This is a genomic window from Kitasatospora sp. NBC_01250, from assembly GCF_036226465.1.
Taxonomy (GTDB): Bacteria; Actinomycetota; Actinomycetes; order Streptomycetales; family Streptomycetaceae; genus Kitasatospora.
In genome coordinates this window covers 5,591,614-5,649,284 of sequence record NZ_CP108476.1, presented here as the reverse complement: position 1 = coordinate 5,649,284, position 57,671 = coordinate 5,591,614, and the positions used below count along the sequence as shown (strand labels likewise).

44 protein-coding genes and 1 tRNA gene (2 of these 45 only partly in view) are annotated in these 57,671 nt (G+C 73.2%); 16 read left to right on the top strand and 29 right to left on the bottom strand.

Features of this window, described 5'->3' with window-relative positions; translation table 11 throughout:
* The 4 genes from aroA to hisN form a co-directional block, all read left to right on the top strand.
* Window positions 1-923: the 3' portion of a 3-phosphoshikimate 1-carboxyvinyltransferase gene (aroA, locus tag OG500_RS23870; RefSeq protein ID WP_329583296.1), read on the top strand. It extends 409 nt beyond the left edge of the window; the window shows 923 of its 1,332 coding nt (coding positions 410-1,332); its start codon lies off the left edge, out of view; the stop codon is at window positions 921-923.
* Window positions 924-940: 17 nt separating this feature from the next.
* Window positions 941-2,032, top strand: coding sequence for a ribosome small subunit-dependent GTPase A (rsgA, locus tag OG500_RS23865; RefSeq protein ID WP_327068862.1), 1,092 nt, complete (start codon window positions 941-943; stop codon window positions 2,030-2,032).
* A gap of 83 nt (window positions 2,033-2,115) precedes the next feature.
* Window positions 2,116-2,439, top strand: coding sequence for a DMT family transporter (locus OG500_RS23860; RefSeq protein ID WP_329583292.1), 324 nt, complete (start codon window positions 2,116-2,118; stop codon window positions 2,437-2,439).
* A 79-nt stretch (window positions 2,440-2,518) separates the two neighbouring features.
* Entirely contained in the window at window positions 2,519-3,316 is a 798-nt protein-coding gene (gene hisN / locus OG500_RS23855; protein ID WP_327068860.1) for a histidinol-phosphatase, read from the top strand.
* A gap of 78 nt (window positions 3,317-3,394) precedes the next feature.
* On the opposite strand, the gene OG500_RS23850 is transcribed toward hisN, so the two are convergent.
* Window positions 3,395-4,870: a catalase gene (locus OG500_RS23850; protein ID WP_329583289.1), complete on the bottom strand. Its 1,476-nt coding sequence runs from the start codon at window positions 4,868-4,870 to the stop codon at window positions 3,395-3,397.
* 100 nt (window positions 4,871-4,970) lie between these two features.
* On the opposite strand from OG500_RS23850, the gene OG500_RS23845 reads away from it, so the two are divergent.
* The gene (locus tag OG500_RS23845; RefSeq protein WP_327068858.1) at window positions 4,971-5,387 is read left to right on the top strand and encodes a Fur family transcriptional regulator; all 417 of its coding nucleotides are present in this window, start codon (window positions 4,971-4,973) and stop codon (window positions 5,385-5,387) included.
* A gap of 88 nt (window positions 5,388-5,475) precedes the next feature.
* On the opposite strand, the gene OG500_RS23840 is transcribed toward OG500_RS23845, so the two are convergent.
* The 6 genes from OG500_RS23840 to OG500_RS23815 all read right to left on the bottom strand — a co-directional run bounded on the left by OG500_RS23840 (window position 5,476) and on the right by OG500_RS23815 (window position 17,098).
* On the bottom strand, window positions 5,476-7,404 hold the full coding sequence (locus OG500_RS23840) for a tetratricopeptide repeat protein (RefSeq protein WP_327068857.1): 1,929 nt from the start codon (window positions 7,402-7,404) through the stop codon (window positions 5,476-5,478).
* A gap of 311 nt (window positions 7,405-7,715) precedes the next feature.
* A complete protein-coding gene (locus tag OG500_RS23835; RefSeq protein ID WP_329583285.1) occupies window positions 7,716-9,800 on the bottom strand; it encodes a glycosyl hydrolase family 18 protein in 2,085 nt (694 codons plus the stop codon).
* Between the two features lie 94 nt (window positions 9,801-9,894).
* Complete coding sequence (locus OG500_RS23830; protein ID WP_329587702.1) at window positions 9,895-11,427, bottom strand: chitinase; 1,533 nt, start codon at window positions 11,425-11,427, stop codon at window positions 9,895-9,897.
* A gap of 351 nt (window positions 11,428-11,778) precedes the next feature.
* Complete coding sequence (locus OG500_RS23825; RefSeq protein WP_329583282.1) at window positions 11,779-13,755, bottom strand: AfsR/SARP family transcriptional regulator; 1,977 nt, start codon at window positions 13,753-13,755, stop codon at window positions 11,779-11,781.
* Between the two features lie 186 nt (window positions 13,756-13,941).
* Window positions 13,942-14,015 (bottom strand) — tRNA-Met (locus tag OG500_RS23820).
* 86 nt (window positions 14,016-14,101) lie between these two features.
* On the bottom strand, window positions 14,102-17,098 hold the full coding sequence (locus OG500_RS23815; RefSeq protein WP_329587700.1) for a UPF0182 family membrane protein: 2,997 nt from the start codon (window positions 17,096-17,098) through the stop codon (window positions 14,102-14,104).
* Between the two features lie 179 nt (window positions 17,099-17,277).
* Between OG500_RS23815 and OG500_RS23810 the strand changes: the two genes are divergently transcribed.
* Complete coding sequence (locus tag OG500_RS23810; protein ID WP_327068854.1) at window positions 17,278-17,847, top strand: PPA1309 family protein; 570 nt, start codon at window positions 17,278-17,280, stop codon at window positions 17,845-17,847.
* A 96-nt stretch (window positions 17,848-17,943) separates the two neighbouring features.
* Here OG500_RS23810 and OG500_RS23805 read toward each other — a convergent pair whose 3' ends face one another.
* From OG500_RS23805 to OG500_RS23790, 4 genes are all read right to left on the bottom strand, one after another.
* A complete protein-coding gene (locus OG500_RS23805) occupies window positions 17,944-19,026 on the bottom strand; it encodes a YlbL family protein (RefSeq protein ID WP_329583278.1) in 1,083 nt (360 codons plus the stop codon).
* Between the two features lie 69 nt (window positions 19,027-19,095).
* The gene (locus OG500_RS23800; RefSeq protein WP_327068852.1) at window positions 19,096-19,296 is read right to left on the bottom strand and encodes a hypothetical protein; all 201 of its coding nucleotides are present in this window, start codon (window positions 19,294-19,296) and stop codon (window positions 19,096-19,098) included.
* 239 nt (window positions 19,297-19,535) lie between these two features.
* Entirely contained in the window at window positions 19,536-19,994 is a 459-nt protein-coding gene (locus OG500_RS23795; protein WP_442789214.1) for a molybdenum cofactor biosynthesis protein MoaE, read from the bottom strand.
* Between the two features lie 100 nt (window positions 19,995-20,094).
* Window positions 20,095-21,243: an NAD-dependent epimerase/dehydratase family protein gene (locus OG500_RS23790; RefSeq protein ID WP_442789213.1), complete on the bottom strand. Its 1,149-nt coding sequence runs from the start codon at window positions 21,241-21,243 to the stop codon at window positions 20,095-20,097.
* A gap of 187 nt (window positions 21,244-21,430) precedes the next feature.
* On the opposite strand from OG500_RS23790, the gene OG500_RS23785 reads away from it, so the two are divergent.
* Both OG500_RS23785 and OG500_RS23780 read left to right on the top strand, forming a co-directional pair.
* Window positions 21,431-22,960 (top strand): zinc-dependent metalloprotease, encoded by a 1,530-nt coding sequence (locus OG500_RS23785; RefSeq protein WP_327071658.1) that lies wholly within the window; start codon window positions 21,431-21,433, stop codon window positions 22,958-22,960.
* The gene (locus OG500_RS23780) at window positions 22,957-23,520 is read left to right on the top strand and encodes an NUDIX hydrolase (protein ID WP_327068850.1); all 564 of its coding nucleotides are present in this window, start codon (window positions 22,957-22,959) and stop codon (window positions 23,518-23,520) included. Before OG500_RS23785 ends, OG500_RS23780 begins: the two co-directional genes overlap by 4 nt.
* A gap of 33 nt (window positions 23,521-23,553) precedes the next feature.
* Here OG500_RS23780 and OG500_RS23775 read toward each other — a convergent pair whose 3' ends face one another.
* Window positions 23,554-24,129, bottom strand: a complete 576-nt coding sequence (locus OG500_RS23775) for a M48 metallopeptidase family protein (protein WP_329587696.1) — start codon at window positions 24,127-24,129, stop codon at window positions 23,554-23,556.
* Window positions 24,130-24,577: 448 nt separating this feature from the next.
* On the opposite strand from OG500_RS23775, the gene OG500_RS23770 reads away from it, so the two are divergent.
* Complete coding sequence (locus OG500_RS23770) at window positions 24,578-25,672, top strand: ThiF family adenylyltransferase (RefSeq protein ID WP_329583274.1); 1,095 nt, start codon at window positions 24,578-24,580, stop codon at window positions 25,670-25,672.
* 175 nt (window positions 25,673-25,847) lie between these two features.
* Entirely contained in the window at window positions 25,848-27,191 is a 1,344-nt protein-coding gene (locus tag OG500_RS23765) for an ABC1 kinase family protein (RefSeq protein WP_329583271.1), read from the top strand.
* A 110-nt stretch (window positions 27,192-27,301) separates the two neighbouring features.
* Here the strand turns inward: OG500_RS23765 and OG500_RS23760 are convergent, their stop codons facing one another.
* From OG500_RS23760 to OG500_RS23745, 4 genes are all read right to left on the bottom strand, one after another.
* Window positions 27,302-27,544, bottom strand: coding sequence for a hypothetical protein (locus tag OG500_RS23760; RefSeq protein WP_327068847.1), 243 nt, complete (start codon window positions 27,542-27,544; stop codon window positions 27,302-27,304).
* Between the two features lie 146 nt (window positions 27,545-27,690).
* Window positions 27,691-28,050, bottom strand: a complete 360-nt coding sequence (locus OG500_RS23755) for a WhiB family transcriptional regulator (RefSeq protein ID WP_442789360.1) — start codon at window positions 28,048-28,050, stop codon at window positions 27,691-27,693.
* Window positions 28,051-28,230: 180 nt separating this feature from the next.
* Window positions 28,231-28,692, bottom strand: a complete 462-nt coding sequence (locus OG500_RS23750; RefSeq protein WP_327068845.1) for a hypothetical protein — start codon at window positions 28,690-28,692, stop codon at window positions 28,231-28,233.
* Window positions 28,693-28,932: 240 nt separating this feature from the next.
* Complete coding sequence (locus OG500_RS23745) at window positions 28,933-31,176, bottom strand: ATP-dependent DNA helicase UvrD2 (protein WP_327071657.1); 2,244 nt, start codon at window positions 31,174-31,176, stop codon at window positions 28,933-28,935.
* A gap of 311 nt (window positions 31,177-31,487) precedes the next feature.
* Between OG500_RS23745 and OG500_RS23740 the strand changes: the two genes are divergently transcribed.
* Complete coding sequence (locus OG500_RS23740) at window positions 31,488-31,742, top strand: mycoredoxin (protein WP_327068844.1); 255 nt, start codon at window positions 31,488-31,490, stop codon at window positions 31,740-31,742.
* Window positions 31,743-31,767: 25 nt separating this feature from the next.
* On the opposite strand, the gene OG500_RS23735 is transcribed toward OG500_RS23740, so the two are convergent.
* The 6 genes from OG500_RS23735 to OG500_RS23710 all read right to left on the bottom strand — a co-directional run bounded on the left by OG500_RS23735 (window position 31,768) and on the right by OG500_RS23710 (window position 39,562).
* Window positions 31,768-32,652, bottom strand: a complete 885-nt coding sequence (locus OG500_RS23735) for a GntR family transcriptional regulator (RefSeq protein ID WP_327068843.1) — start codon at window positions 32,650-32,652, stop codon at window positions 31,768-31,770.
* Window positions 32,653-32,900: 248 nt separating this feature from the next.
* The gene (gene nudC, locus OG500_RS23730) at window positions 32,901-33,833 is read right to left on the bottom strand and encodes an NAD(+) diphosphatase (protein WP_327071656.1); all 933 of its coding nucleotides are present in this window, start codon (window positions 33,831-33,833) and stop codon (window positions 32,901-32,903) included.
* Window positions 33,834-33,886: 53 nt separating this feature from the next.
* On the bottom strand, window positions 33,887-35,299 hold the full coding sequence (locus tag OG500_RS23725; RefSeq protein ID WP_327068842.1) for a dipeptidase: 1,413 nt from the start codon (window positions 35,297-35,299) through the stop codon (window positions 33,887-33,889).
* A 95-nt stretch (window positions 35,300-35,394) separates the two neighbouring features.
* Window positions 35,395-38,184, bottom strand: a complete 2,790-nt coding sequence (locus tag OG500_RS23720) for an FtsX-like permease family protein (protein ID WP_329583264.1) — start codon at window positions 38,182-38,184, stop codon at window positions 35,395-35,397.
* Window positions 38,181-38,954 (bottom strand): ABC transporter ATP-binding protein, encoded by a 774-nt coding sequence (locus OG500_RS23715; protein ID WP_329583261.1) that lies wholly within the window; start codon window positions 38,952-38,954, stop codon window positions 38,181-38,183. The genes OG500_RS23720 and OG500_RS23715 overlap by 4 nt, the downstream gene beginning before the upstream one ends.
* Window positions 38,951-39,562 carry a PadR family transcriptional regulator gene (locus tag OG500_RS23710; RefSeq protein ID WP_327068839.1) on the bottom strand — a complete coding sequence of 204 codons (612 nt, stop codon included), beginning with the start codon at window positions 39,560-39,562 and terminating at the stop codon, window positions 38,951-38,953. Before OG500_RS23710 ends, OG500_RS23715 begins: the two co-directional genes overlap by 4 nt.
* 70 nt (window positions 39,563-39,632) lie before the next feature.
* Between OG500_RS23710 and OG500_RS23705 the strand changes: the two genes are divergently transcribed.
* Window positions 39,633-40,604 (top strand): endonuclease/exonuclease/phosphatase family protein, encoded by a 972-nt coding sequence (locus OG500_RS23705; RefSeq protein ID WP_329583257.1) that lies wholly within the window; start codon window positions 39,633-39,635, stop codon window positions 40,602-40,604.
* 11 nt (window positions 40,605-40,615) lie between these two features.
* Here the strand turns inward: OG500_RS23705 and OG500_RS23700 are convergent, their stop codons facing one another.
* The 4 genes from OG500_RS23700 to OG500_RS23685 form a co-directional block, all read right to left on the bottom strand.
* Window positions 40,616-41,743 carry a PP2C family protein-serine/threonine phosphatase gene (locus tag OG500_RS23700; RefSeq protein WP_327068837.1) on the bottom strand — a complete coding sequence of 376 codons (1,128 nt, stop codon included), beginning with the start codon at window positions 41,741-41,743 and terminating at the stop codon, window positions 40,616-40,618.
* Between the two features lie 280 nt (window positions 41,744-42,023).
* Window positions 42,024-45,257 (bottom strand): ATP-dependent DNA helicase, encoded by a 3,234-nt coding sequence (locus tag OG500_RS23695; RefSeq protein WP_329583254.1) that lies wholly within the window; start codon window positions 45,255-45,257, stop codon window positions 42,024-42,026.
* Window positions 45,258-45,305: 48 nt separating this feature from the next.
* On the bottom strand, window positions 45,306-48,758 hold the full coding sequence (locus OG500_RS23690; protein ID WP_327068835.1) for an ATP-dependent helicase: 3,453 nt from the start codon (window positions 48,756-48,758) through the stop codon (window positions 45,306-45,308).
* 161 nt (window positions 48,759-48,919) lie between these two features.
* Window positions 48,920-49,267, bottom strand: a complete 348-nt coding sequence (locus OG500_RS23685; RefSeq protein WP_327068834.1) for an MGMT family protein — start codon at window positions 49,265-49,267, stop codon at window positions 48,920-48,922.
* Window positions 49,268-49,391: 124 nt separating this feature from the next.
* Here OG500_RS23685 and OG500_RS23680 point away from each other — a divergent pair, with 124 nt between their 5' ends.
* A complete protein-coding gene (locus OG500_RS23680; RefSeq protein ID WP_329583251.1) occupies window positions 49,392-52,097 on the top strand; it encodes a lysylphosphatidylglycerol synthase transmembrane domain-containing protein in 2,706 nt (901 codons plus the stop codon).
* A 66-nt stretch (window positions 52,098-52,163) separates the two neighbouring features.
* On the opposite strand, the gene moeZ is transcribed toward OG500_RS23680, so the two are convergent.
* From moeZ to OG500_RS23665, 3 genes are all read right to left on the bottom strand, one after another.
* The gene (moeZ, locus tag OG500_RS23675; protein ID WP_327071655.1) at window positions 52,164-53,342 is read right to left on the bottom strand and encodes an adenylyltransferase/sulfurtransferase MoeZ; all 1,179 of its coding nucleotides are present in this window, start codon (window positions 53,340-53,342) and stop codon (window positions 52,164-52,166) included.
* Window positions 53,343-53,476: 134 nt separating this feature from the next.
* Complete coding sequence (locus OG500_RS23670) at window positions 53,477-54,442, bottom strand: NAD-dependent epimerase/dehydratase family protein (protein ID WP_327068832.1); 966 nt, start codon at window positions 54,440-54,442, stop codon at window positions 53,477-53,479.
* A gap of 761 nt (window positions 54,443-55,203) precedes the next feature.
* Entirely contained in the window at window positions 55,204-56,208 is a 1,005-nt protein-coding gene (locus OG500_RS23665) for an alpha/beta fold hydrolase (protein WP_327068831.1), read from the bottom strand.
* A gap of 185 nt (window positions 56,209-56,393) precedes the next feature.
* Here OG500_RS23665 and OG500_RS23660 point away from each other — a divergent pair, with 185 nt between their 5' ends.
* The 3 genes from OG500_RS23660 to OG500_RS23650 form a co-directional block, all read left to right on the top strand.
* The gene (locus tag OG500_RS23660; protein ID WP_327068830.1) at window positions 56,394-57,041 is read left to right on the top strand and encodes a TetR/AcrR family transcriptional regulator; all 648 of its coding nucleotides are present in this window, start codon (window positions 56,394-56,396) and stop codon (window positions 57,039-57,041) included.
* A 120-nt stretch (window positions 57,042-57,161) separates the two neighbouring features.
* Window positions 57,162-57,389, top strand: a complete 228-nt coding sequence (locus tag OG500_RS23655) for a DUF3107 domain-containing protein (protein WP_327068829.1) — start codon at window positions 57,162-57,164, stop codon at window positions 57,387-57,389.
* 206 nt (window positions 57,390-57,595) lie between these two features.
* On the top strand, window positions 57,596-57,671 hold the beginning of the coding sequence (locus tag OG500_RS23650) for a hypothetical protein (protein ID WP_327068828.1). The gene runs 218 nt beyond the window's last position; the window shows 76 of its 294 coding nt (coding positions 1-76); its start codon is at window positions 57,596-57,598; its stop codon lies off the right edge, out of view.

Below are 57,671 nucleotides of genomic sequence, written 5' to 3'. Positions count from 1 at the left end.
TGATCGACTCGCTGCGCGCCCTCGGCGCCCGGATCGAGGACGGCGGGCGCGGCGGCTTCCCGCTCACCGTGCACGGCACCGGCGCGCTGGACGGCGGCACGGTCGAGCTGGACGCCTCGTCCTCCTCCCAGTTCGTCAGCGCGCTGCTGCTCTCCGGCGCCCGCTACAACCAGGGCGTGGAGATCCGCAACATCGGCGGCCCGGTCCCCTCGCTGCCGCACATCCGGATGACGGTCGACATGCTGCGGCTGGCCGGCGTCCAGGTCGACGCGCCGGAGGACGGCGGCGAGAAGGACGTCTGGCGGGTCACCCCCGGCGCCCTGCTCGGCCGCGACCTGGTGGTCGAGCCCGACCTGTCCAACGCCGCGCCGTTCTTCGCCGCCGCGCTGGTGACCGGCGGCCGGGTGACGGTCCGGGACTGGCCCAGGCACACCACCCAGCCCGGCGACCAGTTGCGCGAGATCTACACCCGGATGGGCGGCAGCTGCCGCTTCACCGACGAGGGCCTGGAGTTCAGCGGCACCGGCGTGATCCACGGCATCGACGCCGACCTGCACGACGTGGGCGAGCTGACCCCGGTGATCGCCGCCGTGGCCGCGCTGGCCGACTCCGAGTCGCACCTGTCCGGCATCGCCCACCTGCGCCTGCACGAGACGGACCGGCTGGCCGCGCTGGCCAAGGAGATCAACGACCTGGGCGGCGACGTCTCGGAGACCGAGGACGGCCTGCGGATCCGCCCGCGCCCGCTGCACGGTGGTGTCTTCCACACCTACGAGGACCACCGCCTGGCCACCGCCGCGGCGGTGCTGGGCCTGGCCGCCCCCGGCGTCCAGGTGGAGAACGTGGCGACCACCGCCAAAACACTGCCGGACTTCCCGGCGATGTGGACCGCACTGCTCGATCCAGTGGCGGCCAGGGACTGAGCGGGAGTACCAGCACCATGCGCCGCTACGGCAAGGACGCCGACGAAGACGACATCCGCAACCGCCCGGGCCGCAAGGGCTCCCGGCCACGGACCCGGATCCGCCCCAAGCACGAGGACGCCGACGAGGCGATGATCCTGACCGTCGACCGGGGCCGGCTGACCTGCCTGGTCGAGGCGGGCACCAAGCGCGAGCGCGAGGTGGTCGCGATGAAGTCCCGGGAGCTGGGCCGCAAGGGCGTGGTGGTCGGCGACATCGTCAGCGTGATCGGCGACCTGTCCGGCGAGCCGGACACGCTGGCCCGGATCGTGCGCGTCGAGGAGCGCACCTCGGTGCTGCGCCGCACCGCCGACGACGACGACCCGTACGAGCGGATCGTGGTCGCCAACGCCCAGCAGCTGGCCATCGTCAGCGCGCTGGCCGACCCCGAGCCGCGGCCCCGGCTGATCGACCGCTGCCTGGTGGCGGCCTACGACGCGGGCATGGAACCGCTGCTGGTGCTCACCAAGTCCGACCTGGCCCCGGCCGAGCCGCTGCTGGAGACCTACGCGCCGCTGGGCATCTCCTACGTCGTCACCCGGCGCGACGAGCTCGCGACGGCCGGCGCCGAGGCGGTGCGCGAGCACCTGCGCGGGCTCTCCACCGTCTTCATCGGCCACTCCGGCGTCGGCAAGACCACCCTGGTCAACGCGCTGGTCCCGGAGCACCAGCGGAGCACCGGCCGGGTCAACGCGGTCACCGGCCGCGGGCGGCACACCACCGTCTCGGCGCTGGCGCTGCGGCTGCCGCCGCCCCCCGGGGCCAAGCCGGGCTCGAAGAAGGCGCTGGATCCCGGCTGGGTGATCGACACCCCGGGCTTCCGCTCCTTCGGCCTGTCGCACATCGACCCGTCCCGGGTGATCCACGCCTTCCCCGACCTGGAGCCCGGCACCGTGGACTGCCCGCGCGCCTGCAGCCACGACGAACCGGACTGCGCACTGGACGCCTGGGTCGCCGAGGGCCACGCCGAGCCGGCCCGGCTGTACTCGCTGCGCCGCCTGCTGGCCTCCCGCGACCCCCGCGAGGAGGAGGCCGCCCGGGACGCCAGGGATGCCCGGGAGGACGACTGATGTGTCGGATCACCCATCAGCGGTGATCATAAGAAAGTAGGTTGATCACACCCAACGCCCCGGCCCACCAGAGAGGCGACCCGATGGCATGGTTCATGGTGGTCCTGGCCGGCCTGCTGGAGACCGGCTTCGCGATCAACCTCAAGCTGAGCCACGGTTTCACCAAGCTGGTCCCCACCATCGCCTTCGCCCTCTTCGCCCTGAGCAGCTTCGGCCTGCTGACCCTCTCCCTGAAGCACCTGCCGGTCGGCAGCGCCTACGCGGTCTGGACGGGCATCGGCGCGGCCGGCACGGCGATCTACGGAATGATCTGGATGAACGAGTCCTCCTCCGTCCTGAAGCTGGTCTCGATCTCCCTGGTCATCTGCGGCGTCGTCGGCCTCCAACTGAGCGGCTCCGGCCACTAGGGCCTGTCCGAAGCCTCCTGATGGTCCGCCACGCGAGCCGAACTGTCGATCCGCCGGGCGGCTCGCTACTGTTCGACCCATGGCCGACTACCACGATGATCTCCGCCTTGCCCATGTCCTCGCCGACTCGGCCGACTCGGTCACCCTGGATCGTTTCCGGGCACTGGACCTGAAGATCGAGACCAAGCCCGACCTGACGCCCGTCAGCGACGCCGACAAGGCCGCCGAGGAGGCGGTCCGCAGCGTGCTGCAGCGGGCCCGGCCGCGGGACGCGGTGCTGGGCGAGGAGTTCGGGCTGGCCGGCTCGGGACCGCGGCGCTGGGTGATCGACCCGATCGACGGGACGAAGAACTACATCCGCGGCGTGCCGGTCTGGGCCACCCTGATCGCGCTGCTGGAGGAGGACGCGGACGGCGAGCAGCACCCGGTGGTGGGCATCGTCTCGGCGCCCGCGCTGCACCGGCGCTGGTGGGCGGCGAAGGGACTGGGCGCCTACGCGGGGCGCAGCCTGGCGAGCGCCGGGCGGATCCGGGTCTCGGGCGTCTCCCGGCTGGAGGACGCCTCGCTCTCCTACTCCTCGCTGAGCGGCTGGGAGGAGCGCGGCCGGCTCGACCCGTTCCTCGACCTCACCCGGGCCTGCTGGCGGACCCGGGCGTACGGCGACTTCTGGTCGTACATGATGCTCGCCGAGGGCGCAGTGGACATCGCCGCCGAGCCGGAGCTGAGCCTGTGGGACATGGCCGCGCCGTGCATCGTGGTGCAGGAGGCCGGCGGCCGGTTCACCGGCCTGGACGGCATCGACGGACCGGGCGGCGCCGACGCGGTGGCCTCCAACGGCATCCTGCACGAGGAGATGCTGCAGCGGCTCAGCGTGTGACGCGGCGCGCACCTGGGTGCGGGCCCCGACGGTCAGTCAACTGACCGTCGGGGCCCGCTGCTCACGGGGTGCCGCCGGTCACTGCTTGCGCAGCTCGCGGACGGCGGCCTCCAGGCGCTGGCCGTAGTCGGCGTCGGCCTGGCGGAAGTTGCCGATCGCCCGCTCGACGATGTCCTCGCGGTCGGCGGAGACCTTGGCTATGAAGCCGGCCAGGTTGGCGATCAGGCGCTGCTTCTCGTCCTCGGAGAAGAGCCGGTAGAGGTTGCCGGCCTGGACGAAGTCGGTGTCCTCGCTGTGCGAGGGCGCCTCGGAGGTGCCGGTGAGGCCGCTGACCTCGGTGGCGGCCCAGAGCGGGCGGCCGGTCTCGACCGGGCCACCGAAGCTGTTCGGCTCGTAGTTCTTCCGGCGGCCGTGGCGGCCGTCGTAGAGGTGGCCGTCGCGGTTGTTGTTGAGCGCCTCGGTGGCGTGCGGGCGGTTCACCGGCAGGTGGTCGGCGTTGATGCCGACCCGGTAGCGGTGGGCGTCCGCGTAGGCGAACAGCCGGCCCTGCAGCATCTTGTCCGGGGAGGGGCCGATGCCGGGCACGAAGTGCGCCGGGGAGAAGATCGACTGCTCGACCTCGGCGAAGATGTTGTCGGGGTTGCGGTTGAGCTCCAGCTTGCCGATCTCGATCGGCGGGTAGTCCTCGTGCGGCCAGACCTTGGTCAGGTCGAACGGGTTGAAGCGGTAGTTCGCCGCGTCGGCGGCCGGCATGATCTGCACCTGCACGGTCCAGCTCGGGAACTCACCGCGCTCGATGGCCTCGCGCAGATCGCGCTGGTGGCTGTCCGGGTCCTCGCCGGCGAGCTTCGCCGCCTCGTCGGCCGTCAGGTTCTTGATCCCCTGGTCGGTCTTGAAGTGGTACTTGACCCAGAAGTACTCGCCGGCCTCGTTCTGCCACTGGTAGGTGTGCGAGCCGTAGCCGTTGAGGTGGCGGTAGCTGGCCGGGATGCCGCGGTCGCCGAAGAGCCAGGTCACCTGGTGGGTCGACTCGGGCGACAGGCCCCAGAAGTCCCAGACGTTGTCCGCCTCCTGCGAGCCGGTGTACGGGTCGCGCTTCTGGGTGTGGATGAAGTCGGGGAACTTGATGGCGTCCTTGATGAAGAACACCGGGGTGTTGTTGCCGACGAGGTCGTAGTTGCCGTCCTCGGTGTAGAACTTCAGCGCGAAACCGCGCGGGTCGCGCACCGCGTCGGCCGAGCCGAGGTTGCCGGCCACGGTGGAGAACCGCAGGAAGGTCTCGGTCTGCTTGCCGACCTCGGAGAGGAACTTCGCCCGGGTGTACTGCGTGACGTCGGCGGTCACCGTGAAGGTGCCGTAGGCCGCCGCACCGCGGGCGTGCACCACGCGCTCCGGGATCCGCTCGCGGTTGAAGTGGGCGAGCTTCTCGAACAGCAGCTGGTCCTGGATCAGCGCCGGTCCGCCGATGCCGGCGCTCGCCGTGTTCTGGTTGTCGGCCACCGGCGCGCCGGCCTCAGTGGTCAGGGTTGGCCGCAGCTCGTCCTGGGCAGTCATGGGAGCACCTCCGTGTGGTCCGGTCGTGTGACTTGATCCTAACTTGGACTTTGTCTAAGTCAACACTGGACCTAACCTCGGACCTTGCTATCGTTTGTGTATGAGCGATCTCCTGACACGGCTACGCGAGCAGGGCTGGCGACTCACCGCACAGCGGCGTGTCGTGGCCGAGGTCCTCGACGGCGAACACGTCCACCTCACCGCCGACGAGGTGCACGCCCGCGCGGTCGGCCTGTTGCCGGAGATCAGCCGCGCCACGGTCTACAACACGCTGGGCGAGCTGGTGTCGCTCGGCGAGGTGCTGGAGGTCAGCACCGACGGCCGGGCCAAGCGCTACGACCCCAACGCGCACCACTCGCACCAGCACCTGGTCTGCTCGTCCTGCGGCACCATCAGGGACGTCCACCCGAGCGGCGACCCGCTCGCCGCGCTGCCGGCCGCCGAGCGGTTCGGCTTCGCCGTCTCCGGCGCGGAGATCACCTACCGCGGCCTGTGCCCGGACTGCCGGGCGCACTGACCGCAGCACACCCCGCAGCACCCCAGCTCGCAGCACCCCGGCCCGCACCGCCCCAGCACGCAGCACCCCCGGCGGCGGAGACCTGAGGTCAGGCGCTCAGCTCGGGGTGCAGCGCGTCCAGCAGTCGCGCCGCGCGCTCGGCGACCTCCGGCGGACCGTAGTCGGTGGCCCGCCTGCACCAGTTCTCCGCCTGCACCGGCTCGCCGCGGCGCAGCGCCAGCAGCGCGAGCCGCAGCGCGGCCCGGCCGTGCCCCGCGTCGGCGGCCCGGGTGTACCAGAGCATCGCCTCCGCCTCGCGCTCCTGCCGGGCCAGCAGCAGGCCGAGGTTGAAGGCGCCGCTGCGGCTGCCGTTCGCCGCCGCCCGGCGGTACCAGCTCTCGGCGATCTCCAGCGCGCCGCGCTCGGCGGCCCGCACCCCCATCCGCACCTGGGCCCGGCTGTGGTCGGCGTCGGCGGCCACCGCGTACCAGTGCTCGGCCTCCTCCGGCACGTCCCCGCGCCGGTCCAGCAGCGAGGCGAGGCGGAAGGCGCCCTCGGCGGAGCCGCCGGTGGCCGCCTGGCGGTAGCGCTCCAGCGCGGCGGAGAGGTCGCCGCGCTGCTCCTTGGCCACCGCGAGCTGCAGCGCGGCCTCGCCATGGCCCTCGGCAGCGGCCCGGGCGTACCACTCCTGGGCCTGCTGGTGCTCGCCCCGGTTCGCGTGCAGGATGCCGAGGTTGAAGGCACCGTCCACGCTGCCGGCCTCGGCGGCCTTGGAGAACCAGGGCTCGGCGCCCGACTCGTCGCCGCGCTGCAGCAGGATCACGGCCAGCGCGTTGCACGCCTCCCGGTGACCCGCGTAGGCGGCCCGCCGGTACCACTGCTCGGCCTGCGCCTGGCGGCCGGCGCTCGCGCACAGCAGGCCCAGGTTGAAGGCGCCGTTGTGGTCACCGGCCTCCAGCGCGGCCCGGTACCAGCGTTCGGCGGCGTCGTCCTCGCCGCGGCCCGCGTGCAGCGCGCCGAGCGCGTTGGCCGCGTTGCCGTCGCCGGCCTCGGCCGCCTCCTGCCACCACTCGGCCGCCGACGGCAGGTCGCCGCAGTCGCGCAGCAGGAAGCCCAGCGCGCAGGCCGCCCGCGGCTCGCCGTTCTGCGCGGACTGCCGGTACCAGCGGGCCGCCTCCTCGCGCAGCGCGTGGTCCCCCTTGGCCCGCTCCTCGACCAGCACGCCCAGGCGCAGCGCCGCCCTGGCGTGGCTGCGCGCGGCGGCGGTGCGGTACCAGGTCTCGGCACTCTCCTTGTCCCCGGCCGCCTCGCGCATCCGGGCCAGCCGGTAGGCCGCCTCGCGGTGGCCCGCGTCGGCCGCCGCCTTGAACCAGCGCTCGGCGCGCACGTCGCGCCGGTGCTCCATCAGGTCGCCCAGCGCGTAGGCGCCGAGCGCGTGCCCCTGCTCGGCGGCGAAGTGCAGCCAGTACTCGGCGGCCTCCTCGTCGCCGTGGTCGCGCAGGTGCAGGCCGAGGGCGTGCGCGGCCGGGGCGCTGCCCGCCACGGCGGCCTGACGCCACCAGCCGCCGGCCTCGACCCGGTGGCCGCGCTGGTGCAGCAGCACGCCGAGGTTGTTCGCGGCAGCGCGCAGTCCGGCCGCGGCGGCCTTGCGCAGATACGGTTCGGCGTCGTCCAGATCGCCCCGGCGCAGCAGCAGGGCGCCGAGCTGGCTGGCGGCATTGGGGTCGCCGGCGTCGGCGGCGGCCCGGTGCCTGGTCTCCAGCGCGGCCGACTCGCGCGCGGCCAGCTCACTCTCGAACGAGGCGGTGTCGGACTCGGGGTCCTCCACGGAGCCCTCCGCCGGGGAACGACCGGCCGCGGCGGCCGGGTAGCGGCCACCGACCTGCGGCACGGGGACGTGGACCAGGCTCTCGGGGCCGTACGGACGCCCGGCCCCGGTGCGCCAACTGCCGCGCTGGGCGGGGACCGGAGCGGACTCGGTGTCGATGTCCTGCTGGGGTGCACCGGTCTGCGGCTGGCTCTTGCCGATCAGCTTCATGCCGACTCCCGCTCCCCCCGAGTGCCGCGGCGTCCAACGGGGGCCCCGATCGGCTCACGGCTCGTCAACTGCCGTGCCCCGTCCCCCATGTGTTCCATCGTCGCATCACCCGAACACCCGCGTACACCGACCCGCGCGATTTTGCCGGGCTGGGCCGAAGCCAGCGAGATTGCTTCAGCGTTTTGTCGATTTCCCGACACTTGCGCCTCACAAACCCCGCGGCACCGGGTGATGTGCCGAGTGTCCGTCCATAGTACCGGAGGCGGTGCCACCGCTTATGGGTGACACCGCCTCCGTCAGCTCACGAACCCTCAGCTCACGCTGATGTCATCCGCGTAGTACGTACCCTGCCCATACCAGCCGTGCACCCAGATGGTCACCGACGTGACCGAGGAGCCGGTGGTGAACTTGGTGGAGAGCTGGGACCAGCCGGGGCTGCTGGTCCAGGCCGAGGTGTCCGCGCCGGAGCCGGTGACCCCGAGGTAGGTGTAGCTGCCCTGCACCCAACCGGAGAGCGTGTAGGTGGTGTTGGGCTTGACCGTGACGGTCTGCGAACACTGGGCGTCGTCACTGCTGCTGGCGGCGCCCGCCAGGGCGTGCGAGCCGGAGTGCACCGGGCTCGCCACCACCGATCCCAGGTTTCCGGTGCAGGTCCACGGGGAGAGCGCGCCGGACTCGAAGCCGCCGTTGGCCACGATGCCGCCGGCCGGAGGCGTGGGGGTCGGCGTGGGCGTCGGCGTGGGCGTCGGTGTGGGGGTCGGCGTGGGCGTCGGTGTCGGTGTCGGTGTCGGGGTGGGCGTCGGGGTGGGCGTCGGTGTCGGGGTGGGGGTGGGAGTAGGCGTCGGGGTGGGAGTAGGTGTCGGCGTCGGGCTCGGCGCCGGGCAGGAGGCCGCGGAACCGTTGGTGTCCTGCACCGCCGCATTGAAGAGGGTCGCCGCCGGATCCAGGTCGTAGAGCGAGAACATCATCGTCCCGCCCAGCCCGTTGCAGTGCAGGTAGTCCGCCTTGGCCTGGATCGACTGGGCGTCCTCACCGGACCAGAAGTTGGTGCCGTCGTAGAAGTACGCGGCCTGCGCCACCGGATCCCAGAAGGTGTCGGCGGGGTTGTCGACCACGCCGGAGAGCTCCTTGTACATCCGGGTCCCGGCCACGTTGCCGGAGTCCGCCGCCCCCGGGGCCGGCCCGGTGGCCGTCTGGAAGAGCCCGTGGTTGCTGCCCGCCGGCACGCCGGTCCAGCCGCGGTAGTAGAACGGCACCCCGATGTTGAGCTTGTTCGCGGGGAAGCCGCCGGGTATCCCGTACTGCGGGTCGCCCACCGTGTAGGCCTTGATCGCCTCGTCGGTCGAGTACTTGCTCGTCCCCGGCGCGATGGGGGCCGACGGGTCCGCCGGATTGTCGTACAGCGGCGACTGGTGGTTGGTCTCGGTGGGCTCCCAACCGCCGTGCATGTCATAGGTCATGGGGTCGCCGAAGGTCAGGTACTGGCCGATCTTGTCGGTCTCGACGTTCTGGATCTTGTCCTGACCGGCCGGCAGCGCCGCCGAGAGCGAGTAGGTCTTGCCGTCGGCCGCGCCCTGGGCGTCCAGCTCGCTGCGGAACTCGGCCAGCAGCGCGGTGAAGTTCTGCTTGTCGGCCGTGCTGGCGTGGTTGCCGACGTGGCCGCCGCCGCCCGGGTACTCCCAGTCGATGTCGAAGCCGTCGAAGATGCCCTTGCCGGTCCCCGGGCCGCCGTAGCCGTTCTGCGAGGGCAGGTTGCCCTTGATGAACATGTCGATGCAGGAGGAGACCAGCTTCTTGCGCGAGGCGTCGGTGGCCGCCGCGTCCGAGAAGTACTTGGAGTAGGTCCAGCCGCCCAGGCTCAGCACGACCTTGAGGTTGGGGTACTTCGCCTTCAGCTCCTTGATCTGGTTGAAGTTGCCCACGATCGGCTGGTTCCAGGTGTCGGTGCTGCCGTCCACGCTGGTGCCGTTGGCGAAGGTCTTGCCGTAGTCGGCGTAGGAGTCGCCGGCCCCGTCACCCGCGTTCGGGTTGTTCTCGTCCTGCGAGGCGGCCGAGTTGGCCTCGAAGCAGGTGAGATTGGTGGGGTCGATGTTCTCGAAGTCGTAGATCAGGTAGTTGAGGTTGGCCGCCTCACCGCTGTCGGACACGTTCTTCAGGTAGAACGCGTTCTGGTAGACCGACCACTGGTCGTAGTAGGCCACCTTGAGGCCGCCCGAGGTGGCGGGCGCACCGGTGGTGTTGGCCGGGACAGCGGCCGCGGCGGCCGGTGGGGCGGCCACCGCCGGCTGGCTCTGGGTGGCCTGGGCATGAGCCATGCCCAGCACCGACAGGGCGCCGCCCAGCAGGATGGAGGCTGCCGAGGTCACCGCCCATGCCGACTTGTTCGCTCTGCGCATGCGGTTCTCTCCTGTGATGTGGGGGTTGAGGAGACCGCCGGACCGCTCGCCGCGCGAAGGCGAGCGGGGGCGGGGTCAGGTGGGGGCGGTCGGCTCAGCTCATCTGGTGCAGATGGCCGCCGACCGCGGTGGCGATGGAATTGCCGTTACTGGCATCCCAGTTGGTGGACCAGGTCATCGCACCGCCGATGCCCGGCCAGGTCGCGGGCGGCTTGAAGGAGCCGCAGTTCGTCCCCTTCGCCAGGCAGTCCAGGGCGTTGTCCACGGTCGCCGGGGAGAGGTAGCCGCTGCCGGCCGCGCTGGTCGAGGCCGGCACGCCGAGGCCCACCTGGCTCGGCGCGAGGCCGCCCTGGAGCTGGATGCAGGCGAGCGCGGTCAGGAAGTCCTCGGTGCCCTCGGAGTAGACGTTGCCGTCGCAGCCGTTCATCGAACCCGAGTTGTAGTACTGGGTGTTGACGACGGTCAGGATGTCCTTGGTGTCCAGGGCGAGTTGGAAGTACTGGGTGCCGGTGGACTGCATGTCGATGGTCTGCGGTGCCATGGTGAGCACGAACCCGCTGCCCACCTTCGCGGCGAGCGAGTGCAGCGCCTGGCTCATGTACGTCGCCGTGACACCGTTCTCCAGATCGATGTCCACCCCGTCGAAGCCGTACTGCTGGATCAACGCGTAGGCGCTGGTGGCGAAGTTGGCGGCCGAGGTCGAATCAGCCACCGAGATGGTGCCGTTCTGGCCGCCGACCGAGAGGACCACCTTCTTGCCGGCCGCGTGCTCGGCGGCGATGTCGGCCTTGAACTGGGCATCGGTGTAGCCGCCGAGCTTGCCGGCCAGGGTGGGGTCCAGGCCGAAGGTGATGCCACCGGGATTCGCCGGGTCGGCGTCGGCGAAGGCCACCGCGATGATGTCGTAGGCCGGGTTGACGTCACCGATCCGCTGGTCGGTGGCGCCGTTGTCGAAGTCCTGCCAGTAGCCGGTCAGCAGGTGATGGTTCCCGCCGCCAGGTCCCGTGGGGGTGGAGGTGGTGGTGGGAGAGGTACTGACGGGCGGCGCGGTGGTGGGCGGCGCGGTGCTGGGCTGCGGCGAACTGGTCAGCGTGGGCGAACCGGTGGGCTGCCCGGTGGTCGAGACGGTCGAGGTGGGAAACACGCCGGGGCCGCTGAGCACCAGGTCGTCGGCCTGGTAGGCGCCGGTGCCGTACCAGCCGTGCAGGTAGACGGTCACGCTGGTGGTGGACGGCCCGGTGGTGAAGCTGGTGGACAGCTGGTTCCAGGCGGAGTTGGTGCTCCAGGTCGAGGGATCCGTCGTCCCGGTGCCGCTCGCACCCAGGTAGACGTAGCTGCCCTGGACCCAACCACTGAGACTGTAGGCCGAGCCGGGCTGCACCAGGACCTGCTGGCTGCACTGCGCGTCGTCACTGCCCACCGGCGTGGCCTGCAGGGCGTACTTTCCGCTGTGGACCGGACTGGTGACGACCGCTCCGGAGTTCGCCGTACAGCTCCAGCTCCCGAGGTTCCCGGTCTCGAAGCCCGGGTTCTGCAGCAGGTTGATGGTGTCGGCGTTGGCGCTGCCGCCGGTGGTGATCAGCACCGCCCCGCTCACCGCGAGGGCGAGCGCCGCCACCGAGGCCAGCGCGGTACGGGCCGGCGAAAGGCCACCTGGTCTCGGTGCGCCGGGTCTTCTCTCGGTCTGTCTGGTCGCACGGTGCACGGGGCAGCTCCTCGGATCGGCGGGACGGCGCGGCGCACTCGGCCGCGCCCGGACGCGGACGGGGCGACAGGGAGCGCGCTCTCCCCCGGCACGGCGAAGCCCGCCGGGGGTGAGACGGACTCAGAGTGGACTAGACCAAATAGCCGGTCAAGGGGAGCCGCCACGGCCGTCCGCGCCGAGCGCACGTCAAGAGCCCGACGAGCTCACGCAATGCCGCCTGACGTGACATCGGGGCAGGTCGGACCAGGCGCACCAAGGGATGTCAGCGGGTCGTCAGCATCCGGATTCCATCCCGCGTCCATCCGGCACCGGACCTCCCGCCCGCCCGCCGGTCGGCGCCGCCGGCCGGTCGGCCGGGCGGGCGGCGGCCCGCGCGAAGAGCGCCGTGAGCGGATGCCACCGGTAGCGACCGTCCGGGTCGGCCAGCAGCAGACCGTACTCGGCGAGCAGCTCCAGCAGGTGCTCGGTCTCCCGCTCGGGGCGGCCGAGCAGCGCTGCGGCCGCCGCCGTATCGAAGCCGGTCGGCCCCAGCACGCTCAGCCGCCGCAACGCCGCCACGGCCGCCGCACCACCCGGCGCCCGGCGCAGCCGTGCCCGGGCCGTGCCGAGCGCCTGCGCCACGCCCCGTCCGCCCGGGCTGAGTTCGGCCAGCCGCCCGTCCTCCTCGGCCACCCTGGCCGCCAGCCACGGCAGTCCGCGCCCCGGCCGGGCCAGCAACCGGGCGGCGGCGGCCCGCAGCGCCAGCGGCAGCCCCGCGCAGGCGGCCAGCACCGCCGCCTCGGCCGCCGGGTCGGCGACGGCCTCGTTCGTCTCCCCCGGAGCGACTCCCTGGGCCACCAGCGCCGACGGCTCCGGCCCGGCGACCAGCCGCCGCCAGAGCCGCTGCGCGTCCTGGGCGCCCAGGCAGTCCAGCGCCAGCAGCCTGGCCCCGGGCAGCCCGGCCGGCCGCCCCCGACCGGTGACCAGCACCGCGCAGCTCGGCGAGCCGGGCAGCAGCGCGGTCAGCTGCGCCTCGTCCCGCGCGTCGTCGAGCACCAGGAGCAGCCGGCGGCCCGAACTCACCGAGCGGAAGAGCGTGCCGCGCCGCTCCGCCTCGGGCGGCAGCGACTCACGCGCCACCCCCAGATCGGTCAGCAGCCGGCCCAGCAGCGCACCCACCTCGCACGGTCGCCCGTCCGCCTCGTGCAGGCCCAGGAAGAGCTGCCCGTCCGGGAAGCGCTCACGCAGCCGGTGCGCGGCGTGCACGGCGAGCGCGGTCTTGCCCACCCCGGGCGGCCCGCTCAGCACCACCACCGGCACCGCACCGGCCCGGCGCCCGGCCCCGCCGGCGCCCAGGGTGCGTGCGATCACCCTGGCCTCGGTCGATCTTCCGGTGAAGTCCGCCAGCTCGGAGGGGAGTTGAGCAGGTCGGCAGAGCGCCTGCAGTCGCACCGCCGGCTCCGGCGCACCGGGCCGGTCCAGTTCCAGGCTCGGGTCCGTGCGCAGGATCCGCTGGTGCAGTTCGTCCAACTCGCGCCCCGGCTCAAGGCCCTGATGTGCGATCAGTGACTGCCGGGTCTCCGCGAAGACGGCCAGCGCTTCGCTCTGCCGCCCGGCGCGGTAGAGCGCCAGCATCAACAGGCCGCGCAGCCGCTCCCGCAGCGGCCGCTCGGCCGCCAGTAGCCCCAGCTCGGCGACCACCTCGTGGTGCCGGCCGAGCAGCAGGGCGAGTTCGAACCGCTCCTCCTGCGCGGCCAGCCGCAGTTCGGCCAGCCTGCCCCGGTGCAGCGCGGCGAACGGGCCGGGCAGCCCGTCCAGCCCACCGCCGCGCCAGAGCGCGAGCGCCTGGTCCAGGGTCCCGGCCGCCGTGGCCGGCTCGCCGGCCGCCCGCTGGGCGCGGGCCCGCTGCCGGGCGGCCTCGAACTCGTGCAGGTCCAGCTCACCGGGCCCGACCGCGAGCCGGTAGCCCGCGCCGTGCGAGGCGAGCACCCCCGCCGGTGCCCGCCGCGGCCGGTCGGGCTCCAGGATCTGCCGCAGCCGGGAGACGTAGGTGGCCACCAGGCCGGGCGAGTTGACGGTGGCCCTGGCACCCCAGACCCCCTGCACGATCTGCTCGCGCGGCACCGGTTCGTTGGCGCTGAGCAGCAGGACGGCGAGCACTGCGCACTGCATCGCCGGCCCCGGATCCCGGGCCGCCCCGGCCCGGTGGACCAGCAGCGGCCCGAGCACCTCGTAGCGGAGCGCCGCGTCCGCCCCGGCCCGCGCGACCATCCTCCGCTCCCCTCGCCCGTGGGAGCGGCCCGCGGGGTGGACCCACGGTGGACTAGACCAGAGGCGACGTCAACACGTCCGGCGGAAAAACTTGTCGCGACGGCGACAACAACGGCACCGACCAGCACGGACCGTCCGGGAAACGCCGAAGGCCCGGAGATGAAATCTCCGGGCCTTCGGTTTCAGTAGCGGGGACAGGATTTGAACCTGCGACCTCTGGGTTATGAGCCCAGCGAGCTACCGAGCTGCTCCACCCCGCGTCGTTGTGTCTTAACCATAGCACGGTCTTCGGGCCGGCTGCGCCCACCGCCGGAACGGCGACGGGCGCAGCTGCCCAGCTCAGCGCCTACGGCGAAGCACTCGGCGCCGCGGACAGCGGTGCGGACGGCGGTGCGGACGACGGCGCAGGCGACGGTGCCAAGGGCGGCGCGGCCGACGGTGCGGACGGCGTGGCCGAGGCCGACGGCGCCGGTGCGCCGGCGCTCTTCGGCTCCGCCGCCACCGCCGCGTTCAACGCGTCCTGCAACGCCTTCTGGGCCGCCCCGTACGCCACCCAGTCCCCCGCCTTGAAAGCGTTCTGCGCGTCCGTATTGGCCTTCTGCATCGCGTCCAGCGCCTGCTTCAGCGCCGGGTCCAGGCTGCCGCCACCGCCGCCCGGTGCGGGCGGCGTCGTGCCGGACCCGCCACCCGGCGCCGTCCCGGTGGCCCCGGGAGCGGTGCCCAGAACCTTCGTCAGCGCGTCCGACAGACTGCCCTGGAAGGCCACGTTGTCGTTCCCGTACACCGCGAGGACCTTCTGCAGCACCGGGTAGTTGGAGCCGCTGCCCTTGACGTACACCGGCTCCACGTTGAGGAAGCCACCGCCCACCGGCAGCGTCAGCAGGTTGCCGTAGTCCAGGTTCGAGTCGCTGCCGTTCTTCAGCAGGGTGATCTGACTGGCCACCGTGGAGTCGGAGTTGAACTTCGCCTGCACCTGGGTGGGCCCCGGTGTGTTGCTGTCGCTGGGCACGGTGAGGATGCGGATCCTGCCGTAGTCGGGCCCGGGGTCCGAGTCCACCGACATGAAGGCCGCCAGGTTGCCGCGACCGCTGGGCACGAAGGTGCTGTTCAGCGAGAAGGTGGCGGCCGGCATGTCCGGCATCCGCAACGTCAGGTAGTACGGCGGCTGCACCTGCTTGCTGTCGTTGGTCGGGTCGACCGGCACCTGCCAGATGTCCGTCCCGTTGAAGAAGGCGTTCGGGTCGGTCATGTGGTACATGCCCAGCAGGTCGCGCTGCACCTTGAACAGGTCCTGCGGGTAGCGCAGGTGCGGCAGCAGGTCGGCCGGGATCGCGCTCTGCGGCTGGACCGTGCCGGGGAAGGCCTTCATCCAGGTCTTCAGCACCGGGTCGGTGGCGTCCCACTGGTAGAGCGTCACCTGGCCGGTGAACGCGTCCACCGTCGCCTTGACCGAGTTGCGGATGTAGTTGACCTGGTCGGCATCGCCCACCACCTCGCCGCGCTCACTGCTGAGCGAGTCCTTGGTGGCGTCGCCCAGCGTGGTCCTGGAGGAGAACGGGTAGCCGTCCGAGGTGGTGTAGCCGTCCAGCACCCAGGTCAGCCGGCCCCCCTCGACCACCGGGTAGGGGTCGCCGTCGATCGCCAGCCAGGGCGCGACCTTCGCCACCCGCTCCTTGGGCGTGCGGTCGTAGAGCACCTTGGCGCCCTTGGTGATCGCGCCCGAGTAGAGGATCTGCGGCTCGCTGAACTTGACCGCGTACGCGGCCCGGGTGAGCGGGTTGTCCAGCGAGACCCCGCTGTCGCCGGTGTACTGGTAGGTCTGCGCGCCGCCGTCCGCGGTGTTGTCGATCTCGTGGTTGGAGCCGCCCACGATCGAGTACGTGGTGGTGTTCTCGCCGTAGTAGATCCGCTGCTGGTAGTCGCCCAGGCTGCCGGTGGCGGGCAGCCCCGACTCGGTGAAGACCGGCTGGCCGTTGCCGTTGACCTGGTTGCCCTTGGCCGCCACCACCCCGTAGCCGTGGGTGTACTTGAAGTGGTCGTTGATCCAGTTGTGCTGCTGGACGCCGTTCGGGTTCAGCTCGCGCACGCCGATCACGGTGTCCTGGACGCCGCCCGGCGTGCTGTACCGGTCCACGTCCAGGGTGCTCGGGAAGCCGTAGTAGGAGCGCTGCTGCTCCATCTGCTGGAAGGTCGGCGAGACGATGTTGGGGTCGAGCAGCCGGATGTCCGAGATGGTCCGGCTGTCCTTCTGCACCGAGCCGGCGTCGGCCGTCGCGGTCGGCGTGTACTGCTGGGACTGGCTGCCGGCGATCCCGTAGGCCTGCCTGGTCGCGTCGATGTTCTGCTTCAGGTAGGGCGTCTCCTTGGCCTGCTCGTTCGGCTTGACCTGGAACTGCTGCACGAGCGCCGGGTAGAGCCCGCCGATCAGCACCGCCGAGAGCGCCATCAGGCCGAAGCCGATCAGCGCCGGCGCCCAGGTGCGCCGGATCGGCGTCAGGAAGAAGAGCAGCGCGCAGATGATCGCCACGCAGAACAGGATCGTCTTGGCCGGCAGGAACGCGTTGGCGTCCACGTACCGCAGCCCGGTGTAGCCCGGCACACCCTTGTAGGAGCCGGTCTTGACCGCCAGCGCGTACCGGTCCAGCCAGTACGCGACGGCCTTGAAGAGCACGAAGAGCCCGAGCAGCACCGCGAGGTGGCCCTGCGCGCCCGTGGTGGCCCGCCGGCCCGGACCCTGCATGCGCAGGCCGCCGTAGAGGTAGTGCACCAGCAGCGCGGCGAGCAGCGAGACGACCACCGCGCTGAACGCGAAGCCGAGCAGGAACTGGTACCAGGGCAGGTCGAAGGCGTAGAACGAGACGTCCAGGTGGAACTGGCTGTCCTTCACCCCGAAGTCCGTCGCGTTGGTCCACAGCAGCCACAGCCGCCACTGCCCCGCCGCCGCCGCGCCCGCGATCAGGCCGACCGCCAGCGAGATGCCGGCCAGCAGCCACCTGCGGTAGGGCGCGACCCCCATCCGGTAGCGGTCCAGGCTCTGCTGCTCGACCGACATCGCCGACAGCGGCGGCCGCAGCCGGTGGGCCAGCCAGATGTTCAGCCCGGCGACCACCGCCATCAGCAGCCCGAAGACCACGAAGAGCCCGACCTTGGTCCACACCTCGGTGCTGAAGACCGAGGAGTAGTGGACCGACCTGAACCAGAGCCAGTCCGTCCACAGGCCCGCGAACAGCACGAACCCCAGGAACAGCAGCACCAGGACGCCCACCGTGAGCAGCAGGACCCTGGCTCGACGGGAGGGCGGCCCGATCCTTGGCCGGAAGCCCTGCCCGCCCCGGTCGGGCATCTGGAACACCAAGACGGCACCTCTGCTGTTGTTGTGGTCGGATCGGGCACGGACGAGCAGCCCTTCGGGGCACTTCCCCCGAGTGCAACTTAATCAGCCGTTCGCCGAGTTCCCGGGCCCAGGTCGCCCCCACGCGGGTCCGGGCCCGGAAGGGGCCGCTGACGTGTGAGGATGGGGCCATGTCCGATGCCACCAACACCCCCACCCCGCCGACGGACGGCCTGCCGCCGGCCGCGACCCCGCTCACCCGCGCCGCCCTGGAGATCGACGAGTACGTCGCGGGGCTCGGCTGGGACAAGCCCGCCCGCCTGTTCGCCCTGGTCGACAGCGCCAAGCTGCGCCGGACCAACCCCGCGGTGGCCAGGCAGCTCGGGCTGGACGACGAGACGGCCGGTGCCCTGACCCCGGTCGAGCAGGAGGAGCTGGCGCCGAACACCGTGCTGGACGAGTTCCTGGCCACCATCGCCTGGCCGCCGGAGGTCGCGGGCTGCGCGCTGGTGGTCGAGCGCCTGATGCTCCCGCCGGGGGCGGAGAAGAGCCGCCCGGCCGGCGCCACCGAGGCGCAGCTGGCCGACTGGGTGGCCAACCACCCCGACCGCCAGGAGGTGCGGATCACCGCCGCCGTGCTGCGCGACGGCAAGCGCGAGATCGCGCTGCGGCTGCGCGAGAAGGACCTGGCGCGCGAGGTGCTGACCGGTCCCGACCTGGTGCCGGGGCTGACCAAGGCGCTGCTGGCCACCTTCGCCTGAGCCGCGAAAGGCCCGGGCGCTGCGCCCGCTCCCAGAACCGCCGCCCGGCCCGGGGTCAGCCCCGGACCGGGCGGCGGTTGCGCTCTGCCGGGCCGCTCAGGACGCCGAGCAGGAGGCCAGCGCCGAGTCCTGCCCCGCCCGGATCTGCCCCAGCGCCTTGAGCGCGTCGTCCAGCGTGTTCACCTTGATCAGCCGCAGCCCGCTCGGGGTGTCCTTGCTCGCCTCGGCGCAGTTGTCGCTCGGGGTGAAGAAGAACTTCGCGCCGGCGTTCCGGGCCGCGATCACCTTCATCGAGATGCCGCCGATCGGCCCGACGTTGCCCTTGTCGTCGATCGTCCCGGTGCCCGCCACGAAGGCTCCGCCGGTCAGGTTGGTGGGCGTCAGCTTGTCGATGATGCCGAGGGTGAACATCAGCCCGGCACTCGGACCGCCGACGTCCTGCAGCCCGATGTCGATCTTGAACGGGTAGCTGTGCCCCATCTGCGTCTGGATGCCGACCAGCGCTTTGCCGGTCTGCGGCGACTTGCCCGTGGTGATGGTCACCTGGCTCTCGTCGCCCGGCGCCGGGTTCATGCTGTCCTTGTCGTGCGGCACCACGGTGAAGACCACGTTCTCGCCCGGCGCGTGCTTGGTGACCAGATCGGCCACCTGGCTGTTGTCGGTGACCGCCGTGCCGTCGACCGCGACGATGCGGTCCCCCGCGTGCAGCTTGCCGTCGGCCGGGGTGCCGGCCACCACGGCGGCGATGTTCACCTCGCTGCCGATCGGGATGCCGAGCTCGGTCAGCGCGGCCGTCTTGGCGCTGTCCTGCGAGGAGGCGAACTGCTCGGCGTTCTGCTGCTCCGACTGCTGCTCGGTCTGCCCCTGCGGGTAGAGCGTGTCGTGCGGCACCACCAGCACGTCGTTGCGCAGCCAGCCGACCACCACCGAGACCAGGCTGGGCTGGTAGTCGGCGCCGGTGACCTGGACCGTCGTCATGTTCAGGTGGCCGGTGGTGGGATAGGTCTGATGGCCGGCGATGCTGATCACCGGGGTGCCGGCCTTGTCCTGCGCGCCCAACGTGTCGTACGTCGGGCCGGGGCTCAGCTGCGAGTAGGGCACGGGGATCAGCACGGCGGCACAGAGCAGCGCTATGAGCAGCAGGGTGGCGGCGAGCATCGTCGCAGAGCGGCGTGGCATGCAACGACAGTACGGGACCGATGCTGCACGGCGCCCCCCGGGCCGGGCACCGGGACCGCCGGACCGGCCCTAGGCGGCCGGACGGTCGGTGCTGGCCTCCGGCACCCGGTGCGCGCCGGTGCTGCGCTCCATCGCGGCCAGGAACCGCTGGTGCTCGGCGAGGGATGCGCCGTCACCGGTGGCGCGCGGCGGCCGGGCCGCCCAGGTCGCCCAGATGGCGGCGATCACACCCGCTACGACGGGGATACCCAACCAGGCCAGTGCTCCCATGTCCGGTCCTCCCACTCGTCGCCCGGCTGGTCGTGGGCGGCCGGACCCGCCCTGGCCACTCCCAGCCCGTCGTCGTACCTATCAGCACATTAACCGCCCGGTCTGAGAACGGCCTTGGCACCGTCGCGGTCACGGCACGGCCCAGGACGCCACTCCCCGGATGTATTCGTAGGACTGCTCCACGGCCGAATGGGTTCCCGTTCCGGACGGGATCCGCGCTCGCGCCAGGTCGGCGCCGGTCAGCAGGAGCCTGCGCCGACCCACTCCTCCTCGCCGTCGGTGAAGACCTGGTGCTTCCAGATCGGCACCTCGTGCTTGAGGTCGTCGATCAGCTTGCGGGCGGCGGCGAAGGCCTCGCCCCGGTGCGGGCAGGAGACCGCCACGATCACGGCGGCGTCGGTGATCGCCAGCCGGCCGACCCGGTGCACGGCGGCCAGCGCCCGGACCGGGTAGTCGGCGACCACCTTCTCCGCGATCCGCCGCATCTCCTGCTCGGCGCTCGGGTGGCAGCTGTACTCCAGCGCGGCCACCGACTTGCCTCCGTCGTGGTCGCGGACCGTCCCGACGAAGATCGCGGTGCCGCCGGCGGCGTCGTCGCCGACCGCCGCGTACACCTCGTCCAGCGAGAGCGGGGTCTCCCGGACGGCCAGCAGGCGGATGGGGTCGTGAATCTCGGACATGCCCCCATGATCGGTCATGTCCGGCGGGCGGCGGCAATTGTCGGGTCGTCCAAGACGGCCCGCACCCCGGCCGCCGGCTTCCGTGGCCCCGCCCCCGCGGCCCGGGACGGACCCGGCCTCAGATCCGCCGCCGCTTGCGGGCCCGGCGCACCAGCGCCGCCGTACCCACCAGGGCGACCGTCGCACCCGCCGCGCCCAGGCTGGTGGCGGCCTCCTTGCCGCCCAGCCGTCGCCCGGCCACCGCGTGCTTCCCGGCGACCTGCCCGAGCAGCTCGGCCAGCACCTCCTCGTTGCTGTACCGGGGCCGCCAGCCCGCCTCGTGCAGCCGGCTGCCGGACACCACCCACGGGTACATCGTGTACGCAAGGTCACCGGCCGGTGCCGGGGTCAGGCCGAGCCGGTGCAGCCGGGCCGCGGTGCCGAGCGCGAGCGCGGCCGGCAGCTCCATCCGGCGGATCCCGGAGAGCTCCTCGACCTCCTCCTGCTCCAGCCAGCCGTCACAGCCGACCGTCACCTCCCCCTCGACCAGGCCGAGCACCGCGTACTCCAGCGCGCAGGCCAGGTCGTCCACGTGGCAGAACTGCCAGCAGGGCCGCGAGCCGGCCACCACCAGCAGCCGGGGCGCCTCGAAGTGCCTGGTCAACACGGTGTCCACGCCGGGGCCCACGACCACCGCCGGACGCAGCACGGTGACCTGCAGCCCCGGATGGGCGCGCGGGGCGCGCCGGGCCAGCCGCTCGATCTCCAGCAGGTCGCCGACCAGGCTGGCCTCCTCGGTGGCCCGCAGCTCACCGTCCTCGGCCAGCGGCACCTCGTTGTCCGCCAGCGCGCCGTAGACCATCGCCGAGGTGCAGAGCACCACCCGGTGCACGCCGGCGGCCGCGGCGGCGGTGAGCACCGTCTGCGCGCCCCGGACGTTGTAGGCGCTGCGCGCCCGCGGGTCCGACTCCATGTTCAGGTCCATCGCGAGGTGCACCACCACGTCCACCCCGCGCAGCCGCTCGGCCACCGCCGGGTCCCGGATGTCCAGCACCCGCCACTGCACGCCGGCCGCCTCACCGCGCCGGTCGTCGATCGCGAGCACCTTGCGCACCCCCGGCGATCGCACCAGCCGGGCGGTGACCAACTCGCCCAGGACACCGGCGGCGCCGGTGACGGCCACGGTCAGCGGTCGTCCGCCGTAGGCTGGGGAGGCGGACCCAGGGTCCGCCTGGTCCTGATCGCCTCCGGTCAGCCCAGAGCGAACGTCCGAAGGCGGGGAACTCACCGGCCATCCTCCACGGTTAGCTTATGTGCGTACGTACGAGTGTCACGTACGGTCCATCCTGCCCGAGGAGAGGGCCTGGCGGTGCACCCGGCACGGGCGAGCCCACCGTGGCCCCTGACTCGCTTCCCCCCACTTGCTTTCCCGCCACACCACCCAGCGCGTGACGGCCGACCAGATCGAGGACCCAGTGAGCGACCTCCCCTTCGGATTCGGTGTCCCGCCCGAGGAGCCCGACGAGGGCAAGGACCAGGGCGGCAAGCAGGATGACCAGGCAGCTTCCGGGCAGTCCGGCAAGCCCGGGAACTCCGGCGAGCAGCCTTCGCCGTTCGGTTTCGGCGCCAACCCGCTGGGCGCGATGTTCGGCATGGGCGGGGCCGGCGGTCAGGGCGGCGCGGGCGACAACCCGTTCGCCGCGATGATGGGCGGCCTCAACCCGAACGACCTGGGCGCCGCCTTCCAGCAGCTCGGCCAGATGCTCTCGTTCGAGGGCGGACCGGTGAACTGGCAGCTCGCCAAGGACATCGCGCGCCAGACCGTGGTCGCCGAACCGGCCGAGGGCAAGCAGAAGGACCGCTCGGTGAGCGCCGCCGAGCACTCGGCCGTCGCCGAGGCGGTGCGGCTGGCCGAACTTTGGCTTGATTCGGTCACCGAGTTCCCGTCCTCGTCGGCGAGCGCGGCGGCCTGGAGCCGGGCCGAGTGGATCGAGGCCACCCTGCCGGTCTGGCAGGAGCTGGTCGACCCGGTGGCCGAGCGGGTCGGCAACGCCATGGGCGGTGTGCTGCCCGAGGAGATGCAGGCCATGGCCGGGCCGCTGATGGGCGTGATGCGCTCGATGGGCGGCGCGATGTTCGGCACCCAGATCGGGCAGGCGCTGGGCGCGCTGGCCGCCGAGGTGCTCGGCTCGACCGACGTCGGCCTGCCGCTGGCTCCGGCCGGCAAGGCCGCGCTGCTGCCGCAGAACATCGCCGAGTTCGGCGAGGGCCTGAGCGTGCCCGCCGAGGAGGTGCGGCTCTACCTGGCCCTGCGCGAGGCCGCCCACCAGCGGCTCTTCGCCCACGTGCCGTGGCTGCGGGCGCACCTGTTCGGGGCCGTGGAGGCCTACGCCCGGGGCATCAAGGTCGACACCTCCCGGATGGAGGAGCTGATGGGCCAGCTCGACCTGGAGAACCCCGAGGCGATGCAGGACGCGCTGGCCGGCGGCCTGCTGCAGCCCGAGGACACGCCCGAGCAGAAGGCCGCGCTGGCCCGGCTGGAGACGGCGCTGGCGCTGGTCGAGGGCTGGGTCGACGCGGTGGTGCACGCCGCCGCCGAGCCGCACCTGCCGCAGGCCGGCGCGCTGCGCGAGACGCTGCGCCGCCGCCGGGCCACCGGTGGTCCGGCCGAGCAGACCTTCGCCACCCTGGTCGGCCTCGAGCTGCGTCCGCGCCGACTGCGGGACGCCTCGCGCCTGTGGGCCTCGCTGGCCGACGCGCGCGGCATCGAGGGCCGCGACGGGCTCTGGGAGCACCCCGACATGCTGCCGACCGCGGCCGACCTGGACGACCCGGACGGCTTCGTGCACCGTGACGGCGCGGAGCCGATCGAGGGCGGGCTGGACTTCGACGCGATCACCAAGCTGCTCGGCGAGGCCGCGGGCGAGAGCCAGGCCCCGACGGACAAGCCCACCGCGGGCGAGCAGCCGAAGGACGACGACCAGAAGGACGACCCGACCGCATGATGCACGCCGATGCCGTCCGCGCGCTGACCTCCTGGACGGCCGTCGAGGCCGACCAGGAGCAGTTGCGCGGCGACTACCTGGCCCACCTGGCGCAGCACCAGGACGGCCTGTGGCGCTCCTGCCGGCCCGCGCACATCACCGCCAGCGCCGCCGTGGTCGACCCCGCGGCCGGCCGGGTGCTGCTGACCCTTCACCCGAAGGTCGGGCTCTGGCTGCAGATGGGCGGCCACTGCGAGCCCGGCGACCGGACGCTCGCGGCGGCGGCGCTGCGCGAGGCCACCGAGGAGTCCGGGATCACCGGCCTGCGGCTGCTCACCGGCGCGGACGGGCACCCCGAACCGGTCAAGCTGGACCGCCACCAGGTGCGCTGCGCCGGCAAGGACCAGCCGGAGAACACCCATCTCGACGTGCAGTACGTGGCGGTGGCCCCGGCGGGCGCGCAGGAGCTGATCAGCGAGGAGTCGCTCGACCTGCGCTGGTTCGGCTACGACGAGCTGCCGGAGCTGACCGACGTCTCGGTGCGGCGGCTGGTGGCACGGGCCCGCGAGCTGACGGCCTGACCGGGCCTGGCGGCCTGACGGCCTGACCGGAGTTCAGCCGCAGACCTCGCCCGGATCGGGCGCCTCCTCGGGCATCCCGGGTGCCCGGGCACCCGGGATGTGCGGCAGGCGGGCTGCCGAGGCAACCCCCTCCAGGTAGCCGCGCGCCCGCTCGGTGCGCGGGTAGGCCTCCAGCAGCGCCCAGAAGCGCGGGCCGTGGTCCGGGACCAGCAGGTGCGCGAGCTCGTGCAGCAGCACGTAGTCCAGCACGTACTCCGGCATGCCCTGCAGGCGGTGGGAGAGGCGGATGGTGCGCTCGCTGGGGGTGCAGGAGCCCCAGCGGGAGTTCTGGTTGGTGACCCAGCGGACCTGGTCGGGCCGGGCCCGGCCGCCGAGGTAGGCGGCGGAGAGCCGGCCCGCCCGCTCGGCCAGCGCGTCGTCCCCGAGGGTGCGGCGGCTCTCCTGGGCGGCCAGCCGGTCCAGCATCTGGGCCACCCAGCGGTGCTCCTCGGCCGCGGACATCCGGGCCGGGATCAGCACGATCGTGCGATCACCCTCGCGGTAGGCGGAGACGGTGCGGCTGCGGCGGGCGCTGCGGCGCACCTCGACCGGCCCGTGCGGGTGGTTCAGCGTGTGCGGGCCGGTCGGCGCGTGCGAGCTGTGCGGCCCGTGCGGGCTGTTGGGGGCGGTCTCGGGCCCCGGGCTCGGATGCGCTGCGCCTGGCCACCCGCGTGTACCGGGCGTCGCGACTCCCGACCCGGCCGCTGGACGGGCACGCCGAGGCGACGCCGGGGGCTGGGAGTCCCGTTCGGCTGCCATGGCACAGGACGTTACCCGGTGCTACCGACAGAAGTCCGGTGCCCCGGCCGATTTGTTTGCAGCAGTGACCGTGCGTGGCACGCGAAGCGAATGAGCGAATTGACTGCCGATCGGATCTTCTCCCCAGGCTGTGGATAACCGGCTTGGCCAATTCCCGCAGGTGCGGGAGGCTTTCCTCACCCAGCGCAATCAGTTGATTCCGATCAGCCATCGCGCGTTCGTCGGGAGAATCGCGCGTTCGTCGGGAGAGGAGACCGCCATGCGTCCCATGCTCAAGCCCGCACTGTCGAAGGCCTGGCGCGACCGACAGACCTTGCAGTTCGGCACCGCCCCCGAGCGGGCCCATGTGGTCGACCAGGCCGATGAGCAGTTCTGCGCCTTCCTCGGCCTGCTCGACGGCGAGCGGGACGGTCCGGCCGTAGCGGCCGCTGCCGAGGGTCTGGGCCTGAGCCCCTCCTATGTCGCCCAGGCACTGCGCTCACTGACCGAGACCGGCCTGCTGGACGACGCGCTCGCCGTCGAGCAGGCGCTGGCCGCTCTGCCGCCGGCCCGGCGGGAGCTGCTCGGCCCTGATCTCGCCTCGCTCTCGCTGCTGCACCCCGAGCCCGGCGCGGGGGCCGCGGCGCTGGCCCGCCGGGCGGGGCTGCGGGTCCAGGTGCGGGGCGTGGGGCGGGTCGGCGCGGCGGTGGCGGCGGTGCTCGCGGCCGGCGGGGTCGGCGGGGTGGAGGTGGCGGACCAGGGCCGGGTGCTGCCCGGGGACTGCGCACCCGGCGGCATCCCCGCCCAGGAGGTCGGCCGTCCCCGTGCCACGGCCGCCCGGGAGGCGGTGCGGCGGGCGGCCGGCCTGCCGGGCGGGGCCGCCGCCGCGGTCGCTGGCTCGCCCCGGGCCGCCCCGCCCGCCGAACAGCCGCCCGATCTGGTGGTGCTCGCCCCGCGGGACGGCAGCGGTGCCCTCGCCGGCGACCCCGCCGAGGCCCACGCCCTGATGCAGTCCGGCGTCCCGCACCTGTACGTCGGTGTGATCGAGCATCTGGGCGTGGTCGGCCCCCTGGTGATCCCCGGGGCCTCGGCCTGTGGCCGCTGTCTGGCGATGACCCGCACCGACCAGGACGCGGCCTGGCCCCGGCTGCTCGCCCAACTCACCGCCGACGTCCGGGCCAAGGCACCCGAGCCCGCCTGCGACGGCGCAGTGGCCGCGGCGGTGGCCGGCCTGGCCGGGCTGCACGCGCTGCTGCTGCTCGACGGCGGGCGACCGCCGAGCGTGGACGGCTGGTGCGAGGTCTCCGCCGTCGACGGCATGGTCCGCCGACTGCGACTGCCACCGCACACCGAGTGCGGCTGCTTCTGGCGCTGACCGCCACCGGCGCGTCCGCCACCCGGGGGCCGGTCCGGCGCCGATCCGGCCCAAAGCCACAGCCCAGGCCCTGACCGGCTCTTGGGTGGGAGCGGGCACAATGGCCTAGTGACCGCCGTCCCCCAGCCGCCGCAGCCGCGGTGACTGCCGGCACACGTTCGATTCGGAGGCCCCGGTGAGCGATCTTCCGCGCAAGGCTGTGACCCGCACCGCAAGGCTCGCCGCCCTGCCGTTGGGGATAGCTGGGCGCGCCACGCTCGGTCTGGGCAAGCGAATCGGCGGGCGATCGGCCGAGGTTGTCACCGCCGAACTCCAGCAGGCGACCGCGGACCAGCTCTTCAAGGTCCTCGGGGAGCTGAAGGGCGGCGCGATGAAGTTCGGGCAGGTGCTCTCGGTCTTCGAGGCCGCACTGCCCGAGGAGGTGGCCGGTCCCTACCGGGCGGCGCTGACGAAGCTTCAGGACGCCGCCCCGCCGATGCCGGCCGCCAGTGTGCACACGGCGCTCGCCCAGCGGCTCGGCCGGGACTGGCGGGCCAACTTCCGCAGCTTCGACGACCGTCCGGCCGCCGCGGCCTCGATCGGCCAGGTGCACAGAGCCGTCTGGCAGGACGGGCGGCAGGTCGCCGTCAAGGTCCAGTACCCGGGCGCCGGTGAGGCGTTGCTCTCCGACCTGGGCCAACTCAGCCGGGTGGCGTGGCTGCTCGGGCCACTGATCCCGGGCCTGGACATCAAGCCGCTGATCACCGAACTGCGCGACCGGGTCACCGAGGAGCTGGACTACGCCCTGGAGGCCGAGGCCCAACGGGTGCACGCCGAGGAGTTCAGCGGGGATCCGGACATCGCGGTGCCCGCCGTGGTCGCCCAGGCCGACCAGGTGCTGGTCAGCGAGTGGCTCGACGGCACACCGCTGGCCGAGGTGATCAACAGCGGCACCAAGGCCGAGCGGGACCGCGCCGGACACCTGCTGGCACGTTTCCTCTTCGCCGGCCCCGCCCGCACCGGGCTGCTGCACGCCGACCCGCACCCCGGCAACTTCCGCCTGCTGAAGGACGACGGCCCGGTGGGCGGCTGGCGCCTCGGGGTGCTCGACTTCGGCACGGTCGACCGGCTTCCCGGTGGGCTGCCCGCGCCGATCGGGAACGCGCTGCGGATGGCGCTGGCGGGCGATGCCGAGGGCGTGCTGGAGATGCTGCGGGCCGAGGGCTTCGTGAAGCCGACCATCCAGCTCGACCCGGACGCGGTGCTCGACTACCTGCGGCCGATCATCGAGCCGGCCGCGGTGGACGACTTCCACTTCACCCGGGCCTGGATGCGCGCCCAGGCCGCCCGGATCGCCGACCCGCGGTCCCCCGCCTACAACCTCGGCAAGCAGCTCAACCTGCCCCCGGACTACCTGCTGATCCACCGGGTCACGCTGAGCACCATCGGCGTGCTGTGCCAACTCGGTGCCCAGGCGCCGTTCCGCGCCGAGATGCTCGACTCCCTCCCCGGCTTCGCCGAGGAGTCGTCCGGCCAGTAGCGAGAGGCCCTGACCCCGCTCGGGCGGGCATGACGGTGCCCGGCTTCCGCGATTCGCGGGAGCCGGGCACCGTCACATCAGGGGATTCGCCTCAGGCGCGGACCGGGCGGTCAGAGCACCGCCGAAGCCAGCACCTTGCGGGCGCGCAGCGAGGCACGCTCCGCCTTGCGCCGCAGCCGGGAGGCCCGGACGGCGCGCAGGACCATGCGTTGGTCCTCCGCCTCCTGGAGGCGTTCTTGCATATGGGTTCGGGCCAGGTTTTCGTGCATGAGATGCATCTCAAGGGTCCTGTTCTGGATCAGAAGTTCAGTGGTCTGCTCGGCGCGGGCGCTGGGCCCTGCGGTGATCGCCATGTCGGTGTCCTGCTCGTGGTGCGTCGTCGGGTAGGGGGTCTGGACCGCGGCATCAGCCTGGGCAAGGGCGATGCGTACGGAGTGGCGCAGTGCGCCGTCCGCCGGGGGGCATTCCCGGGGGACTGAGGCTGCTCGATGCGCCGGGTTCACGCCGTGACCTCGGTCTTGCGCGGGCGGCCCCGCGGCCGCTTGCGGGCTACCACGACACCCTGGACGAACAGCTCGCCGCCCCAGACGCCCCACGGCTCGCGGCGGTCGAGGGCGCCGGCCAGGCAGGCCTCCTTGACCGGGCAGGTGCCGCAGAGGCTCTTCGCGTACTCGACGTCAGCGGGGGTCTCGGCGAAGAAGACCTCCGGGTCGAAGGAGCGGCACGGGATGGGGGCGCCAAGAGCCTCGGCGTCGTCGAGCGCGGTGATCTGCATGAGAGAGCCTTCCGGAGGAGGGAATGGAGCGGGCGCGGCCTGGGTCGGCGTTGTCGGCGGTACGGACGGGAGGGGCGGCGTGATGACCGTGGACACTGTTGGCGTCTTCCTCGTCTGGGTTGTGGTTCCGGGCCAGCTGACTGGTGGGGCTGGACCGGAGGCCCCTGGGGGCCTGGTGGTCTGTCGTACCGGACAAAACAAGAGGGCCGCGGATCCCGGTGGACGGGTTCCGCGGCCCTGGAAAGGTGCCGACCTGAGGGTGCCTCAGGTTCGCTCTCTCCAGGGTTCAGGCCCGCGGAAGGCCCGGCTCCGGATGGCCTCAGCGCCGATAAAGGCGGCCTTGGCCTGGTTGATCAGCTGCTCGTCCTGCTTCGGGGCGGCACCGACGACCTGCAGATAGGCGCCCTGCTTGGCCGCCGCTCCTGCTGACTTCGGTGCCTTGGTCGGTCGGTCATCACGCATTACGCGCGGGGAGCCGACGGCGACCATGGCCCAACCGTGGGACAGACCGGTCTCGACAGCCGTCCCCGCGATTGCGCCGGTGAGCACACTGGTGCGCAGGGCACCGGTGGTTCCAACGGCAGCGACACGGGTGGCATCGAGATCCAGACCGCCACGGACACCGGAGAGCGAGACTCCGCCAGTGCAAGCACCGAGGACGGAGGGACGCCGGGAAGCGGCAACAGCGGTCTGGCCAGTCACTTTGTTCATCAGCTGGATCTTCACGGTGTTCTCGCCTCCTCTCGGCGTCTCGCGGTGCCCAGTTCCCCGGGCTCCGGTGTTCGGATGTTTGGTTGGTCCAGCGACCCTGCGGTGAGGCAGGGGGTGAAGCAGGTCATACGTTCATGCGCAGGGGAAAGCCGGTTCAGGAGTGCTCCCGATCGGCTTCGCGGTCGCGTCCCCTTGACCGCTCCGGCAGGCTATTGCGCTTCATGCACGGCGCGCAAACTATTTTTCCGGCGAGTTTCAGGGCTGGTCCGCGGGGGGCTCGAACGGCTCCCCCGACAGCTCCTGCGGAGCCTGCTCCGCATCGTCCGTGGCGTGGTCGCCGACGGCTTCACCCGGGAGTTCCTCCGCCTCGGCGGACGCCTGCCCGGGGTCTTCCCCCGAGCACAACGACAGCACGGCGGCACCGTATTTGTCCAGCTTCATGGCGCCGACGCCCGAGATCAGGCTCAGTTCGCCGGTGGTCGAGGGCGCGTCCTCGGCGATCGCCATCAAGGTCGCGTCGGTGAAGACCACGTAGGCCGGCACGGCCTGCTCCTTGGCCTGCTGCGAGCGCCACTCCCGCAGCCGCTCGTACAGGCCCTCGTCCATCTGGGAGGGGCAGTCCTCGCAGCGGCGCAGCTTGCGCTCCACCGCCTCGGTCAGGGTGCGCCCGCAGACCCGGCACTTGACCGGCCCGCGCGGCGCCCGGCGCCCGGCCGAGCGCTCCGCACCGCCCTCCGCGCCCCCGCGACCGGCCCCGCGGGAGCCACCCGCCGTGGAACCCGGCCGCAGGCCGTCCAGGAAGCGGCTCGGCTTGCGGCTGGCCCGCCCGCCCGGCGAGCGCGACAGCGCCCAGGAGAGCGAGAGGTGCTCGCGCGCCCGGGTCACCCCGACGTAGAGCAGCCGGCGCTCCTCCTCCACCTGCTCGTCGGTCTTGGCGTAGATGATCGGCAGCGTGCCCTCGGTCAGACCGACCAGGAAGACGGCGTCCCACTCCAGGCCCTTGGCGGCGTGCAGCGAGGCGAGCGTCACGCCCTCCACCGCCGGGGCGTGCTGGGCCGCGGCCCGCGCGTCCAGCTCGGCGACGTAGGCGGCGAGGTCGCCCGCCTCGCCGGCCGCCTGCCGGGCGGCCTCGAACTCCTCGGCGAGGCGGACCAGCGCGGCCAGCGACTCCCACCGCTCGCGCACCGCACCGGAGCCGGCCGGCGGCGTCGCGGTGAAGCCGCGGGTGGCCAGCACGGCGCGCACCTGGGCGGCGAGGTCGGGCGCATCGGCGGTCAGCGGATCGCTGCCGGCCCTGGCGGCCCCGCGCAGCAGCAGCCCCGCCTCGCGCACCTCGGGCCGTTCGAAGAACCGCTCGGCACCCTTGAGCTGGTAGGACAGGCCGAGATCGGCCAGTGCCTGCTCGTAGACCTCGGACTGGCCGTTGGTCCGGAACAGCACCGCGATCTCGCTGGCCCGCACGCCCTGGGCGAGCAGCTCCTTGATGCGGTGCGCAGTGCTCTCGGCCTCGGTGGGCTCGTCCACGTACTCGACGTAGACCGGCTCGGGGCCGGCCGGGCGCTGCGAGACCAGCTCCAGCCGGTGCCGGGCGGCCGCGCCGCGGGCCTGGGCGAGCAGGCCGTTGGCCAGGTGCACCACCTGCGGGGTGGAGCGGTAGTCGCGGATCAGCTTCACCACGGTGGCGTCGGGGTGCTTGACCCGGAAGTTCAACAGGTAGTCGGGGGTGGCGCCGGTGAAGGAGTAGATGGTCTGGCTGGCGTCGCCGACCACGCACAGGCTGGCGCCCGCCCCGCCGCCGGTCCACTGGTCGAGCAGCCGCTGCTGGAGCGGCGAGACGTCCTGGTACTCGTCGACGGTGAAGTGGCGGTACTGGGCGCGCACCCGCTCGGCGATCTCCGGGCGGTCCTCCAGGATCGCGGCGGTGAGCAGCAGCACGTCCTCGAAGTCGATGACGTTGCGGTCGCGCTTGGTCTGCTCGTAGGTCGCGTAGACCCGGGCGATCTCGGCGGGATCGCGCGGCGCCTCCCGGCCGGACTTGCCCACCGCGACCGGGTAGTCGTCGGGCACGATCTGGGTGACCTTGGCCCACTCGATCTCACCGGTCAGGTCGCGCAGCTCGGTGCGCTGCACCCGCAGGCCGCTGCGCCCGGCGGCCTCGGCGACCAGCTGGACCTTGCGCTCCAGCAGCCGCGGCACCTCGCCGCCGACCGCGCGCGGCCAGAAGTACTGAAGCTGGCGCAGCGCGGCGGCGTGGAAGGTCCTGGCCTGCACCCCGTCGGCGCCGAGCTGGCGCAGCCGGCCGCGCATCTCGCCGGCCGCCCGGGCGGTGAAGGTGACGGCCAGCACCTGCTGGGGCTGGAAGACGCCGCTGCGCACGCCGTAGGCGATCCGGTGGGTGATCGCCCTGGTCTTGCCCGTGCCGGCACCCGCGAGCACGCAGACGGGCCCGTGCAGAGCGGTGGCGACCGAGCGCTGCTCGGGGTCGAGCCCGGCCAGCACGGCGTCCGGGTCGGCGGGGCGCCCGCCGTACCCGCCGCCGTACCCGTCGTCGGGGCCGCCGTGGTTACCGATCAACAGCTCTTCCTGCATGGGCTCCATCCTCTCAGCCCGCCGGACGCAGTAGCCCGGGTTCGGGCACATCGGCCCGGTCCGGACATCCTGGCAGGAATCACCGACAGCCCACGGCCCGCTGTCCACAGGCCCGGTACGACCATCAGCCCGGGTCGCACCCCACCGGTCGACCAGGAATGGCGGCGCCGTCACGTACGTTGTGCAGCGCGAGACCACCCGATGACGAAGGAGCCCGTTCGATGTCCGGCAGCGTGACGATGTACAGCACGACCTGGTGCGGCTACTGCCAGCGGCTGAAGAGCCAGCTGGACCGCGAGGGCATCGGCTACACCGAGATCAACATCGAGCACGACCCGGGTTCCGCGTCGTTCGTCGAGTCGGTCAACGACGGCAACCAGACGGTTCCCACCGTCCTGGTGGTCGCCCCCAGCGGCAAGGAGACCGTGATGACCAACCCGAGCCTGCGCGACGTCCAGAAGGCGCTCGCCGCCTGACGCCGGCTGCGGGCGGCCCGGCCGGTCAGCCGACCGGCCGGGCTGCCAGCTCGCCGAGCCCGTAGACGAGCCGGCAGCGGTCCGCCGAGTAGCGGGTCTCGATCACCCGGACCGGTCCGCGCCGGTCGTAGGTGACCCGGGTCTGCACCAGCAGCGGCACCCCGGGCCCGCCCTGGAACCACTGCGCCTCCTCGGGCCCGGGCATCCGGGAGACCAGCTGGTCCACCGCCCCGATCTCGCTGCGCCCCAGCGCCGCCAGCACCGCCTCGTCCCCGCCCGGCACCGGGTCGGGCTCCATCAGCGCCGTCCCGGCCGCCACCCCGGCCCGGTAGTGGCTCTCCTCGATCGAGTAGGGCTCGCGGTCCATCAGCCGCAGCTGGCGGCGGACCACCACCGCTTCGCCGGGCCGCAGCCCCAGGCGCTCGGCGATGTCCACCCGGGCTCGCACGATGAGCATCTCGAACTCGGCCGTCAGCGACCGGCCGGCCGCGTCCGCCTCGACGCTGTAGACGGCGCTGGGCGATGCCAGGCCGTTGCGCTGCGCGGGCACCGCGGGGGCCGGCCCGGCGCGGCCGGGCGACAGCAGCTCCGCCGCCGGCCCCACGGCCTGGTGCGCCACCGCGTCCACCGGTGAGGCGGTCAGCGGCGGCCCGAAGGCCCAGTGGTCCAGCACCGGGTGCTCACGCAGGAAGGTGCCCTTGCCTTGCAGCCGCACCAGCCGCCCCTCGTTGACCAGCACGTCGACCGCCAGGCGGACGGTGTTGCGGGCCACGCCGTACTGCTGCTCCAGTTCGGACTCCACCGGGAGGGCGGTGTCGCCGCGCCACTCTCCGGCCGCGATCCGGCGGCGCAGGTCGGCGGCCAGTCGCTGGTACTTGGGGGACGGAACGCTTCCACTGGAGATGGTCACCCTGGGAATGTAGCGACGCCGGCCGGGGCATTTCAGCTAAACCGCCCATAATTGGCCATGATTGCCCGCCGGGAAATTGATCAGAAGATCGAGACAGGGTATCTGACCTGCACAGACACCCAATACTCCCGGACCTGTGACCATTCGAGCGCGCGGCAAGACAACGGGGGGCGTGGGTTATTTCCCACACGCCCCCCGCGCTATTTCCACTCCTGTGCGGGGCGCCGCCGAGGCCGCGCCCCCGTCCGCTACCAGCGCGCAGCGCTCGGCATCGGCCCGCCGTACCAGCGCTCGATCAGGTGCCGGGCGATCGAGATCCCCGAGGGCGGCAGGATCTCGCCGGACTCCATGCCGGCCCGCAGCTCCTCCCGGGAGAACCAGCGCGCCTCGGCCAGCTCCTCGCCGTCCACCGTGATCGCGGTGCCGCCCGGCTCGGCCTTGCCGACGAAGCCCAGCATCAGGCTGGCCGGGAACGGCCACGGCTGGCTGGCCACGTAGCTGACCTCACCGACCCGCACCCCGGCCTCCTCCAGCACCTCGCGGGCCACCGCCTGCTCGATCGACTCGCCCGGCTCGACGAAGCCGGCCAGCGTCGACCAGCGGCCCTCCGGCCAGAGCGCCTGACGGCCCAGCAGGCAGCGGTCCTGCTCGTCGGTGATCACCATGATCACCGCCGGGTCGGTGCGCGGGTAGTGCTCGGCCGCGCAGGAGGTGCAGCGGCGCAGGTGGCCCGCACCGGCCTTCTCCGTCGGGTGCCCGCAGCGCGAGCAGAAGCTGTGCAGCCGGTGCCAGTGCTCCAGGGCCACCGCGTGCACCAGCAGCCCGGCGTCGCGGTCGGAGAGGGTGGCGCCGACCTCGCGCAGCCCGGCCGGGCGCGCGTCGCCGTCGAGGCGCCCCGGCAGCGTCTCACCGGCCAGCGCGAAGTAGGACACGCCGTCCGCGTCGGTGCCCAGGAAGTAGCGGTCACCGGTCTGCGGCGCCTCGAAGGAGGGCAGCAGGACCAGCTCGGTGCCGGTCTCGGTGTCCACCACGAAAGCCTCGCCACCGGCGATCGGCAGCACCTTGGTGCTGGGATGGCTCCAGGCGGCCGCCAGCCACGGCTCGTCCAGGCGGTGCTGGGCCGCCCGGTCCACCCCGGCCCTGGCCAGCACGGGCCCCAGCGGCTGTTCGGTGTCAGGCATGGTGCTCACGTCGATCCGTCCCCGATCCGAGATACGTCAGTTGAGCCGGCACGTCAGCGGCCGGCGGCGGGCAGCCGGTAGTTCTCGGCGAGGTCGCCCCACAGGTAGGCGGCGGCCTCCACCCCCTTGCGCAGCAGGTCGAGTTCGACCTTCTCGTTGATGGAGTGCCAGCCGTCCGAGGGCACCGAGATGCCGAGGAAGAGCACCGGCGCCCCGAGCACGTCCTGCAGGTCGGCGGCCGGCCCGGAACCACCCTCGCGGGTGAAGAGGATCTCCTGCTCGAAGGCCCGGCCCATCGCCCGCACGGTGGACTGCAGCGCCGGGTGGTCCAGCGGGGTCAGGCAGGGACGGGTCGCGGCCCGGAAGGTGATCTCGTGCCGGATGCCGTCCGGCAGCTGCCCGGCCACCCAGTCGGCGATCGCCTGCTCGACCCGCTCGGTGTCCTGCCCGGCGACCAGCCGGAAGGAGATCTTGAGGTGCGCCTCGGCCGGCACGATGGTCTTGCTGCCCGGGCCGGTGTAGCCGCCCCAGAGGCCGTTGACCTCGGCGGTGGGCCGGGCCCAGACCCGCTCCAGGGTCGAGTAGCCGGCCTCGCCCTGGGTGCCGTGCGACTTCGCGGTGCGCAGCCAGCCCTCCTCGTCGAAGGGCAGCTTGGCGAAGAGCTCGCGCTCGTGCCCGGTCAGCTCGACCACGCCGTCGTAGAAGCCGGGCACCGCGACCCGCCGCTCGGCGTCGTGCAGCGCGGACGCCAGCTCGGCGGCGGTGGCGGCCGGGTTGGGCACCGCACCGCCGAAGGAGCCGGAGTGGATGTCGCTGTCCGGGCCGTACAGGTCGATCTGGCAGTCGGCCTTGCCGCGCATGCCGGTGCAGACGGTGGGCGTGGTCTCGCTCCACATCCCGGTGTCCGAGACGAAGACCAGGTCGGCGGCGAGCCGCTCGGCCTGACGACGGATCAGCGCGCTGAAGTTCGGCGAGCCGGACTCCTCCTCGCCCTCGATCAGCAGCTTGAGGTTGACGGCCGGCGCGGTCCGTCCGGTGGCGGCCAGGTGCGCGCGCAGGCCCAGGGTGTGGAAGAACACCTGGCCCTTGTCGTCGGCGGCGCCGCGGGCGTAGAGCCGGTTGCCGATGGTCACCGGCTCGAACGGCTCGGTGTCCCAGCCGTCCGCCTTGGCGGCGGGCTGCACGTCGTGGTGGCCGTAGACCAGCACGGTGGGCGCGTCGGCCTCGCCCGAGGGCCACTCGGCGAAGACCGCGGGCAGCCCGTCGGACTCCCAGACCTCCGCGACCGGGAACCCGGTCTCGCGCAGCTTGGCCACCAGCCACTCGGCCGACCGGCGCACGTCGCCGGCCCGCTCCGGGTCGGCCGAGACCGACGGGATGCGCAGCCAGTCGGCCAGGTCGGCCAGGAAGCCGGCCTGGTGCTGATCGATGAAGGAACGGACGACGCTGTCCGGGGTTTTCGTCATACGGACGACTTTAGTTCGCCCGACCTGCCACGTGTCGCTGTGGTCCGCGACCCGGGACCACAGCGACATGTAACCTCCATCACCCGCCGCGGCCGCTAGCCGGCCCGCCGCAGCAGGACGATCCGCGAGCGGGTCAGCAGGGCGGCCAGCAGCACGGCCAGCAGCGGCAGACCGACCAGGGTCAGCGCGATGTTCGCCCAGGGGAAGGCGATCACCGTGTGCGCGTGGTCGATCGGCGAGGCGGCTGTCCCGTCGACCCGTCGCAGCGCCACCGCCGGCACCATCCCGCAGACCGTGCCGAGCACCGCGCCCATCGCCGCGATCACCCCGCACTGGAAGCCGGAGAGCGTGCGCCGGATCCGCGGCGCCGCGCCGACCGCGGCCAGCGTGGTCAGGTCCTGCTGCGAGTCGGCGGAGGCCAGCCCGGTGGCGATGCCCGCCGCACCCAGCGCCACCAGGACGGCGAAGCCGGTCAAACCGAGCTCCATCAGGCCGTGCTGCGTCTGGTAGCCGCGCTCGACCTGCAGGTCCCAGCCCTGCTGACTGACGGCCGCGACCTGCGCGCGGGCGTGCTGCTCGGCGGCCGACTTCGGCATCGCCGGCGGCACCCAGACCGAGCCCGCGTCGGCGGTGCCGAGCCCGAGCCGGACGGCTGTCTGCGGGGTCATGAACATCCCCCCGAGTGAGTTCGGGAGCGACGCCAGCATGGCGTCCGCCGTGATCTCGTGGCTCGGCGGCGGCCCAAAGGGGGCCTGCTGGGACTGCGAGTAGGGTTCCTCGAGCCGCAGGTAGGCCTTGCCGTCCTGCAGCATCCGCTGGTCGAAGACCAGCACCCGGCCGTCGGCCGCCGCCTGCTCGGCGGCGCTGTCGTGCAGGCCGAAGAAGGTGCGCAGCACGGTGGCGTCGCCGACCACCAGCGAGCCGAAGGCACCGTGGGACAGCATGGTGTCCGCACAGCGCGGGTCGCTCCGGGACTGGTCGTACTCCGCCGGACTGTGCCTCTGGCCGTCCTCCAAGGGGCAGCGCTGGGCCGGTGACGCCTCGGCCAGCACGAGCCCGCACCGGTTGTGGGTCGCATCGCACCCCACGGGGTAGCGCGTGGTGCTGATGTCGGCGCGGGGCCCCAGGTCCGGGATGGAGCGCTCGACCGCGGCGCGCTGGTCGGCGAAGACCGCCGGGCTGCCCACGGCGGCGTTGTAGAAGGACAGGGTGACCCCCTTGCTCGGCGCCGAGGGCTGGTAGGACTGCCGGCTCGCCTCGTCGGCGCTCGCGGTGTAGATCCCCACCGCGACGGCCCCGGCCACCGCCGCCATCACGGCGGCCACCGCCGGCGCGGTCCGGCCGCGGTGGCGCACCGAGTCGCGCAGCGCCAGTCGGGGGCCCAGCGGCAGCCAGCGACCCAGCTTGCCGAAGAGCCCGACCACCATCGGGGTGCAGGCGACCATGCCCAGCTCGGCGATCATCGAGCCGCCGAGCACCGTCGCGCTACGGGCGCCCAGCCCACGGGTCGCGCCGAGCAGGGCCAGCGCCGCCCCGCCGGTCAGCATCAGCAGCCCCAGCAGGGTGACCTTCCTGGACGGCGGCTTGACCCCGCCCCGGCCGGTGAGCGCGGCCACCACGTCCTGCCGGGAGGCCTGGAAGGCCGGCACGACGGCGGCGAGCAGCCCGGTGGCCAGCCCGATCGCGATGATGCCGAGCAGGTCGAGCGGGAGCACCCGCAGCGCTCCGAACCGACGGCCGGCCATCGGTTCGGTCCACGGCCGGGTGACCGCCACGAGCAGCACGGCCAGCAGCACGCCGACCGCCGCCCCGGCCAGGCCCAGCACCACCCCGCCGCCCAGCACCACCGCGCGCACCTGCGCCTGGTCACCACCGGCGGCGGCCAGCAGACCCAACTGCCGCCGGGAGCGCCGGGCCCCGACGGCGAAGGCAGGGCCCGCCAGCAGCACGATCTCCAGCAGCGCCATGCCGGCGACGGTGACCAGCACCACCACGGTGGTCCGGTTGAAGTAGCTGTCGCCCGACACGTTGCCGTGCTGGACGTAGTACGGCACCTGGGAGCGGGCCGGCGGGTTCAGCACCACGCTGCGCGAGGTGGCCACGAAGCCGTACTGGTTCAGTTCCTGGACCTTGGCCCAGTCGACGGTGGCGCCGGCCGGCAGTCGCACCAGCCAGCCGGTGACCGGGGAGGCGTCCGAGGGCTGCCCGCCGCTCAGCGCGCCGGGGCGCGCGACCATGGCGTTGAGCCCGAGCTCGTCCGGGTACTCGACCACCCCGGTGATGGTGAAGGGCGCCTCGCCCAGGCCCTGCAGCCTGGTGGTGCCGCCGAGCTCGAGGCCGGAGTCGTCCAGGAAGCGCTGCGTGACGGCGATCTGTCCGCCGTCCACCGGGGCATGACCGTGAATCAGGTTGATCTTGCCGTGCCAGATCGGGTCGGTCAGGTCGGCCTCGGTCGCCACGGTCTGCAGCTGTCCGTGCGCGGTGCCGGCCTGCAGGCCCTGGCTCTTCTGCAGCGGGACCAGTACCGAGCCGGGCGGCAGCAACTGGGCGGCCAGCACGGCCGGGTCGGTCTGCACGCTGCGCTGCTGCTGGGGGGTGAGCGTCGCGGCGGGGGGTTCGTCGAACTCGCCCTCGCTGGGGAGCGGTGCCTGCTGGACGGTGCCGCCGCGCAGGTGCGAAGCGAGCAGCAGGTCGGCGCGGCCCTGCCCGCGGTCGAGCTGCTCGGCGGGGGTCAGGGTGCTGCTGCGGTAGACCACGTCGATGCCGGTGACGCCGAGCACCGGCATCGCGATCATGGCCAGCACCAGCAGGCTGCGGCCCTTGGCGCGCAGCGCGTCGCGGCGGGCGATGCGCAGCGCGACCTTCCAGGAGAGGAGCTTCCTCACTCGGTCACCGGCCGCTTCAGGCTGTTGGTCGCGGCCGTGACGAGCAGGCTGTCGGCGTCCTGCCGACCGGTCTCGTCGACCAGCCGGCCGTCGCGCAGGAAGACCACCCGGTCCGCCCAGGCGGCGTGCCGGGCCTCGTGGGTGACCATCATGGCGGCGGCGCCCGCGTCGCAGCGGTTGCGCAGCACGGCCAGCACGGTCTCGCCGGTGGCGGAGTCCAGTGCGCCGGTGGGCTCGTCGGCCAGCACCAGGCGGCGCTCGCCGATCAGCGCGCGGGCGATCGCCACCCGCTGCTGCTGGCCGCCCGACATGTCCTCGGGGAAGCGGTTCGCCAGGTCGGCGATGCCCATCTCCTCCAGCGACGTGGCCGCCTCGCGGCGGGCGGCGCGGGTGGACACCCCGTCCAGTTCGCGCGGCAGCATGATGTTCTCCAGCGCCGTCAGCGCCGGTATCAGGTTGTAGTCCTGGAAGACGTAGCCGACCGAGCGGCGGCGGACCTCGGCCAGCTTGCGGCGCGAGAGGTCGCCCAGCGACCGCCCCTCCACCAGGACCCGCCCGCTGGTCGGGCTGTCCAGCCCGCCGGCCAGCGTGAGCAGGGTGGACTTGCCGGAACCCGAGGGGCCCATCACGGCGACGAACTCACCCGGATGGACCTGCAGGTTCACGCCACGCAGGGCGTGAACCTCGGCGGCGCCCTGGCCGTGGACCCGGTTCACCTGCTCCAGGTGCAGCACGGGCTCGGTGCGGTCGCGGGACGGCGTACGGTTCAACGTTCCCCCAGCTGTTCCTTGACACGGCGGCGAGCGGGCACCGCGTCCGGGGCCGCGGCGGGCTGGGCCCGGTGGGCGGCGAGCCGGGTCTCGCAGTGGTCCAGCCAGCGGACCTCGGCCTCGGCCTGGAAGATCAGCTGCTCCAGCACCAGCAGCCAGGCCAGCTCGGCCCCCTGGGCGGCGCCGGCGGCGCTCTCGCCCGCCAGCGCCCGGGCCTTGAGCCGGGTGTAGTCCTGCAGCGCCTGGATGCTGTGCCGGCGCTGGGCCTGGACCACGGCCTGGACGTCGACGCCGGGCACGGTCACCGCCATGGCGAGCTTGATCGCCAGTTCGTCCCGGGGCGGATTGGTCCGCGGCACCGGGCTGTCGAACCAGGCACGCAGTTCCGCACGTCCCTTCTCAGTGACGGCGTAGAACAGGTGCCCATCCTCGTCCTCCCCGTCGGGAACGACCAGGCCGTCGCGCTCCAGGCGGTTGAGGGTGGTGTAGACCTGGCCGACATTGAGTGGCCAGGTGGCACCGGTCCTCGCCTCGAACTCGGTGCGCAACTGGTAGCCGTAACGGGGCCCCTGATCGAGCAGGGCGAGCAGACCGTGTCTGATGGACATACCAGGTATGTATACCTGGTATGCAGTTCACTCTCAAGCTTCGCCACCTTCCTGGCGTACCGTCGCCAAGGTGAGCCCGCTTCGCATCGCGACCTTCAACCTGCTGCACGGCCAGCCGCTGGCCGCCGACGGCAGCCCCCTGCCCTACTCGGACCAGGCCGACGACCCGCTGCACGAGGCGATCGCCGCGCTGGACGCCGACGTGCTGGCGCTCCAGGAGGTGGACCGCTACCAGCAGCGCTCCGGCCTGAGCGACCAGAGCGCGGTGGCCGCCGCCGCGATGGGCGCCGGCGACTGGCGGTTCGCCGCCGCGCTGCACGGCCGCCCCGCGCCGGTGGCCGGCTGGCTGCGCGACCCGGCGGTCCCCGGCCTGCGGGTCTACGGGCCCGAGGAACTGGACAGCGCCACCGACCTGCCCTCCTACGGCACCACCCTGCTCACCCGGCTGCCGGTGCAGCACTGGCGCGCCCGGCGGTTCGCACCGGCCCCGTTCGGGCTGCCGCTGCGGGTGGCGGGCCGGCGCGGGCTGACCCCGGTGCCGGACGAGCCGCGCGCGGCGCTGGCGGCGGTCCTCACCGGCGAGCGCGGTCCGTTCACCGTGGTCGCCACCCACCTGTCGTTCGTCCCGGGCTGGAACATGGCCCAGCTGGCCGGCATCCGCCGCTGGATCGCCGATCTGCCCAGGCCCTACCTGGTGCTCGGCGACTTCAACCTGGTCGGCCCGGTGCCGCGCACCGTGCTCGGCGGGGCCACCGCGCTGGACCGCTCACCGGCCGCGGGCCGCCGTCCGCGCGAGGCGCGGGCCGTCCGCTACCCGCGCCCGCTGCCGAGCGCGCGCCGCCGGGCCGCGCGCGAGGCGGGGCCGCGGCTGCGCGGCTGGCACGACCTGGCCCGCACCCCCACCTACCCCTCGCACCGCCCGACCGTGCAGTTCGACCACGTGCTCGCGGTCGGTGTGCCGCGCACGGCGGTGGGCACCGTCTCGGCGCCCCGGGTCGGGGTCTCGGACCACCGGCCGCTGCTGGTGGAGGTCGACCTCTGAGGGGCTGACGACTACTGGCGGGCCAGCCGGCCGTTCTGGTGCGGCAGCTGCTGCGGGGCGCCGCCCAGCACCGGCTCGTACTGCAGCAGCAGCATCGCCGCGTCGTCGCCGAGCTGCTTGCCGACGTGGCGCACCACGTCGGCGTGCAGCCGGTGCAGCACCTCCACCGGGCCGCCCGTCGCGCAGACGGGCAGCCGCTCGGCCAGCGGGTAGAACTGGCCGGCCCGGTCGCGCGCCTCGATCACGCCGTCGGTGAAGAGCAGCACCCGGTCGCCGGGTGCGAAGGGCACCCGTTGCACCGGCGGCGCGACCTGGTCCGGATCGAGCACGCCCAGCGGCGGCACCGTCTCCGCCAGCTCCAGCACGCGCACCACACCGTCGCCGCCCAGCAGCAGCGGCGCCGGGTGGCCGCAGTTGACGATCTCGGCGCTGCCGTCCGGCGCGACCCCGATCAGCACCAGGGTGACGAACTCCTCCTCGACCCCGGGGTGCTCGTGCTCGTGCAGGGCCCGGTCCAGGCTGACGGCCAGCCAGCCGGCCACCTTGTCCAGGGCCGGCTCCTGGTGCGCCGCCTCGCGGAAGGCACCCAGCACGGCCGCGGCGGTCTCCACCGCTCCCAGCCCCTTGCCCCGCACGTCACCGACGACCGCGCGCACGCCGTGCCGGGTGTTGACCACCTCGTAGAGGTCACCGCCGATCCGGGCGTGCGCGGCGGCGGCGGCGTAGTGCACGGCGGCCCGCACGCTGCCCACCCGGTCGGGCACCGAGCGCAGCAGCACCCGGCGGGCGATCTCGGCCACCAGCTGGGCGTCGGCCAGCGCCTGCTCCTGGCGGACCCGCAGGGTGGCGCTGACCCAGCTGATCGCGGTGACCAGCGCGACCGCGAAGACCGTGGCGCTGTGCACGGACTCGCCGAGCACGTGGTTGTAGCCGGCCAGGGCGAAGGCGGCGATCTCGGCCAGGAAGCCGGTCAGGATCGGGTACCAGACCCGGCGGCTGACGATCGCGGCCAGCGCCGGCACGGCGGTGAGGGCGGGCTCGACCGTGACCTCGGTGGTGCTGAAGTAGTCCAGGCAGGCCACCAGGGCCATGCCGATGAACGGCAGGGCGAGTGCTGTCCTGGGCCAGGTCCCCGTCACGCGAACGGTGGCCGGGCCCCGGGTCGGACCGGCCAGCCGGTCTCTGAACCATCCGGTCGCGCTCAACTTCCCGGTGGCGCTCAACTTAGGTGTCTCCAGCAGAAGGCGCCTGGCGCCCGCTTGGGCACCTGCGGCGATGACTGAGGGTGAGGAAATGGGGCCTGTCCGGCGGCCGAGCAGACGCGGGTGACCGGTTACCGACCCCACAATAGGCGCGAAACGTGCACGACGCATCGGTTTCGCGCGACTCCGTGACGAGTTGGATGCTCTCTGTGACCTATTAGTCACTCTTCCCGATCAGAAGCATTTCCAACACGTTCCGGTCGGGAAGTCCTGGCGGCCGCTCGATCCGCCCGCTGCGGACGTAGCAGAAGGCCGCGGTGACCTGCTCCAGCGGCAGGCCGAGCTGCTCGGCCCAGGCCACCCGGTAGATGGCGAGCTGGAGCGGATCGGCCCGCTCCAGATGGCCGGTCTTCCAGTCCACCACCTCGTAGCGGTACCCGCCTCGTGACCCACAGTCGTCGTCACGCTCGCGGTACACCGCGTCGATCCGGCCGCGCACCACCCGCCCGGCGAGCACCAGCTGCACCGGCGCCTCGACCCGGAAGGGCCGCCGGTTCGCGTAGGGGCCGCGCAGGAAGGCCTCCTTGAGGTGTTCAAGATCACGCTCGTCCTCGATCTCGTCGTCCTCCAGCCCCGGCAGGGCGTCGGGCTCCAGCAGCGGCAGCGGGGCGTACTGGGCCTGGATCCACGCGTGGAACCGGGTGCCGCGGCGGGCCGCGGTGGCCGGGGGCCGGGGCATCGGGCGGGCCAGCTCCTGCGCCAGGCCGTCCGGGTCGGCGGCCAGCCGCATCAGCTGGGTGGCCGAGAGCGCGGGGGGCAGCGGCACCTCGCGGCCCGTGCGCCGGGACCGCTCCAGCTCGCCGAGCAGCGCGGTCAGGTCGCGGTCCCAGGAGTCCACCTGGCGCTGCTCCTCGGGCGCCAGCCGCTCGGGCGCGGGCGCCGGGGCACCGGCCAGGCGCCGGTTGACCACCTCGGCCACCCGGCGGCGGGCCAGCTGGGCGCCCGGGTCCAGCGGCAGCGGCCAGGGCGTGTCACCGGCCCGCCGCAGCGCCGGGTTCTCGGCCCCCTCGACGGGCGGCTCGGCCCAGTGCTCGATCTCGCCCGCACCGGGCCGCTCGGCGTGATCGCGCAACTGCTCCAGGTACTCGGAGGGGCCGCGCACGGTGCTCTGGGTCGGCCCCCACCAGTGGCCGCCGGCCAGCAGCAGCGAACGCGGACGGGTCACCGCGACATAGCCGAGCCGCAGCTCCTCGGTGACGGTCTGGTCCTTCAGCGCCGCCTTGAAGGCGGTCATGCCCTTGGCCGTCCAGCTCCCGACGGCGGGCAGGGTGGCCGCGTCGCCGCGCAGCGGGTAGGGCAGCACCGGTCGCCGGCTGGTCCAGCGCTCCCGGCCGCGGCTGCTCGGGAAGGCGCCCCTGACCAGCCCGGGCAGCACCACCACCTCCCACTCCAGGCCCTTGGCCTTGTGCGCGGTGAGCACCTTCACGGTGTCCTCGCCGCCCGGGAGGCTGCTGTCCAGGCCGCGGTCGTACTCCTCGGCGGCCCGCAGGAAGCCCAGGAAGGCGGACAGGCCCGGATCGCCGTCCAGGTCGGCGAAGCCGGCCGCGACGTCCAGGAAGGCCTGCAGGGTCTCGCGCCGGCGGGCGGCCAGTGCCAGCGGCGAGGCGGACAGCTCGACGTCGAGACCGGTGACGGCGAGCACCCGGTGCAGCACGTCCATCAGCGGCTCGGCCAGCGCCCGGCGCAGGTCGCGGATCTCCCTGGCCAGGTGGGCGAAGCGGGTCCGGGCCTCCGCCGAGAAGGGCAGCTCGTCCGGCTGCTCGCCCGGGCTGACGAAGGTCTCCAGCGCGTCGCAGAGCGAGACCACCTCCGTCGGGTCGGTCTCGGCGACGGCGGCGGCCAGCGCGTCCGGTGCCTGCGGCCGCACGGCCCGCACCAGCTCGGCCGCGCGCCGGCCGAGCAGCGCCAGGTCGCGCGGGCCGATCCGCCAGCGCGGGCCGATCAGCAGCCGGACCAGGGCGGCGTTGGCGGTCGGGTCCTGCAGCACCTCGCAGACCGCGACCAGGTCGGCCACCTCGGGCAGCTGGAGCAGCCCGCCCAGGCCCACCACCTCGACCGGGACCTCGCGGGCCACCAGCGCCGCGTGGATGTCGGGGAAGGCCGCGCCGCCGCGGCAGAGCACCGCGATCGAACCGGGCGCGGTGCCGGTGCGCACCAGGTGGGCGATCGAGTCGGCCAGCCAGTCGATCTCCTCGGCGTGCGTGGGCAGCAGGGCGAGCCGGACGAACCCGTCGAGCTCCGCGCCCGGGGCCGCACGCAGCGCCTCGACGCCCTCGTGGCGCGCCCGCAGCGGCGCGGCCAGCCCGTTGGCGAAGGCCAGCAGGCGCCCGCCGCTGCGGCGGTTCTCGCTCAGCGCGTAGCGGGCGGCCGGGCTCGCGTCGGCCTTGGGGAAGTGGGCGGGGAAGTCGTCCAGGTTGGCCACCGAGGCGCCGCGCCAGCCGTAGATGGCCTGGCAGGGGTCGCCGACGGCGGTGACCGGGTGGCCACCGCGGTGGGCCGGCGTGGCGCCGAAGAGCCCGGCGAGCAGCAGGCGCTGGGCCACCGAGGTGTCCTGGTACTCGTCCAGCAGCACCACCTGGTACTGCTCGCGCAGCAGCCGGCCGACCTCGGGGCGCTGCTGGGCGAGGCGGGCCGAGGCGGCGATCTGGTCGCCGAAGTCCATCAGGCCGGCCGCGCGCTTGCGGCGGCGGTACTCCTCCACCAGGGTGAGCAGCTCCAGCCGGCCCCGGGCGGTCTCGGGGATGTCCCGCAGCTCCTGGTTGGTCAGCTTGGCCACGGCCAGCTCGTCCAGCAGCGCGGTGTCGAAGGCCCGCAGCTCGTCGGGCTCGACCAGGTGCTCGGCCAGCTCGGCGTCGAGCGCGGTCAGCTCGCCGACCAGGGCCGCGAAGCGGTCCTTGAGGTGCGGGAACGGCCCGCGCGCCGAGCGCAGCACCCGGGCGGCGAGCTGGAACCGGGTGGCGTCGGCGAGCAGCCGCACGTCCGGCTCGATGCCGATCCGCAGGCCGTGCTCCTTGAGCAGGCGGCCGGCGAAGGCGTGGTAGGTGGAGATCTCCGGCTCGCCGCCGTCCGGTCCGCTCCCCTCGGGCCCGCCGGCCTCCGCCGGGCCGCCCTCGCGCAGCCCGGCCCTGGCCAGCGCGGTGCGCACCCGCTCGGCCAGCTCGGCGGCCGCCTTGTTGGTGAAGGTCAGGCCGAGCACCTGCTCGGGGCGCACCGCGCCCGAACCCACCAGCCAGACCACCCGGGCCGCCATCACCGTGGTCTTGCCCGAACCCGCCCCGGCCACGATCACGGCAGGCTCCAGCGGGGCGCCGATGGCCAGCATCTGCTCCCGGTTGAAGGGGATGCCGAGCAGCTCCTTGAGCTGGTCGGGGTGGGTGAGCATGGCAGCCACGGTAACCGGGAGAGCGGACAGGTGAGCCGGCCGGGCAGCCCGCCGGCCTCAGTCGAGCAGCTGGCGGCCGTCGCGCTGGGCGGAGCAGCTGCGCTTGAAGGTGCAGGTTCCGCAGCCCTCCCCGGTGGTCGGCACGAAGCGCTCGGCCAGCACCCGGCCGGCCGCGTCCGCGAGCAGGTTCTCGATCCACGGCTCGCCCTCGGGCGGCGGCTGGTGCTGGACCTTGGGCGCCTCGGGGAGCTTCTTGTCCTCGAAGCGCAACTGGACCAGCTCGGCACCGCCCAGCGGCGGCCGGTCGTTCACCAGCCCGTCCAGCGCGCCCTCGCGGACGGCCAGCTGGTAGACCGCGAGCTGCTTGTGCTCGGGCAGCGACTTGTCGGTCGGCGCCCGCTTGCCGGTCTTGAAGTCGACCACGTACGCCCGGCCGACCGCGTCCTGCTCGACCCGGTCCATCACCCCGCGGATCCGCACCGCCAGCTCGCCCACCGGCAGGGTGAGGTCGAAGCCGTGCTCGGTGGCCAGCGTGGTGCGGCCACGCTCCAGCACGTGCCAGTGCAGGAACCGCTCCAGCGCGGCGCGGGCCTGCGCCTTCTCCTGCGACGACTTCCACGGGGCGTCGAAGGCCAGCGCGTCCCAGACGGTGTCCAGCCGGTCCAGCAGCACCGCGAGGTCGGCCGGGGTCCGCCCGGAGCCCACCTCGTCGGCCAGCGCGTGCAGCACGTTGCCGAAGCCCTGGGCGCCGGAGGTCGCGGTCTGCGCCTTGACCTCCTTGCTCAGGAACCACTGCAGTGAGCAGGAGTCGAGCTGCTCCAGGCCGCTGCCGGAGAGCTGGACCGGGCGGTCCGGCTCGCGCAGCGGGGCCGGGCTGCTGGTCGCCTCGGCCATCCCCCACCAGCGGTCCGGGTGGGCGGCGGGGACCAGCGCGGTGCCGTCCTCGCCGCGCGCCGCGGCCAGCGTGGCCAACCGCTCGGCGGCGGTGCGGCGCAGCTCGGGCGAGCGGGCGGGGTCGACGGTGACCGCGCGCAGCTCGGCGACCAGGGCGGCGACGGACAGCGGTCGGCGGGGGCGGTGGGTGATGTCCGCCACGGTGACCTGCGGGACCCGTCCCAGCACGGCACCGGTCCGGGGATCGACCTGCTCGCGGTAGAGCTCGCGCAGGAAGCGCGAGGGCTCGTCGCCGTCCTCGGCCGGCGCCTTGACCGCGGTGACGATCAGCCGCTCCTTGGCCCGGGTGACGGCCACGTAGAAGAGACGGCGCTCCTCGGCGAGCAGCGCACCAGGGGTGAGGGGCTCGGCCAGACCGTCGCGGCCGATCCGGTCGGCCTCCAGCAGCGAACCGCGGCGGCGCAGGTCGGGCCAGAGGCCCTCCTGGACGCCGGCCACCACGACCAGGCGCCACTCCAGGCCCTTGGAGCGGTGCGCGGTCATCAGCCGGACCGCCTCCGGGCGCACCGTGCGCACGGTCAGGGTGTCGGCGGCGATGTCCTGCGCCTCGACCTCGGCGAGCAGGTCGAGGGCGCCGCGGTGGCCGGTCACCTGGTCCTCGGCGCGGGCGGCCGTCTCGAACAGGGCGCAGAGCGCGTCCAGGTCACGGTCGGCGTTGCGGCCGACGGTGCCGGGGCGCAGGGCGGCGCGCTCCAGGCGCTCGCGCCAGCGCGGGCTGCCGTCCCACAGCTCCCAGAGCGCCTCCTCGGCGGTACCGCCGCCGGCCAGCAGGTCCCGCACCTTGCGCAGCAGGGTGCCGAGCTCGCGGGCCCGGCGGGCGGGCGGCAGGTCGAGGGTCACCAGTTGCTCGGGGTGGGCGAGCGCCTCCCGGATCAGCTCGTCCGACGGGCGCACATGCGTTCGCACGCGCCCCTGCGGTGCATCGACCGCCTCGGGCACCTCGCTGGCCCCAGCGTCCCCAGCAGCCCCATCGTCCTCAGCATCGTCGGCGGCCCGCACATCCTCGACGGCCTCGCCCGGCGCCTGCCGTTCCCGCAGCGCCGCCCGCTCCTCCTCGCGCAGCGCACGGCCCAGCCGGCGCAGGTCGGAGCCGTCCAGTCCGCCGAGCGGACCGGTGAGCAGGGTGTGGGCCAGCTCGACGGTCAGCGAATCCACACCGGAAGTCGATTCCGCCGACTTCTGGTGCACAGCCCCCTCCGCACAGACCCGCAGCGCGAGCAGCAGCGGCACCACGGCCGGCTCCTCGCGCAGCGGCAGGTCGTCGCCGTCGATCTCCAGCGGGACGCCCGCCGCGCTCAGCGCCCGGCGCACACCGGGGATCGCCCGTGCGCCGGCTCGCACCAGCACCGCCATCTCGCCCCACGGCACCCCGTCCTCCAGGTGCGCGCGGCGCAGCAGGTCGGCGACGCTCTCCAGCTCGGCGCCCGGGGTCGGGTAGCTGTAGACCTCCACGCTGCCGGCCACCGCGGGGCCGGGACCGGCCGCCCCGGGGGGACCTGCCGCCGGCCCCCCCGGCAGCAGCGCGCGGTGCTGCGCCAGCTTCTGGGTCGGCAGCCGCCCCATCGGCAGCCGGGTGGCGAGCTCCCGCGAGGCCGCCAGCAGCACCGGCGCCGAGCGGCGCGAGACCCGCAGCACCTTCACCTCGGCAGGGCTCCCGTCGCGCTGCCGGAACTGCTGGGGGAAGTCCAGGATGCCGTTCACGTCCGCGCCGCGGAACGCGTAGATCGACTGGTCCGGATCGCCCACCGCGACCAGGTCCCGCCCGCCGCCGGCCAGCTGCCGCAGCAGCCTGACCTGGGCCGGGTCGGTGTCCTGGTACTCGTCCACGAAGACCGCGTCGTAGCGCGCGCCCAGGTCGACCCCGGCGCGCTCGGCCAGCAGCACCGCCCGGTGCACCAGCTCCGCGTAGTCCAGCACCCCGCGCAGGTCCAGCACGTCCAGGTACTCGGCGAGGAAGTGCGCCGCCGCCTTCCAGTCGGGCCGCTGCACGCCGTCCGCGAACCGGGCCAGCTCCGCCTCGCCCAGCCCGAGCTCGCGGCTGCGGGCGAGCACCGCGCGCACCTCGTCGGCGAAGCCGCGGGTGGTCAGGCAGGCGCGCAGGTCCAGCGGCCAGCTGATCTTCGAGCGCCCGGCCGCCGCGTCCTCGGCCCCGCCGGCCAGCAGCTCGCGGACCATCACGTCCTGCTCGGGCCCGGACAGCAGGCGCAGCGGCTCGGCGTAGCGCTCGGGCTCCTGCTCGGAGCGCAGCAGCGCGTAGCAGAAGGAGTGGAAGGTGGTCGCCTGCGGCGCCGACGCCAGCCGCACCGCCATCCGGTCGCGCAGCTCCATCGCCGCCTTGCGGCTGAAGGTCAGCACCAGGATCCGCTCCGGGTCGGTGCCCCGCTCGACCCGGCGGGCCACCGTCTCGACCAGCGTGGTGGTCTTGCCGGTCCCGGGTCCCGCGAGCACCAGCAGCGGGCCGCCCGGGTGCTCGGCCACGGCGCGCTGGTAGGGGTCCAGCACGGGCGGCGCGGGCGTCACGAGCGGGCTGCGCACCAGACGGTAGGGGGAAGCCACGGAAGTCCTGCGGATCGGCGACAGGTCTGACGGTCAAAGAAGGTGAGGAAAACGGAAGGGAGTCTTAGAGCCTACGAGATCCATCGGCGCGCGCGGGAACGGGTGCGCCGGGCCGAGGTCCGCCGGGGCCGCCGAGGAGGCACGATCGTGGTGTGTCCGCGCTACTGCCCGTCCCACCGGGCCTGCCGCAGGTCCACCCGCGGCGAGTCCTCGGCCCTGCCGCGCAGGGGTGTGGCCTCCTGCCGGTAGGCCGCCAGCGCCCGCTGCTCGTGGCCGGGCAGCAGCGCACCGTCCGCGCGCACCACCCGCCACCAGGCGACCGAGCCGCCGTAGAGCGCCATCACCCGGCCGACCTGGCGCGGACCGCCCTCCCCGAGGTACTCGGCCACGTCTCCGTACGTCATCACCCGCCCCGGCGGGATACGGTCGACCAGTTCGAGCACCAGCTCGGCGTACGGGGGCAGGTGAGGGCCCGCGCTGTTGTCCGTCACTCGGGCATTCTTGCCCATCCGGACCAGCCCGGGGCCTCCTGCGGGGTATTCGCCGCGCCCGGTCCGGCCCCTGTCCGGCGGCAGGCTGCCCGGCATGCCACCATCTTCGGGGCGGTGAGTGGTGATACGAGGACAAGACCAGATGACCGGGACGGTTGACGTGGATGTGGACGAGGGCGCTGGCGAGTCCGCCTCCGCGCTCCCCCCCGTTGTGGAGCCCAAGGTCTCGCTGGTGAAGCAGACGCCGCCGCGGCGGCGTCCCGTCGCGCTGCCCGCACCCGCTGCGACCCCCGCGCCCGGACCGGCGCCCGAGGAACCCGAGCCCGAGGGCCACGAGTCCGAGGACGACGAGGACCACGAGGACCACGAGAACGAGGACGACGAGCTCGCGGTCGACGAGCCGCTGCTCGCGGCCCGCGCCCACCGCCCCACCGACCTGATCCGCTTCGTGGCCGGCCTGCTCGGCATCATCGCGGTCTTCGCGCTCGCCAACTACGCCAAGTCCACCACCAGCGGCATCGGCACGGACATCCACGACAACGTGAAGAACGTGGCGCCCTGGCTGAGCACCGTGACCAGCCTGATCTCCACCGTGGCGGTGCTGGCCGTGCCGCTGGCCTTCGCGGTCGAGCGGCTGATCAAACGCGACGGCCTGCGGGTGGCCGACGGCGTACTCGCCTCGGTCCTGGCCTACGGCGTCTCGCTGGCGGTGGACTGGTGGGTGGCCGACGGCGCCTCGGAGACGATCCGCCAGGCGTTGACCCAGCAACCCGAGGGCGCCGGCCCGCTCACCGAACCGGTCCACGGCTACCTGGCACCGGTGATCGCCTACATGACCGCGGTGGGCATGGTCAGCAGACCGCGCTGGCGCCTGGCGCTGTGGGCCGCGGTGCTGCTCAGCGGCGCCACCGAGCTGGTCAGCAACTACACCACCCCGCTGTCGCTGCTGCTGACCGTGCTGATCGGCTGGTCGGTCGCCTGCGGGACGCTCTACGCGATCGGTTCGCCGAACATCCGGCCCACCGGGCAGCACCTGATGCTCGGTCTGCGCCGGGTCGGCTTCGCCCCGAAGAACGCGCACCGCGCCCCGGACGCGCCCGGCGGCACCCGCCGCTACTTCGTCGCCCAGCAGGAGGGCCCGGCCCTCGACGTCCACATCATCGACCGTGAGCAGCAGGCCTCCGGGTTCTTCTACCGGATCTGGCGCCGGGTCCGGCTGCGCTCGGTCGCGGTGCGGCGCAGCCCGCAGTCGCTGCGCCAGGCGCTGGAGCAGGAGGCGCTGATCGCCTACGCCGCCGCCGCGGCGGGCGCGCACGCCCCGCAGCTGGTGGCCACCTCCGAGCTGGGCCCGGACGCGGCGATCCTGGTCTACGAGAAGGTCGAGGGCCGCACCCTCGACGAGCTGGCGGACCAGGAGGTCACCGACGAGGTGATGGCCTCGTTCTGGCTCTCGGTCAACGCCCTGCACCAGCGCCGGATCGCGCACCGCCGGCTGACCGGCGAGTCGCTGCTGGTGGTGGACGAGAAGCTGGGCGCCCTGGTCAACCTGTCCGGCGGCGACATCGCGGCCGGTGACCTGACGCTGCGCATCGACGTCGCCCAGCTGCTGACCACCTTCGCGCTGCGGATCGGACCCGAGCGCGCGGTCGCCCTCGCCAACCGGGTGCTCGGCGCGGAGCGGGTGGCCGCCGCGCTGCCGCTGCTGCAGCCGGTCGGGATGAGCCGGCAGACCCGCGCCGACCTGGCCCGGCAGACCAAGGAGCGCAAGGGCGCCGCGCAGGCGAAGGCGCTGGAGCAGGTGGCCAGCGGCGAGCGCACCCGGGAGGAGGCGGAGGAGGACATCGCCACGGCCGGCGAGGACCTGCTCAGCCGGATCCGCGGGCAGATCCTGCAGATCGCCCCCGAGGCCCCGATGGCCCCGGCCAAGCTGGAGCGGCTCAAGCCCAAGACGTTGATAACGGTCGTCGCGCTGGCCTTCGCGGGCTACCTGGCGGTGACCAGCATCCAGCCGGGCCAGCTGAAGTTCTCGCACATGCACCTGGGCTGGACGGCCGCGGCCCTGGCCGCCGCGGCGGCCAGCTACGTGGCGGCGGCGATGAGCCTGACCGGCTTCGTGCCCGAGCGGCTGCCGTTCCGGCGCACGGTCGCGGCCCAGCTGGCCGGGTCCTTCGTGAAGCTGGTGGCCCCGGCGGCGATCGGCGGCATCGCGCTGAACACCCGCTACCTGCAGAAGGCCGGCATCCGCCCGGGCCAGGCGGTGGCGAGCGTGGGCGCCTCGCAGCTGGCCGGCCTGGGCGGGCACCTGCTGCTGCTGTTCGCCTTCGGCCTGATCACCGGCAGCCAGAACAACGGCGACCTCGGCAACGAGCGGGCCGCGATCATCGGGGTGCTCACCGCGGCCGTGCTGGCGCTGGTGATCGCGGCGGTCGCGCCGCTGCGGCGGTTCGTGGTGACCCGGGTCCGCTCGCTCTTCTTCGGCGTGGTGCCGCGGATGCTCGACCTGATGCAGCGGCCCAGCAAGCTGATCACCGGCTTCGGCGGCATCGTGCTGCTGACGCTGACCTTCACCGCCTGCCTGGACGCCTCGGTGCGGGCCTTCGGCGGCTCGATGAACTTCGCCACCGTCGCGTTCATCTTCCTGACCGCCAACGCGGCCGGTTCCGCCGTCCCGACCCCGGGCGGCATCGGCGCGATCGAGGGTGCGCTGATCTTCGCGCTGGGCATCGCCGGGCTGCCGGCGGCGACCGCCACCTCGGCGGTCTTCCTGTTCCGGCTGCTCACCTTCTGGCTGCCGGTGCTGCCGGGCTGGATCGCCTACAGCTACCTGCACCGCCAGGGCGCGCTGTAACGGACGAGGCCGGCCCCGCCGTGGGGCCGGCCTCGTCCGTGCGCCGGGATCGGATACCCGGACCGGTCAGTACACCGGCTTCTCGGGCTCGATCTGGTTGACCCAGCCGATCACCCCGCCGCCCAGGTGGACGGAGTTGGCGAAGCCCGCCGCCTTCAGCACCGCCAGCACCTCGGCCGAGCGGACGCCGGTCTTGCAGTGCAGCACGATCTTCTTGTCCTGCGGCATCTTCTCCAGCGCGTTCCCCATCAGGAACTCGTTCTTGGGGATCAGCACCGCGCCCGGGATGTTGACGATCTCGTACTCGCCGGGCTCACGGACGTCGATCAGCAGGATGTCCTCGCCGCCGTCCTGCATCTCCTTGAGCTGCTTGGAGGTGATCGTGGAACCGAGCGCGGCCTCCTGGGCCTCCTCGGAGATCACCCCGCAGAACGCCTCGTAGTCGATCAGCTCGGTGACGGTCGGGTTCGGGCCGCAGACCGCGCAGTCGGGGTCCTTGCGGACCTTGACCTGGCGGTAGTTCATCTCCAGGGCGTCGTAGATCATCAGCCGGCCGACCAGCGGCTCGCCGACCCCGGTCAGCAGCTTGATCGCCTCGGTGACCTGGATCGAGCCGATCGAGGCGCAGAGCACCCCGAGCACGCCGCCCTCGGCGCAGGAGGGGACCATACCCGGCGGCGGGGCCTCCGGGTAGAGGCAGCGGTAGCACGGGCCATGCTCGGCCCAGAAGACGCTGGCCTGGCCGTCGAAGCGGTAGATCGAACCCCAGACGTACGGCTTGCCGAGCAGCACCGCGGCGTCGTTGACCAGGTACCGGGTGGCGAAGTTGTCGGTGCCGTCGACGATCAGGTCGTAGCCGGAGAAGATCTCCATCACGTTGTCGTTGTCGAGGCGCTCCTCGTGGAGGATCACCTCGACGTACGGGTTGATCTCCTTGACCGAGTCGCGCGCGGACTCGCCCTTGGAACGGCCGATGTCGGACTGGCCGTGGATGATCTGCCGCTGCAGGTTGGACTCGTCGACGGTGTCGAACTCGACGATGCCCAGGGTGCCCACGCCGGCCGCCGCCAGGTACATCAGGGCCGGGGAACCGAGACCGCCCGCGCCCACACAGAGCACCTTGGCGTTCTTCAGCCGCTTCTGCCCGGCCATCCCGACATCCGGGATGATCAGGTGGCGGGAGTACCGGCGGACCTCGTCTACGGTGAGCTCGGCAGCCGGCTCGACCAGGGGTGGCAGCGACACGGGGACTCCGATGGTCGTCAAAACGTTGGTTCCTTGAGCCAACAGTGTCACGCCGGTGCCCTATTCCGAGACAGCTGGTCCACTGGTCGAGACAAGCCCCACCGGATGCTGGGAACCGGCTCGCGGTCGGGCGTTCAGACCCGGCAGGCGGTCTCCAGCCAGACGTCCCCCAGCGACTCCTCCAGCGGGGTCTGCGCCCGCCAGCCGAGCCGTTCGCGGGCGGTCCGGACGTCGGCCTGGCGCCAGGGCACCGGCTCGATCACCGGGCGCGACTCGACCGCGGCCGGCGCCGGCGGTGCCGTGGCCGGGCCCGGCTCGGTGGCCGCCTGGGCGGGCAGCAGCACGGTCCGGATCTCCTCGCTCAGCGCCCCCTCGAAGCCCGAGGCGCGGATCAGCAGCTCCGCCGCCTCCCGGGCCTGGACGGCGTGCCCGGTGCCGATGTTGATCACGCCGGTCGCCGCCGAGACCGCCGCCGCCCGGACCGCCTGCGCGACGTCGCGGACATCGACGAAATCCCGGAATGCGGACAGATCCGGCATCCGGACCTGTCCCTCCTGCTGCTCCAGAGCGCGGCGCAGGCCCTCGGCCAGCCGGCCGAAGAGCGAGGCGGCCGGGGTGCCGGGGCCGACCACGTCGAAGACCCGCAGCACCGCCGCGTCCAGCCCCGAGGAGAGCACCAGCTCGGTCCCGGCCAGCTTGGACACCCCGTACGGACCGACCGGGCGCGGCTCGGCGCTCTCGCTGATCGGCGACGACGGCGGCACGACGCCGTACTCGGCCGCCGAGCCGATGTGCACCAGGCGGGCCGGCTCGTGGCTGCGCCGGATCGCCTCGCAGACCGTCGCCACCGCGAGCACGTTGGCCCGCACCAGGGTGCGGGAGGTCCCGTAGGTGGCCCCGGCGCAGTTGATCACCACCTGCGGCATCACCGCGTCCAGGAAGCGGGCCAGCGCCCCCGGACTCCCGGCCGCCAGGTCGAACCGGATGTCGGCCGAATCCCGCCGCCCGAGCACCGTGACCTGGAGGTCACGATCCATCAGCAACCGATCGGCGACCCGACGGCCGATGTAGCCGCCGGCACCCAGCAGCAGCACCCTCATCCCTGACTCCTGACCTGACCGTTGATTAAGCCGTTGATGAAGCCCTTGACGGGCTCTGCGAGCCCGCTTCCAGCAGCCGGCCGGCGCCTGCCCCCGCGCCGGCACCGACCCGATCGGTCCGCCGCCCGCGCCGCCTCCCCAGGGTCGGGGCCGCACGGCGGCCTCACCGGTGGACCTGCGGACGGCCGAGCAGCAGCCAGGACGTCGTGCAGCGGCGGTCGCCCGGCGGCGGTCCGCCGGTCGCACCAGGCATCGCGGGCACGCTGCGCCGAGCAGCGGGCACTCTCGGTGAGCATGGCAATGCGCATGACGACCTCCCAGTCGCACCAGTCCGAACCTGTCGTAGAAAAAGCAGTCGAAGGAACCGTCAGCGGAAGCCGCGACCGCGGTCCTGCCCGGCGCCGCCCCGCGGCCACCGGCCCTGAGAGACACTCAGCACGGCGGCAGACTCCGCCTCTTGGTCAGCGGGCGCCCCCACGCCCCGCCCTGCGGCCGGCCCGCACGGCCGCGCCACCGATGACCGCCCGACCGGGCAGCCGCCCGGCCCCCGGGGCCACTGCGCACATCAACACACCCTCAGGCGCCCGCCGCGGCTCGCCGGCGGCCACGCCCCCCACATCTGTTCGGTCCGACACCACGAAGGTAGAGCGGATTCCGCCGCGGCTGCGCCCCACGGCCCGGCTGCCACCTGAACGAGTGAACGCCCGTAACCTCCGCCCCCGCCACGCGTACGATCCCCCCGGACAGGCTCCCGACGCTCCCTAGTCCCCGGCCTCGCGCAGGAACTCCCGCACCGCCCGCCCCACCTGCACCGGGTGCTCCATCATCGCCACGTGCCCGGACTCCGGCAGCACCAGCAGCCGGGCATCCGCGAAGGCCGCGCAGGCCCGGGCCGCCGAGCGGTAGGAGACGAGCTTGTCGCGCAGTCCGTAGACCAGCAGCACCGGCGCCTCCACCCGCTGCGCCTGGCGCCACAGCGCCTGGTCGCCGCGCTCGGTGTACGCCGAGACGATTCCGCGGGCCGAGCCGACCAGTACCTGCATCGCGTACGGCAGCCCCATCCGCCGCCGGTACTCGGCGACCGCCAGCTCCCGGCGCTCGACCGGAATCGCCCGGACGTTGCCGTAGACCAGGTCGAGCAGCCCGTCGGTGGCCTGCTCCACGCTGCGCCCGCCGGCCGACAGGCGCTGCAGCAGCCGCGGTACGCCCGGCACCGCGAGCAGCCCGGTGGGCAGCGCGGTGCGCTGCGGGGGCAGTTCGGGCAGCGCCGGCGAGATCAGCGTCAGGCTGCGGACCAGGTCGGGCCGCAGCGCCGCCAGCCGCACCGACACCGCCCCGCCCAGCGAGTTGCCGAAGAGGTGCACCGGCCCGCGCCCGGTCGCCTCCAGGTAGCCGATCACCGCCCGGACATGGCCGGAGATCGACAGGTTGCCGTCCCGCGGCGGCGCGGACCAGCCGAAGCCGGGCAGGTCCAGCGCCTCGCCCCGGACCACCCCGTCGAGCTCGCCCATCAGCTCGGTCCAGTTCTCCGCCGAGCCGCCGAGACCGTGCACGAAGAGCGCCTCCGGCAGGCCGGCCGACCGGTCCGCGGTCGGGCCGGTCACCGAGAGCGCGGCCCCGGGGACCTCGACCACCCGGGTCGCCCACCTCTCCCGGCCCTCGGCCGGGCGGGTGCCGGTGCCGGCCGCACCGCCGCCCTGCGCCCCGGCGGCCGCCGCCGGGTCGAAATCCGCCGCCCCGGCCCACTCCTGCTGCTCAGTGCTCATGGGAGAAGATGGTAGTGAGACCCTGGCGCCCGGTGGCGCCGCGCGCCGTATTGTGGGCACCCGACAACCCGAGAGCTGCAGCTTTCCCGGTCCGAGCAGGCGCGTACCGGGTTACCCGAAAGTAGAATCACCACCCGTTGCCCGGACGACCCGAGCACCGAACCGAGCCAGAAGTGAGGAGCGCCGTGACGGCCATCCAGGAGGCCCAGGACCGCCCACGCGGCGCCCGGCTGCCGCGTAGCGCCCGCCGGGAACAGCTGCTCGGAGCCGCGCAGGAGGTGTTCGTCGCGCAGGGTTACCACGCTGCCGCGATGGACGACATCGCCGAGCGGGCCGGGGTCAGCAAGCCGGTCCTCTACCAGCACTTCCCCGGCAAGCTGGAGCTCTACCTCGCGCTGCTGGACAAGCACTGCGACGCCCTGGTCGAGTCCACCCGCAACGCGCTGGACGCCACCACGGACAACAAGCAGCGCGTGGCGGCCACCATGCAGGCCTACTTCGACTACGTGGCCAGCGAGTCCGGCTCGTTCCGGCTGGTCTTCGAGTCCGACCTGACCAACGAGCCCGCGGTGCGCGAGCGGGTGGAGCGCGCCGCCGACCTGAGCGCGACGCTGGTCAGCCGGGTGATCGCGGAGGACACCGACCTGCCCGAGGCCGAGGCCAAGCTGCTCGCCGCCGGCGTCTGCGGGCTGGCCCAGATCACCGCGCGCTACTGGCTCTCGCAGGGGCGCGAGATCCCGCGCGAGGAGGCGGTGCGGCTGGTCGCGAGTCTGGCCTGGCGCGGCCTGAAGGGCTTCCCGATGCACCCCGCGGAGCTGCCGGCCGCAGGCTGATCCGCCCCGGAGCCACCCGGTTGCTCTAAGGTGAAGCCGTACGGCGCGGTGACCGGGAACTCCTGTTCGGACGACACGGCCCCGTGCGTGACTGGCTGCAACCCCGGAGGGACGGAAGCCGTGGAGGTCAAGATCGGCGTGCAGAACGCACCCCGAGAGATCGTCATCGAGAGCGTTCAGAGCGCTGACGAGGTCGAGAGCGCGGTCGCCAAGGCGCTGGAGGGCACGTCCAAGCTCTTCACGCTGACCGACGAGCACGGCCGTCGCATCATCGTCCCGGCGGAGCGCCTGGCGTACGTCGAGATCGGCGAGCAGGCCGCGCGCAAGGTGGGCTTCGGCACCATCTGAGCATGACCGGCGTGATGCCCGCCGCCCCTCGGGGCGGCGGGCATCACGCTTTTCCATCGGATTCCCATCGATTGGGATCCACCGGACGACAGGCACCTTTTCGAGCGGATACTGGCAGGCGTAGAACAACGCGGCCGAGGGTATGGGTGGGCCACCGCGGGCACTCCCCCGGCCGCGGACCGCCCCACCAGTTCGGGAGGCCGACCGTGCCCCTGCCTGTCGAAGCCGTCGTCTTCGCGCTGATCGGCCTGCTGGCCGCGGCCGCGGCGCTGTTCCTGGTTC

Coding starts and splice junctions, on each gene's coding strand:
- OG500_RS23770 (WP_329583274.1), top strand. CDS start 24,578: ATGCGTCCCATGCTCAAGCCCGCACTGTCGAAGGCCTGGCGCGACCGA.
- OG500_RS23850 (WP_329583289.1), bottom strand. CDS start 4,870: ATGACTGCCCAGGACGAGCTGCGGCCAACCCTGACCACTGAGGCCGGC.
- OG500_RS23780 (WP_327068850.1), top strand. CDS start 22,957: ATGATGCACGCCGATGCCGTCCGCGCGCTGACCTCCTGGACGGCCGTC.
- OG500_RS23740 (WP_327068844.1), top strand. CDS start 31,488: ATGTCCGGCAGCGTGACGATGTACAGCACGACCTGGTGCGGCTACTGC.
- OG500_RS23725 (WP_327068842.1), bottom strand. CDS start 35,299: ATGACGAAAACCCCGGACAGCGTCGTCCGTTCCTTCATCGATCAGCAC.
- OG500_RS23815 (WP_329587700.1), bottom strand. CDS start 17,098: ATGCCCGACCGGGGCGGGCAGGGCTTCCGGCCAAGGATCGGGCCGCCC.
- OG500_RS23665 (WP_327068831.1), bottom strand. CDS start 56,208: ATGAGCACTGAGCAGCAGGAGTGGGCCGGGGCGGCGGATTTCGACCCG.
- rsgA (WP_327068862.1), top strand. CDS start 941: ATGCGCCGCTACGGCAAGGACGCCGACGAAGACGACATCCGCAACCGC.
- OG500_RS23670 (WP_327068832.1), bottom strand. CDS start 54,442: ATGAGGGTGCTGCTGCTGGGTGCCGGCGGCTACATCGGCCGTCGGGTC.
- OG500_RS23860 (WP_329583292.1), top strand. CDS start 2,116: ATGGCATGGTTCATGGTGGTCCTGGCCGGCCTGCTGGAGACCGGCTTC.
- OG500_RS23795 (WP_442789214.1), bottom strand. CDS start 19,994: ATGACCGATCATGGGGGCATGTCCGAGATTCACGACCCCATCCGCCTG.
- OG500_RS23710 (WP_327068839.1), bottom strand. CDS start 39,562: ATGTCCATCAGACACGGTCTGCTCGCCCTGCTCGATCAGGGGCCCCGT.
- nudC (WP_327071656.1), bottom strand. CDS start 33,833: ATGCCTGACACCGAACAGCCGCTGGGGCCCGTGCTGGCCAGGGCCGGG.
- OG500_RS23840 (WP_327068857.1), bottom strand. CDS start 7,404: ATGAAGCTGATCGGCAAGAGCCAGCCGCAGACCGGTGCACCCCAGCAG.
- OG500_RS23845 (WP_327068858.1), top strand. CDS start 4,971: ATGAGCGATCTCCTGACACGGCTACGCGAGCAGGGCTGGCGACTCACC.
- OG500_RS23835 (WP_329583285.1), bottom strand. CDS start 9,800: ATGCGCAGAGCGAACAAGTCGGCATGGGCGGTGACCTCGGCAGCCTCC.
- OG500_RS23685 (WP_327068834.1), bottom strand. CDS start 49,267: ATGGGCAAGAATGCCCGAGTGACGGACAACAGCGCGGGCCCTCACCTG.
- hisN (WP_327068860.1), top strand. CDS start 2,519: ATGGCCGACTACCACGATGATCTCCGCCTTGCCCATGTCCTCGCCGAC.
- OG500_RS23825 (WP_329583282.1), bottom strand. CDS start 13,755: ATGGTCGCGCGGGCCGGGGCGGACGCGGCGCTCCGCTACGAGGTGCTC.
- OG500_RS23800 (WP_327068852.1), bottom strand. CDS start 19,296: ATGGGAGCACTGGCCTGGTTGGGTATCCCCGTCGTAGCGGGTGTGATC.
- OG500_RS23805 (WP_329583278.1), bottom strand. CDS start 19,026: ATGCCACGCCGCTCTGCGACGATGCTCGCCGCCACCCTGCTGCTCATA.
- OG500_RS23810 (WP_327068854.1), top strand. CDS start 17,278: ATGTCCGATGCCACCAACACCCCCACCCCGCCGACGGACGGCCTGCCG.
- OG500_RS23760 (WP_327068847.1), bottom strand. CDS start 27,544: ATGGCGATCACCGCAGGGCCCAGCGCCCGCGCCGAGCAGACCACTGAA.
- OG500_RS23680 (WP_329583251.1), top strand. CDS start 49,392: ATGACCGGGACGGTTGACGTGGATGTGGACGAGGGCGCTGGCGAGTCC.